The following is a 57,671-nucleotide window of genomic DNA, read 5'->3' as shown; positions in this document are numbered from 1 at the left end:
GATGGCCAGATCGGCTTTGCCCTTGCGTGCCAGTTTATAGCCGTCCACCGCCGTGGCCGCATTGCCAGGGGAGCCGGGGGTATTGATCAGAATGGCCGGAATCGACCCTGCAAAATACCCCGCAGAATAAATCCCCAACAACAGCGCCATGGCGACTTCGAAGCTGACCCCAAAAGTCAACGGCGTGGCAATCGCCACCCCCGTTGTTGCGGTTAAACCGGGGGAGGCCCCGAAAATAAATCCGATTATGACGCCAGCAAAGATCCACAGCAGGATCGGGACCTGAAAAACCGAACCCACGGCGGCGAAAATGGTTTCAAGCGGTATTAAATCCATGATCAGAACCACACTGGTAAAAGAACGGTAAAGCCGTAGCGAAACAGCACAAACACAATGGCAGAAACGCTCAGCGGCAGCACAAGCAGTTCAACCCAATTGCGCGATCCCAATACCCACATGCTGGCCAGCATAAACACCCAAGTGCCAAACCTGAAATCCACATATCGAAAGGTCAAAGCGTAGAGCAGAAACAGGCTGGCAAACAGCGCCGTGCGCGGGTTTTTAAGCGCGTGAACCACGCCAGACAAAGGGGTGTCTTGGGGCTGAATCGTCAGGATCAAACCACACAGCACCAGCAAACCGGACAGAACAAAAGGAAAGGCGCGGGCCGAGAGGCTGCCGGTTCCAGACAGCACATCAATTTGTGTGGTGGCCAGAAACAGCGACGCCCCTGACAGAATGACCAAGGGCCCTGCAAGACGGTCGGCTTTCATCTAATGTCTCCTCGACATTAAAAAACGCTGCCCCTTCGGAAGGGGCAGCGTCTGTGATTATTTCATCAAGCCGATGTTTTTCAGAACAACGCTGTGTTTGGCCACATCCGCGTCAATCTGGGCCTGAAACACGTCGCCATCAAGAAAGGCCTCGGTCAGGTTCAGCTTTGTGTAAAGGGCGCGGATTTCGTCGGTGTTCGCGACTTTGGTAACCTCTTCGCGCAGCTTTGCGATGATTTCAGGCGGCGTGTCACTGTTGGTCAGCAAGCCGAACCAGACCGCCACATCAAAGTCAAAGCCCTGCTCGGTGAATGTCGGAGAATCTGGCAGATAAGACAGCCGCGCATCTGACGCAACGCCCAGCACCCGCAGCTTTTTCGCCTTGGCCAGACTGACGTAATTGGATGCCCCGACGAACACAAAATCCACTTCGCCAGACAGGGCTTTGGTCACCGCTCCCTTGCCGCCTTTGCCCCCGATATGGGTCATGTTCAGCCCGTTTTCTTGGGCGAAAATTTCCATGTTGATGTGCTGCGTCGAACCCGGTCCGGGCGTCGAATATTTAACCGAACTCTCGGTGGATTTTGCGGCTGCGACCAGATCGCCGATTGATTGATAGGGGCTGTCCGCTGCCACTGCCAAGCCGATAGGCCCGACCACAAGCTGGGCAATCGGGGTGAAATCTTCGGTTTTATAGCCGGGATCTGAAATCAAAGGCCGCGCCGTTAGCGCACCTGTTGATCCCATCAGCAAGGTGTACCCATCCGCGCTGGCCTTGGCTGCTTCGGCTGTGCCTTTGCCGCCGCCAGCACCGGGGATGTTTTGTACGATGACGGGAACGCCCATCGCCGATTTCAATTGATCCGCGATGGCGCGTGCTGAACTGTCAAGCGCATCCCCTGCCCCGAAGGGAACCACGATTTGCACAGGCTTGTTGGGATAGTCTTGCGCGGCCAGTGATGTTGCGCCGACAGCAAACACGCTTGCTATCACGCCTGAAACTACAAACTTAATTAAACTCATTGCGACCTCCAAGTCGGTTATTTGCCCTATTCAGGGCTGTTATATACCTGTATATACAACTGATAAAAATCAATCCGTCAAGTAAGGTCTCTATTTCGATGTCAGACACAGCCACCCCCCGCCCGCTTTACCAAACCATCAAAGGCTATGTTGTGGACAACATCAAATCAGGGGCTTGGGCACCGGGCGAGAAAATCCCGTCTGAAGCAGAGATCGTCAAATTCCTTGGCGCGTCGCGCATGACTGTGAACCGCGCCTTGCGGGAATTGTCATCAGAGGGTCACGTCACGCGGGTGCAGGGTGTTGGCACTTTTGTAGCCGAACCGCGCCGCACCGCCACGCCGCTGGATATTCGCAGCATTGCCGAAGAAATTGCCGAGCGGGGCAACCAGCACAGTTGCAAGGTGATTTCCTGCGTTTCAGAACCTGCCCCCGTCCATATCGCACAATCGCTGCAACTGACGGTCTGTTCCAACATCTTTCATGTTGTTTTGGTGCATCTGGAAAACAACTGCCCGATCCAGGTGGAAGACCGCTACGTGAATCCCAACGCCGCGCCAGAGTTTCTGAGCGTGGATTTCACCACCACAACCCCAAGCGCCTATCTGCTGGCCCATCTGCCAGTCAGCGAAGTGGAGCATAAAATAACTTCCCGCCAACCGACGCCGCTGGAATGCAGCTTGCTGGAACTTCCCGCCAATACACCGATGCTGGAATTGAACCGACGCTCTTGGTCGGGGCGGCATGTTGTGACAAACGTCAAACTGGCTGCTGTTGGCACCGTGTTTAGCCTTGGGGGGCGGTTTAAAACCAACAACGGCGTCTGGCACTGATCCAGTCGCCTAGCCGTCAGTATTGCGTGGTCATCTTATGGCCACCGCGAAAGATCAGGCGCACATATGTGATGGCCTGCCCGTCCATCCATGTGGAGCGCTCTGTCTGAAACAGCGCATCGCCCTTTGCGCAGTGCAACAGTGTTGCCAGTTTTGCATCGGCCTGAACCGCAAGCAGGCTCATTTCAGCATTCGAAAACGGCACCGCAGTCACCAGCCATTCGTTAGGGCCAGACTGTGAAAAATCGACCGTTTCGGCATCTGGCAACGCATCCAGACTGATCCAGCGATCTTCGAGCTGAAAGGGCATATCATCGGCAGTGTGCATGCAACACACATGCCGTACCAGCCCCCCGACAGCCAGCCCAAGCCGCCCGCGCAGCCAGTCGGGTGCAGGCTCTATAGTGCTGTTTATCAGCGTATACCCGTAAACCGCCTGCTGGTCCTCGATCTCTTTGCGCACCAAAGGAATCCCGAAACGCGCTTGGCGCACGGGGTTCATACGCACCCGCGTTCCAGATTTGCGCCGCCGCTCAATGATGCCTTCTTCGGCCAGTTCCCGCATGGCACGGTTCACTGTTGCGCGGGCACAGTCATAAGTTTCGGCGAGACGCATCTCGTTTGGCATCTGACTGCCGGGTGCCCAGACACCTTGGGTGATCTTGTCCAGAATATCCGCTTTCACCACGCGATACATCGCGGTCATGTCATTTTCCTCCCACCTGCACTCCGCTGCCCCGTGCCGTCAGGTCGGTGTCATGAACGCCTTGCATAAAAAAGAGACATAAGCAGAAAAATCAAGGCAATGCGACAGGTTTTACATGTTCTTTTCACCACAATCCTGACCGCGCCTAATGCAGCCGAACCTATAACCGATCGGCAGAACATGCGGTCTCTGTCTTGGGCTTGTTGACGGCCTAAGATGGTCGATAACCCACAAGTTTTATCAATTGAAACAACAATACTAATATGTTTTTCCTATTGATTTTACCGTGATACCCCGCTGTTACCATAGACCGGAGCATCCCATGACCACCACTACATCCCGCCGCCAATCTGCCTTTGGGCTCGGGCAATTTATTACGCGCAACGCTTTGGGTGTTGCCATTGCTGCGGGGATTACCGGCGCAGCGGCGCTGCTGCATCAGTTTGGATTGGCCACCGCAATCGGGTTGCCGATCCTGTCAATTCTGATCGCTATGGGGATCGGCAATGTGATCCCCGCCCCTGCTGCCAGCCTGCCCGGCTTGCAAATCGCGGCCCGCCCATTGCTGCGGTTCGGGATTATCCTGTTGGGCTTACAAGTTACGCTGGATGATCTGCTGGCCTTAGGGCTACTTCCCTTGGCTGCGCTGGTCACGCTTGTTCTGGGCACAATGGGATTTACCGTCTGGATGGGCCGTCTGTTGGGGGTCAAAAAATCCCTGACCGTGTTGATCGCATCCGGCACGTCGATCTGCGGCGCCTCGGCAGTGATGGCAACCGCATCCACCATTTCCGCCAAGGACGAAGACGTGGCCTACGGTGTTGCTATGGTGACTTTATTCGGCTCTGTCGCCATGACAGTCCTGCCGATGGCCAGCGCCTTTCTGGAATTCAACCCGATGGCTCATGGCTTTTGGACAGGCGGCACAATCCACGAAGTCGCCCAAGCCGTCGCCGCCGCCTTTCAACACAGCGAAGACGGCGGGACCGTGGGCACAATGGTCAAACTGGCCCGCGTATTGATGCTGGTTCCCGTCCTGCTGCTGGTGGGTGTGCTGTTTAACCGAGGAACCAAAGACGCCCCCAGCAAACGCCCGCCTTTTCCCACTTTTGTTCTGGGGTTCATGGCAATGGTAGGGGTCAATTCCATCATAGAAGTTCCCACCGATCTGCGCGTACACTTTGCGACGCTGACGGCCTGTATCCTTTCAATGTCACTGGCGGCAATCGGTTTTCAAACCCGTTTTCCAGCCCTTTTGGCCCGTGGTCCGCGCCCTTTGTTGCTGGCGGCAGTGTCGAGTTGCTTTATTTCAGGCGCTGGCCTCTTGCTGGCCCTTGCCCTCTTCCCTTAGATCAATGCCATGACACTTGAACAACTTCGCATCTTTGCCGCTGTGGCCACCCAGCTGAACATGACCCGCGCGTCTGAAATGCTGTTGTTGTCGCAATCCGCTGTCAGTGCCGCGATTTCCGCGCTGGAACGGCGTCATGATGTGAAGCTGTTTGATCGTGTGGGGCGCGGCATTGCCCTGACCCCCGCCGGCGCAGTTTTTCTGGCCGAAGCCAAAGACATTCTGAACCGCGCCCAACAGGCGGAGCGGGTTCTGATTGACCTAAGTACCCTGCGCCGCGGCGCTATTCAGTTGGTGGCCAGCCAGACCGTTGGAAATTACTGGCTGCCCCGTCAATTGATGGCCTTTCACACCGCCCATCCCGAAATTGATCTGTCGGTTGAAATCACCAATTCGGATCGTGTGATGGAATGGATCACAACGGGCAAAGCGGAACTGGGGTTTATCGAAGCCCCCGTCACCATTGACGGGCTAGAGGCCACGCAGGTTGGAACCGACCAAATGGTGCTGATCGGTCCCCGTGATCTAGGGCCACAGATCGACCGCGCCACGTTAATGCGCCTGCCTTGGGTGATCCGCGAAGAAGGCTCTGGCACGCGTGCCATGTTGTTGGAATTCCTTGCCCACTACAACCTGACCCTGTCTGACATCCGCATCGCGCTGGTGCTGCCCAGCAACGAGGCGATTGCAACGGCTGTGTCTGACGGGCTTGGCATCGCCTTAATGTCCCGTCTTGCGGCAGGGTTTCTGGGGCAATCCCCGCAGATCGCCATCCGCCCCTCGCCACAACCGGATCGGGCCCTGAACATGGTGCTATCCACCCAGCGTCACCGCAGCAGCGCAGTTCAGGCCTTTGTGGATCAGATCAAAGCAGCACCAGACGTCGCCTTGAATTGACATTAAGCGCAGACATAATAATAAATATCCATACAAAACATCCGATCAAAAACCGCCTTTAGGCGGGCCAGAAAGCACCCCGATGATTGCCTGCTCCCGTATGTATAACCTGAACCCTGCCCTGACCGAGCATTGGCGCAGATTGTTTGAACACACCGCCTCTGTGGCGGGGGTACCATTGGAGGTAATTGACTACGCCGCCCCTGCCCCGTTGGATCAGCTGTGGGCGCGCGCGGATCTGGCCTGTGTGTTCATGTGTGGTTGGCCTTTCCAGCGTGCCACCCGTCCTTTTCAAATCATTGCGGCCCCGATCCCGGAACAAAACGCCAGTCTGCACCCGCTAAACGGGCCACAGTATTGCACCAATCTGGTGGTGCGCGACACAGCGCCTTATGAGCATCTGCAAGACACGTTTGGCGGGCGGATTGCCTGGACGGATCGCGGCTCCCATTCGGGATTCAACGCCCCGCGCAAGCTGTTGCTGGACCATCTGAACGGGCGGGATCACCTGTATTCCGAAAGCATCGGTCCCGTCGTCACCCCTCGCGCCTCGCTGAACAGTGTGCTGCAGGGAGGCGCCGATGTTGCCCCGCTCGACAGTTACTTCCACATGCTTCTGGCGCGCCACGAACCCCAAACCGCAGCCCGTATTCGGGTGATCGCCCAGACCCCCGCAGCCCCTATGCCCTTGCTGGTTGCAGCCCCTGAAATTGATCCCGAAGTGGTTGCAAAGCTGGGCCGTACCTTTGCCCAAGCCGCCGACACCCCGCGACTGGCCCCCTATCTAAAAGACCTGTGCCTAAGCGGTTTTGCGATTCCAAAGCGCGCGGACTATGCGATAACCGACCAATGGCACACCGAGGCTTTGGCCGCAGGCTACCCCGAACCCCGCTGAACCAAACAGTAGAAAGGGCACCCGAGGTGCCCTTTCTTTTATTCTGTAGATCGTGCCGCGATTTAGCGGAAGCGGATACGTTGACCGATGTTGTTGGCCTTGGCTTTGGCCACCAATGCAGCCCCCAGCGCCACGTCGGTGCTGCTAAGGCCGCGATGCCAGAACAGGATTGTCTCGTCGTCGTTTTCCCGACCGGGCTTCAGACCCGCTGCAACTTCGCCCAATTCGGCGTGCAGGGTTTCTTCGGACAGTTTGCCCGCATCCACATGGGCGCGCAGCGCACCGTAAGGGCGGCCCGGACCACATTGGCCCCAGTCATCCACCAGCATTTTATCCATGATGTCGGTCAGATCGAATTCAACCGCGCTCATGGTCCCATAAGGAATAACCAGCGCGCCTTTTTTGATCCACTCGGTTTTGAACATCGGCGTGGGTTCTGGCAGACGGGTCGCCTCGATCAGAATGTCGGCGCCTTCCAGACAGTCCTGCCAGTTATCGGTGACAATGATTTTTTTGCCCAGATCCTGTTCCAGCTTTTCAGCAAAGGCATTGCGGCTTTCGGGACGGCGGGAATGGATGCGGATTTCGTCGAAATCATAAATGTGGTTCAACAGACGCACGTTCCAATAAGACGTGCCGCGCGACCCAACATGTCCTAGAATTTTACTGTCTTTGCGCGCCAGATGCTTGGCCCCAAGCGCTGTCACAGCCCCTGTGCGCATATCGGTAATCGCTGTGGCATCAATGATCGCTGTGGGTACGCCGGTTTCAGGGCTGAACAGGTTCAGAACCGCCAATTCGGATGGCAGACCCACTTTGTAGTTGTCCACGAAATCACCAACCACTTTGACGCCCGCCACATCCAGCGTTTTTACATAACCGCGCAGAACGTTGAAATGCCCTTTGTCGGAACTTTCCGGCACCAGATGGACACGCGGCTCAATCACTGTTTGTTTGTTGCCTTGTGCAATCAGCGCGGATTCAACCGCTGCCAGAATTTCATCATCGGTCAGGGCAAGGTCTGCAATGTCCAGCGCGTTAAGATAGTCGATCCAGATTTCGGTCATGGAGAAGCCTTTCAAGAAGTGAGAAGTTGTAGAAGAAGTATCAAGCAGCACCCGCAGGCGCCAGCACAGCCGCACGGCTGATATAGCCAAGCACAGGGCCGTCGCTGGCCCCATCGCGCACGATTAGCCCCTCGACCCCTTTGTCGAGAATTTCCGACAAAGCAAAATGCAAACTGGCATCGGGGGAGACAGGCGGGAAATCTGTGCTTTCGGCCGCAGTCATCCGGTCGCGCACCTGTATCAGGTTCAGCTGTTTAAGCGCACGATCTGTGCCGAGGAAGTCAGCGACAAAATCGCTGTTGGGGCGGGCCAGAATATCCAGCGGTGCATCATATTGCAGCAGTTTGCCATCCCGCATGATCGCAACGCGGTCGCCCATCTTTAGCGCCTCATCCAGATCATGGGTGACCATCACCACGGTTTTATTGGTCTTTTTCAGAATCTCTTTGAATTCCGTCTGCACTTTGCTGCGGGTGATCGGATCAATGGCGCCAAAGGGTTCGTCCATCAACATCACCTCGGGATCGGCGGCCAAAGCACGGGCGAACCCGACCCGTTGACGCTGCCCACCTGATAGGGCTTGGGGCAGTCGTGGGCCCATTTCATCGGGGTCAAGCCCAACCAGTTCCAACATCTCGGCCACCCGTTTGCGGGTCTTGGCGGGGTCATGTTTCAACAAACGCGGCACTGTCGCCACGTTTTGCGCAATGGTCATATGGGGGAACAGGCCGACCTGCTGGATCACATAGCCGATAGAGCGGCGCAATTCCTGCGGGTCCACCTTGGTCACATCCTGCCCGTTAACCAAAATCTGCCCCGATGTAGGCACCTGCAAACAGTTGATCATCCGCATGGTGGTGGTTTTACCACAGCCCGATGGTCCGATCAGCGCCACCGTTGTGCCGGTTTCGATTTGCAAACTAATGTCGTCAACCGCAGGCCGGATCACGTTGGAATAAATCTTGGTGACGTTTCTAAGCTCGATCATCACTGGTCTCCTGACAGGTTAACGGTTCGGCGCGATACGCGGCGTTCTAAAAAGCTAAATCCAACCTCGGCGGCGATGGCCAAAAGTGCGATGGGTACAGCGCCTACCAGCAGGCGGGGCATATCCATGATGGCGATGCCGGTGCTGATGAAATCCCCCAGCCCGCCGCCGCCCACAAAAGACGCCAGCGCCGCGCCGCCAATCACCTGGATCGAGGCAATTTTCACCCCGGAAATGATCGGCCCCAAGGCCAGCGGCAATTCGATCTTCATGGCAATTTGCAGACGGCTCATGCCCATACCGGTTGCGGCATCGGTGACGGTTGCGTCAACTTCGGCGACACCCACAACGGTGTTCAACAACAAAGGCGGCACCGCAAGCACGATCAGCGCCACCACCGATGGCAAAAACCCGATGCCCAGAAAGGGCAACGCCGCTGACAGGATCGCCAGACTGGGAATAGAGCGGAACGCCCCAACAATATTGATCGCAATAAAAGACGCACGACGCGAATGGGCCACAAAGAACCCCAACGGAATGGCAATCACCGCGCCAATCGACATGGCCACAATGCACATCCATAAATGTTGGTTCAGTGCGATCATAAAGGTGGATTTATGGGACAAAACCCAAGTGAATGCTTCAATCAGGTTCATCGCGGGTCGCCTCCGGTGGTTTTACGCAGTTTCCGTTCGACCATCGACAGGGCGAAATCCACCGACAAGGCCAGCGCAGATGTAAGCGCCCCGCCCACAAAGATTTTCTCGGGGTAGCGTTGGTCAAGACCTTCAAAGATGATCGTGCCCAGGCCACCTGCATTGATATAGGCTGCAATGGTCGCAATCCCGATCACAGTCACAGACGCAATCCGCAGCCCCGCAATGATAAACGGCATCGCAAGGGGCAGTTCGATTTCATAAATCCGCCGCCAGCGCCCGTAACCCATGCCGTGGGCAGCGTCCACAACCTCGGGGGGGAGGTTCTGAAACCCTGTCGCAATGTTGCGGATCATGATCATCAACGAATAGGCCGCCAGCCCGATGATCGCAGGCACCGTGCCAATGCCAAAAATCGGAATGAACAGCGCGAAAAGCGCCAGACTTGGCACCGCAAACAGAATGCCCGTCACAATCATGATAAAGGCGTAAAGTTTCGGCTTTTTGGCGCTGTAAATGCCCACGGCCAGTGAAATCACAAAGGCAATGGTGATCGGCACCACCAAAAGATACAGATGTTCCAGAAAGGCGATCCCAATCCGGTCGAGGTTGTTTGGCCACCAATTCATGCAAGCTGCTCCTCTAGGTCTTTAAAGATCGGGCCAAGCCCTTGCTGTTGGATCGCTGCGGCCAATGCGTAAATATCTGGGCTGGTTGCACGGTCTTGGGTCAAAGGTGTGACATGGGCGCGAACACCTTGCTGGATCGCTGCCGTGCCCTGCCCCAAAGTGATCCCTTGGCGCAGGTCAACCGCTTGGGCGGCAACCATCAATTCGATCCCCACCAGATAACGCAGGTTTTCCACCATGGTCGAAAACTTCTCGATGCCCGGCATCAACAAAGAGGCATAATCTTCAACGCGGTCCGCTACCGGCAGGGCGGCAAAAGGCATCGGCATCGCCTGCTGCCCTAGTGTTGCCACCAGCGCGGAAACGGTTTTCTGCACCGTGGCAAACCCGTTAGAGCCCCCAGAATCCGGTGCCATAAATCGAGGTAAACCCGTCATTTCGGCAGACATCATCTTCATAATCCGCTCGCCTGTCATGGCCGCAAGCCGTGCCAGCGCCAGCGCCAGAGTGTCAAAGGCAAGGGCCACATGGGTCGGGTCAAAATTGCCGTTGGGCAGAACCAGATCCAGCGTGGTGTCCACCGCAGGATTGTCATCGCTGCTGGCCAGTTCCAACGCTACAGCGTCACGGGCATGGCAAATCGCGCCTTGCACGGCGCCAAAAACCGAACTGACACAGCGCAGTGACAAAGGGTCTTGTAAACGGCGGGGCGCTTTGGGGTCCATCAGACCGCCCCCGTCAAACAAAGACAGCAAAGCCCCCGCAATCACGCCTTGATAAGGGGCGGGGCGCAGGGCCGTCGCAGCCGGGGCAAGGGGCGCAATGCTAGCGCGAAACCCTTCGTAAGATAAAGCAACCGCAGCCACTTGGGCCGCAAAAACACGCTGCACGTCGCCAATGGCCAGCGCAGCAAGCCCCAGCGCCGCAGAATTAGAAGACACCAGCGACAAGCCGTCCTTTACGCCGAAATCTGGCAACTCCAGACCAGCCGCGGCAAAGGCGGTGCGCCCGTCCGTCAGGCTGCCATCGGGGCGCATCACCGTGCCGCCGCCTGTCAGAACTTCGGCGATATGGGCCATCGGGGCCAGATCAGCCTCGCCCACAGACCCGAGCATCGGAACTTGGGGCACAATGCTGTGGTTCAACATATCAACCAGCGCCGCTGCCACCGGATAAGACATCCCTGAATGGCCACCGCAGACCCGCGACAAACGCACGGCGATCATCGCGCGGGTTTCACACTCGGTCGCGATCCGCCCGACACCCACAGCCCGCGCCCGTGGGATCAAATGCTGTGCAGACCCTGTGCGCAGTTTCATCGCCGTATCCACTGCCGCACCCAAACCGGTGCTAACCCCGTAAATCGCCTGCCCTTTGGCGCCATGTTCTTGCAAACACATATAGCTGGCCGCAATCGCAGCGGCGGCGTCAGGGGCAATATCTACGGGTGTGAAATCATGAGCGATTTGGGAAATCTTGCGCGGCGACAACCCTTGTACGTCGATGTTAAGTGCCATGAACGGGTCCGATCCGTTAGAAATGCAAGGCAGAGTCCCCCCTGCCTTGCAGTGTCTTCAGTCAATGATGCCGACGGATTTCAGGAAATCCTGTGCCACATCACGCGCTTCTTCACGGTCCACCTCGACCCGCTTGTTCAGCGCGCGCATGGTGTCATTGTCCAGATGATCGGACACACGGTTCAACATTGCTTCAGCAGCCGGGTATTCTTCGAGCGCGTCTGTGCGTGCGACTGGGGCAACGAAATAGGGCGGGAACAAACCTTTGTCGTCTTCCATCACCACATAACCCTCGGCCGCGATTTGCCAGTCGGTCGCAAAGCCGTTGTTCACATCGATCTGACCTGCGGCCAAAGCGTCATAACGCAGCCCCAGTTTGGCAAACATACGGAATTCACGGAATTCAGCACCGTAGACATCGCGCAGGCCCACCAGCCCGTCCGCACGATCCGGAAATTCCGGCCCGCCACCGATAGACAGCTCGGGTGCCGCAACGCCCAGATCAGACAGGGTTTTCAGGTTGTATTTTTCTGCAGTTTCTTTGCGCACCAACATGGCATAGCCGTTGTTGATATGGGCAGGTTCCAGCCATTTCAGACCCAGTTCTGTGTCATAATAGGTCTTAACCGTATCATACACCACCTGCGCATCCGAAGACATATCGCCTTTGACAACCGCAGCCAGCGCGGTGCCAGTGTATTCGGGGTACATATCAATATCCCCGCCAGTCAGCGCGGCGTGGGCAATCAGCGTGCCGCCCAGATTGATCTTGCGCTCAACCGGAATATCAATGCTTTCCAGCGCCGCTGCATAGATTTCACCCAAGATGAACTGCTCGGTAAAGTTTTTAGTGCCGATGACAAAATCATCTGCTTGCGCCCCGTGGCCCATCAACAGCGCCGCAGAGGCCGCCAGAGTTGTAACGAAATTTTTCATTGATCTTTTCCCTGTTAGGATCGAAGGCAGACCTTTTGGCCCCTTCAAATATTGTTTTCCAGCAAGAGCCAGCCGCCACGCCCGAGCTGATCGGTTTTTCAGCTTTCTGTTGCCGCGCAGTTTAGTCTCTTGTGCTTATGTATGTACATAATAACATATATGGCAAGCATAAAAATAATTTGCAGTATTCATATTTTTATCGTTTAAAATCAGATGATAAGGGGAAATTAGCAGCGGACCGACCCCACTTTAGGATCAACGACTCATCCTTTTTCAGTCATTTTTTGGGAGGTGCGCGCAGCAAAGGCCGTAACCCGTGTGCGTTCCCCCTGCCAGTGGCCTTTTACGCCTGTCGTCACTGCGCGGTAGCCGCCCAGATTGAAAGCGGAAGAGCCGGGTTCAATTGTGATGTCGCCATATACCAGCGAGGAAGCGCCCCGCTCAAAGCTTAAATACAGATCGCTTGACGACTGACCATCAAAGCCGCGTTCGGAGGAGTCCCCGTAAACAGGATAGCTTTCGTCTGTGTTAATGTCGCGGAACAGGCGGTCTTCTTCATCGCTGTCGCTGCTGTAGCGCAGGGTCATCAGGGTTTCTTTGCCAACGCGGCCCTTCATGAATACTTCGCCGCGCAGACCTGTTTTTGTGTCTTCAAAGGCGCTGAATTCACCGTCATTCAGAAGCTGTTCGCCAGATTGACGGGCAATCGTGCCTTCCAGAACCCCCACAAGGATACGTTCGTCCAGATTGGGGGAAAACAGGATTGACGCTTCTGCACGCCCAAGGCTGCCATGTCTGACGTCAGCGCCTATGGGTCCAAATAGCGTTATTTGATAAGAGAGTGTTCTTGGCTCATCGTAACCACTGAGGAGTGGGACATGAGACAAACAACTGGAACACGCAAAAGCCCTGGCGAGAAGATCGTCAAAGACATTAAGCGGGCCACCCGCAAACACTACTCGTCCGAAGAGAAGATCAGGATCGTCTTGGATGGTCTGAGGGGCGAAGACAGCATAGCTGAGCTGTGCCGTCGTGAGGGGATCTCGCAGGGCATCTATTACAAATGGTCCAAAGACTTCATGGAAGCCGGCAAGAAGCGGCTTGCTGGCGATACGGCGCGTGCTGCAAACACCGATGAGGTCAAAGACCTGCGCCGTGAAGCCCGCGATCTGAAGGAAGTTGTTGCAGAGCAGACGCTTGAGCTGCGGCTTCTCAAAAAAAGCATGTTCGACGGTGGGGGCGACCCCGAATGAGATACCCTGCATCTGAGAAGTTAGAGATCATCCGCCTGATCGAAGAAAGCCACCTGTCGGCGCGTCTAACGCTGGCCAAATTGGGCATCCCCCGTACCACGTTCTATCGTTGGTACGATCGGTACCTGCAGCGTGGTGAGGCTGGACTACAGGATCAATCGCCCAAGCCAAAGCATGTCTGGAACCGCATTCCTGACGAAGTGCGGCGCAAGGTCGTCAAGCTGGCGCTGAAAGAGACGGAGTTGTCGCCACGAGAACTGGCCGTGACGTTCACAGATACAGAAAACTACTTTGTATCAGAGGCTTCGACGTATCCACTGCCCGGCAGGGTATGCGTAGCATGCACGAGAGGGGGATCTTGAAGGCGCACGATCTGATCACCAGTCCCGCCTTCATTGTGATTAAGGCGGCCAACGAGTTCAAAGACAAGACGACGGCCATCAATCAGCTTTGGCAAACCGACTTCACCTACCTCAAGATCATCGGGTGGGGCTGGTTCTATCTCAGCACGATCTATTAGCTGGCAGTGGTTTGCCTTCAAACCACGAGAGGCCTCGATGATTACAGCCGCTACATCATCTCGTGGAAGCTTTGCACGAACATGCGGGCTGAGGATGTCACCGACACGTTGGACCTGGCTTTGGCGGCGTCGGGATGTGACCAAGTTCACGTCGTCCACAAGCCACGACTGCTGAGCGACAACGGATCCAGCTACGTCTCGGGCGACCTTGCTGACTGGTTGAAAGACAAAGGTATGAAGCACTCACGCGGTGCGCCGTATCATCCCCAAACTCAAGGCAAGATCGAACGATGGCATCAAACCCTGAAAAACCGCATCTTGCTCGAAAACTACTTCCTGCCTGGTGATCTCGAGGCGCAGATCGAAGCCTTCGTCGATCACTACAACCACCAGCGCTACCATGAGAGCTTGAACAACGTCACGCCGTCCGACGTTTACTTCGGACGTGACAAAGCCATTCTAAAACAAAGGGAAAGGATCAAACGAAAGACACTCGAAGCACGGCGCTTGCATCACAGACAACGCGCCGCATAATCAAACCAACCGGATGAGCCGAATACTCGCTTAGTTTACGCTGCCTTTGGACCCAAAAACTCTGCCGACGGACAGTCCTCTGAAACTTTCTACTTGAACAAATATACAAAAATTCATTCCAAGAGCCTGAGCGGAGGAGAGTATCAAGGCTGCGAATTTGCACCTTTTCGCGACCCTTTTGGATATAAGAAAATACCAATGAATTGTTGAAACGTGTCTTCGCAAAATGGAATCAGGAACAGCCGCGACGCTATGCGCCTGTTTTGGTCGAATCGTCGATTTTTAATTCGATTTGTCTCGGTGAGGGGTGTTTTGGGGATCAATCGGACTTCGCAACCGCGACAAACCGTCAAGGTACTTGTGGGCCTGCTACGATCAGCGAATGCCCCTGATTGATTTAAAATGATTTGCGGCTGCGCCTTGCTAAAAAGGGCAAGGCGCAGCCGCTGAGCGCGAGAGGTAATCCTTAGATCACCTACCAAATCGTTCGGGTGCTAAAGGCACTCTGCAAGGGATGCTGCAAGGTTGCGGATGACTTGCGGATAAAGTGCCGCGCCCGTTTCCAGATCGGAACCCAAAGGATCAATCACGGCAGTTTTTGCCTCTGTGCCCTCTAATACTGTTGCAACAAGACCAGGGTTGAACTGCGGCTCTGCAAGCACACAGTCGATCCCTTCAGAGGCAATTCTGTCACGGATCTCGGCTATACGTGCGGGGCTGGGATCCGATGCATCGCTAACCGAAATCGCGCCCGCTGCGGGGAAGTTGAAGTCTTTTTCGAAATACTGGTAAGCATCATGAAATGCGATGAATTTGCCACCGCGCAACGGGTCAAGCACTGCGTTCACTTCGGCAGACAGGGCCTCTAGTTCGACGCGGCCCGCCGCAGCATTGGCAAAATAACTGCCCGCATTGGCGGGATCCGCCGCCGAAAGCTGGCTTGCGATTACATTCAACCAGTTTGCCGCATTTTGTGGCGAAAGCCATGCGTGGGGATCATGTTTGCCATGGTCATGGCCTGCGTGGTCTTCATGATCATCATGGCCCTCATGCGCATCGTCATGCGCTCCTTTGTGATCGTCGTGGTTTTCATGGCCTTCGTGTTCCGCGTGACCTGCGTGGTCTTCATGGTCTTCATGGTCCTCGTGGTTTTCATGGTCCTCGTGGTCGTCATGCGCTTCTTCACCATGCACGTGTTTTTCAAACAAAGCCCCTTCACGGAACTCCAATTCCATTGTGCCGTCGGTTTCCAAAAGCTCGACAACTGCCGCGTCCGAGGCCAGCGTTTCCAACGCGCCTTCCAGCCATGGCGACAGACCTTCGCTCACCCAAAAAACCACATTCGCATCTTGCAATGAACGGGCTTCTGACGGACGCAGGGAATATTCATGCGGACTTGCGCCTGATTGGATGATCAAGTTTGGCGTGGCAATACCGTCCATCACCCGTGCGACAAGTGAATGTACAGGCGCTATATCAACAGCGACGTTCGGGGCTTCGGCAAAGGCGGTGCTGCCAATCAAAGCAGCTGTGAGAGAAACCGGCAGGAGTGTTCTGGACATTGTTCGTTCCATGTGATTGTATAACATTACAGATTAGGTACGGGAAATGTAATAACATGACAAGTGGCTCCTCGAATATTTCTGCGCAAAATCCTCTCGGCTTTGCGCGGCATGATCATACGGCCTGTGTGACGGACGGGCTTTTGGCTGCTGAATCGCGCTGCGCGGATGAAGGCCTGCGGTTTACGCCGGTGCGCCGCAAGGTTCTGGAAATATTGCTACAAGATCACCGGGCGCTTGGGGCCTATGTAATTCTGGACAGGTTGCGCGAAGACGGCTTTGGCTCGCAGCCACCGGTTGCTTATCGCGCGCTGGACTTTCTGGTGTCCCACGGGCTTGCGCATAAAATCGAACGTTTGAACGCCTTTATCGCCTGCGCACATCCCAATGCGATCCACGCGCCCGCTTTTATGATTTGCCGCTTGTGTGAATCTGTTGCAGAAGCACAAACCGAATCTACCCGCAGCGCCTTGGCCTCTGCTGCAAAAGCAACCGGTTTCCAGATCGAGCGCACTGCGGTCGAAGCGGAAGGCGTTTGCCCTGCCTGTTTAGAAAAGACCGACACATGAGCCTGATTGAAGTTCACGACCTAAGCATCCGCTACGGTGGCAATACTGTACTTTCAAATGTATCCCTGAAGGTCGATTCTGGTGAAATCGTCACGATCGTTGGGCCGAACGGGTCGGGGAAAACCAGCCTGTTACGTGCGATCATCGGGGCCGTGAAACCGTCAAAAGGACGGGTGACGCGGGGGGCTGATGTTACCTTGGGCTATGTACCGCAAAAGTTGCATATTGACCCGACCCTGCCCATGAACGTTGCGCGTTTTTTGGCACTGCCAACGGGTGTACCCCTTGCGGAAATTGAAACCGCCCTAGGCCAGGCAGGCGTGCCCGATCTTGCAAAGGCGCAGATGTCGCTGCTGTCGGGGGGGCAGTTTCAACGGGTTTTGTTGGCACGCGCGCTGATTGGAAAGCCGCAAATCCTGTTACTGGATGAAGCGACACAAGGTCTCGATCAACCCGGTTCCGCTGCGTTCTACCAACAGATCGACACTGTACGCCGCGAAACAGGATGTGCCGTTTTGATGATTAGCCATGAATTACACGTTGTGATGAGCGCCTCGGATCGGGTGATCTGTCTGAATGGCCATGTGTGCTGTGAAGGCGCGCCCGAGGTCGTGGCTTCCGCACCTGAATACCGTGCGCTTTTCGGTTCAGGGACCATGGGGGCTTTGGCCCTGTATCGCCACGATCATGACCATGACCATGATCATCATGGGCACGACACCTGCAATCACTCTCATACAGAGGCTGCCGAATAATGCTGGACGATTTTATGATGCGTGCAACCCTCGCCGGTGTCGGTGTGGCTTTTGCAGCGGCCCCTTTGGGGTGCTTTGTTGTGTGGCGGCGCATGGCCTATTTTGGCGACGCTACGGCGCATGCTTCTATTTTAGGTATCGCCTTGTCTCTGGCTTTGTCGATCTCGGTGTTTTCGGGGGCTATGCTTGTGGCACTGCTCATGGCGCTGACGGTAAACATGTTGACCGGACGCGGCTATGCAATGGATACGCTTTTGGGCGTGATGGCGCATTCTGCACTAGCCTTTGGGCTGGTGGCGGTGTCGTTCCTGTCGGGCATTCGCATTGACCTGATGGCCTATCTTTTTGGTGATATTCTGGCGGTGTCGCGGGTCGATTTGTCGGTCATTTGGGGCGGGGCGGCCCTTGTTGTGGCGCTGATCGGGTGGCGTTGGTCAAGCCTGCTAACCGCAACCTTAAACGAGGATCTGGCCTATGCCAGCGGGATCAACCCCAAACGCGAACAACTTGTGCTGACGTTAGCTCTGGCCATTACCGTAGCGGTAGCCATCAAGGTTGTTGGCGTCTTGCTGATTGCTGCCATGCTGATTATCCCTGCCGCTGCTGCAAGACCGCTGAGCCGTACACCCGAAGGAATGGCACTGGTTGCAGCGGGCATTGGCAGTGTTTCTGCTTTGGTTGGCCTGCGCGCGGCCTATGTGCTTGATGCCCCCGCAGGGCCGTCGATTGTCTGTGTCGCTGCCCTGATCTTTGCTGCGCTCACTCTTTTAGGAAGCCTGCGCAACTCCTTGCAATAAAATTAGCTTCCACGGGCTGAAACAGGCTTGACTGCAAAACACTATTTCCAATATTCATGAAATATGGAAATAGAACTTACAGATCGACTCACAATGCTCAGCCATCCCCAAAGGATGGCTGTGTTCCGCTTACTGATGCGCCGCTGTCCTGATGAATTGCCCGCAGGTGAAATTGCCACGGCCTTAGACCTTAAAGCCAGTACCGCCTCGGTTTATCTATCCGCCTTGACCAAAGTGGATCTCATCTCTCAGCGTCGCAAGGGGACGCAACTGCTCTATGCCGTCAACCTTAATGCGGCCCGCGACATTGTCTCTGGGCTTTTCGTCGATTGCTGTCGGGGTCGGGCCGACCTTTGCCCGCCCCAATTTTCCGATCTTATTCGGCATATCGCACCCATAGATGACAAAAAACTCAACGTGCTTTTTGTCTGCACTGGAAACTCTGCCCGGTCGATTTTTGCCGAAACTCTGTTGCGCGACATGGCAGGCGATCGTTTCACAGCCTATTCGGCAGGGACAGCACATCGATCAGAGCTGAACCCCTTTGCAATCGAAATGCTTAAATCAAAAGGGCATGACGTGGCGATACTGCGGTCCAAAAACATTGAGGAATTCCACAGGACTGACGCGCCGCAGATGGATTTTGTTTTCACCGTCTGTGATCGCGCTGCCAATGAAGACTGCCCCACCTGGCCGGGTCAGCCTGTTTCGGGGCATTGGGGTATGCCCGACCCCGTAAAGGCTGCGGGAACTGATACGGAAAAGCGTCTTGCATTTCATCAAACTTATGGGGCGTTGCACAACCGGATCGCAGCATTCACCGCTTTGCCGTTTGAAAATTTAAGCCGCAGTTCGTTGCAAAAACATGTGGATGATATCGCAAATGAAACTGCCAGACAGGAATAACGGAAAATGACCACTTATGCTCTTAACGGCCTTGGCCGCATCGGGAAACTTGCCCTGCGCCCGCTCTTGGAACAGGGCGCAAAGATTGCGTTTATCAATGATGCGGTTGGTGATCCCGCCATGCATGCCCATCTGCTGGAGTTTGATTCTGTTCATGGCCGTTGGCCTGCTGAATTCAAGGCGGATGGGGGTTCGATCAATATTGACGGAACCAGCATTCCCGTCACAAGCACCCGCAATCTGGAAGACCTGCCGCTTGACGGCGTAGATGTGGTGATTGATTGCACCGGAGCATTCAAAACAGAGGCCAAACTTGCCCCATATTTTGCGGCGGGCGTGAAAAAAGTTGTCGTCTCTGCTCCCGTCAAAGACGGGCCAACTGCCAACATCGTTTTCGGCGTCAATGATGATATTTATGATCCCGACACCCATCAGATTGTGACGGCGGCAAGCTGTACCACAAACTGTCTGGCCCCAGTGGTGAAAGTTCTGCTAGAGGGTATCGGCATCAAACACGGATCAATCACCACGATCCATGACGTAACCAACACGCAAACGATAGTGGACCGCCCGGCCAAAGACTTTCGCCGCGCACGCTCGGCGCTTACCAACCTGATCCCGACAACAACGGGGTCTGCCACGGCCATCACGCTGATCTATCCTGAACTGACAGGAAAGTTGAACGGCCATGCAGTGCGCGTTCCGCTTTTGAACGCTTCCATCACCGATTGCGTTTTTGAAATGGCCCGTGAAACAACGGTGGAAGAGGTGAACGGCCTTTTCCAAGCGGCTGCAAACGGCACGCTGAAGGGTATCCTTGGCTATGAAACGCGGCCTCTTGTGTCGTCGGATTACACCAATGATCCGCGCAGTGGCATCATTGATGCGCCCTCTACGATGGTCGTGAATGGCACCCAGCTTAAAGTCTATGCATGGTATGATAACGAAATGGGCTATGCACACCGTTTGGTTGATGTGGCCCTGATGGTTGGCGGCAAGCTGTGACACCTGCGCCCGAACGCGCCGCCGGATTTACCGCCTACATCACTGTGACGGCGGCCTATTGGGCGTTTATGTTGACCGACGGCGCGCTCCGTATGTTGGTGCTGTTGCATTTCCACAGGCTCGGTTTTTCGCCGGTGCAACTGGCCTATTTGTTTGTGCTCTATGAAATCGCGGGCGTGGTCACCAACCTGTGCGCTGGATGGATTGCCGCGCGGTTCGGCCTGACTGCCACGCTTTATGCCGGGCTATCATTGCAAGTTCTGGCGTTACTGGCGCTGGCGCAGCTTAATCCGGACTGGAGCATCACAATCTCTGTGGTGTTTGTGATGTTGGTACAAGGGGCGTCAGGCGTCGCCAAAGACCTTGCCAAGATGAGTTCCAAAAGCGCGGTGAAAATCCTTGCCCCAACCACAGGCGGCGGGTTGTTCCGCTGGGTTGCGATCCTGACCGGATCGAAGAATGCAGTCAAAGGCTGCGGCTTCCTGCTGGGCGCTGCGCTATTGGCGGTCTTTGGTTTTGTCCAATCGGTTCTGACAATGGCGGCGGTTCTGTTTGTCATCCTGACCGGAGTTATGATTGGCATGCCAAAGGGCCTGCCTGTAGGGCGCAAAGACGCGAAATTCTCTGAAGTATTTTCCAAGAACAGCAACATCAACTGGCTTAGCGGCGCAAGACTATTCCTGTTCGGGGCGCGGGACGTCTGGTTCGTGGTCGGCATCCCGATCTATTTTTACGCAGTGCTTTCGGATGGCAGTTCCGAAGGCAACCGCGCTGCGTTTTTCATGATCGGTTCATTCATGGCACTCTGGACGATCCTTTACGGCATCGTCCAAGGCTGGGCACCGCGCATTCTGAAAGCAACGTCGCGGACAGAGCCAGAGATATTGGTACTGGCGAAACGATGGGTCGGACTGCTGGCTATTGTACCTGCCTTTCTTGCCGGGCTCGTCTGGCTGGTCCCTGAACCATCTACTATGCTGACAGCATCCATTGTGCTGGGGCTTTTGCTATTTGGCGGAATCTTTGCCGTTAACTCTGCCCTGCATTCGTTTTTGATCCTCAGCTTCACAGATGCAAAACGGGTTACGATGGATGTGGGCTTTTACTATATGGCCAATGCTGCTGGCCGCTTGGTTGGCACGGTTTTGTCTGGTTTCACCTACCAAATAGGGGGACTGCCCCTTTGCCTCGGCACAGCCGCACTGATGATCGCGCTCAGTTGGCTGGGGACCTCGCAACTAAAAACTGAGCAGAACGACAAGGTCGCTGCTTATTGATCCAGGAATGTGCAAGATTTAGTCAGTTACCGCCTACTCTTTGCCAGTTACGGCCCGAACCACACTGCTGGTCGAAGTCGTGGCCCATGTCGCGCAGCACGAAGTCAATGTCATCGCGGGCATAGCGATGGGAGCGGAAGACCCGCAGAAATGCTTCGGAAATGCGCCTACACATTTGGTAGTCGCGCAATCCGGGGGCGGCAGATGGGCTATGCTTTGGTTGCGGAACCTGTTGAATCTGAAATCGAAATCGAACGCCTAAAGTACCGGCAGAAACTGATGCGGGTTTTTGAAACAGTCATCGAGCGGGGAATGGCACGTGGTGAATTTCCCATGCAGTCTGCCGAGGTATCTTCCGCATGTATCGTTGGCTCTCTTTTTGAGGCGCTGGTCGGCCCGCTTGCCCGAGACAATGACCTGTCCGACCGCCAGCGTCTGCGGCAGGTGGAAGACATCGCAACATTTTGCCTGCGGGCGGTTTCAGGTGCGCGCGCGGATTAGCGTGATCCCATTGCGATCGGCACACCAGTCGCCGCTATGGCGATACCGCGCAGGGCCGTTGCGGACAAATGTTCGCCAAATTTGGGCGAGCGTGTATTCCCGCGCAAGCATCTTGCCCCAAGAGTGACCCAAAACGTGGACCCTGCCCCACCCCATGGCTTACGCACCATCTCCACTTCTTCTGTGTAGCGCTCGATGCTCCACAACGATGTATCAGCCGGCACGTCGGATCGGCCCGTACCCAACGGGTCAAAAGTCACGACACTCAAGTTCGGGCCTACGGCCGATTCAAAGCCACCGTTCAACAACAGCAAAACCTCATCAGGGCCGCCGCGCGGCTGGAGAGTATAAAGGCAGCTTTATCGGTACGCGGTCAATCCCTGCCCGAAAACTGTATTCTTGAGCGCCCGATCAACCACTTGGAAGGGCCGCACAGAATCCGCCATTTGTTAGCGCAACCAGACACCCTGACTGCTATTATCTGCGGCAGCGATGTCTACGTTATAGGCGCGTTGCTGGAATGCAAACGCTTGAATGTGTCCGACCCTGACCAGCTCTCGATTGTCAGCTTTGATAATTCAGAACTGGCACCCCTGATGGATCCGCCATTAACCAAAGTCGACCTTGCTGTTCAGAAAGTTGGCAGCTGTGCCGCGGTTTATCTGTTGAACGCCATGGACGGTAAAGATGCACCATCGCAAATCGTTCTGGAACATCAACTTGTCATCCGCGAGAGTGCTGCGTTTGCCCCCTCAGGCAACTACCCCGACAGCATAGGGCATGCACAATTTCGGCTCCCGTTGGAAATATTACTGACAATTCTATGAAACTATGCCGCCCTGTTTGCTGGTTAGCGACGCCCCGCCTGCTAAAAAATGTGCGAGATACTTGCGCCACCATCCTGCGACACAACCTGCCCCGAGACGAAACTTGCATCGTCACAGGTCAAAAGCATCGCCATTCCGGCAACTTCTTGTGGTGTGACTTTCCGGCGTGCAGGGGTGACACTGGTCCAGTCTGATAGATGCGCGGCATCAGGGATCATACCAGCCGAAACCGCACCGGGCGCCAGCGCATTAACCCTGATACCATATTCGGACAATTCGGTAGCCATGACCCGTGTCATGGCCTCTATACCGGCTTTGGACGCCCCGTAAGCCAGACGCCCTCTGACTCCGTATTTTGCATGGATCGAGGAAATGAACAGAATGCGACCGCCGGTTTTAACCATCTTGGCGGCGACGAGTTGTGCCACGCGAAAACTGCCCACAAGATTTACATTCAGGACTTCTGAAAACTCTTCTTCCGTCATGGATAAGAATTCGTTTGCACGGAAAATTCCAGCCGAATGGACCAGCACGTCAATTCCGCCGAGAATGTCTTCGGCCTTCTCAATCGCATTCGCCACAGATGTACCGTCGGCAAAATCGGTTTCAATCCATGTCGTGCTATCGCTTTGTGTCCGATCAAGGTTCACCACACAATCGCCGCGCGCCAAAAGCGTAGAGATGATTGAGGAACCCAAAGCGCCGCTGCCGCCGGTGACAACTGTTCGTAAAGGGGGTTTATTCAATTTCAACATCCGTTTGCAGTTGGAATCTTTCCGGATCGAAGGTTGCCACGGAAATTTCCATCAGGGTCGCGTTGGTATCATAAAGCTGCGCCACAATCCGCAAGGCGGGTGCGTCAACGTCTAGTCCGATAATGCTGGATATTTCGGCGGGGCAGCGGATCGCCTTTGTTGTTTGACTGACCCGCTCTACAGTAATGCCAAACCTTTCCTCGATAGTGCGAAACACCGAAGGGCCGCTGCGTTCAAGTACATGTTCGATCGCGGCGTAGCGGGCGGGCACGTATATTTGCGTGCTGTTAAACGGCACTTTTTCACCGGGCAAGGTGCGGGTGCCGCTGATTTCCAACCAGTGATTGGTTTCACTTTCGTAGCCGTGAAGCTGGGGAATGGCATCTGTGTGCACTGTTTGCGTCCCGGTCAACACCAACTCTGTGTCGCGCCCCAAACTCAGCAGCTCGTGTAATCCGGTCGTGCGCATATTAAAGCGGGACTGGGGACGATCGGCAATAATCGTCGTTCCAGCGCGTTTCCTGCGCTGCAAGACGCCTTGGCGTTCAAGCTCGGTGTAGGCAAGCCTGAGCGTCGAGCGACTGACGCCGAGTTCGATGGCATAGTCAGCCTCCGGCGGGAGCTTTTCACCCACGCGCAGCTTGCCTGCCTGTATCTGTTGCAACAGGGTATCAGACAGTTGTTGATGTAGGGTCGTCATTGCAAAGTCCTGGGCAGCCAGAGTGCCAAATCGGGGAATATTGCGAGCAGTATAGCAAAGCCGAGCAAGATGCCAAAGAAAGGCAGCGCCGCCCGTGCGATCACGCCGATGCTTTCGCCTGTCTGGGATTGAATGACAAACAGATTGAACCCGATTGGCGGAGTGATCTGACTGATTTCAACCGCGACCACCACAAAGATGCCAAACCAGATCGGATCAAACCCCGCCGCCGTGATCAATGGCAAGGTAATCGGCAGGGTCATAACGATAATGGACGTGCCATCAAGGAACATTCCCAGTACCGCATAGAACACCAGCAAGACAACGATCAATGCCATAGGCGACAGGCCGAACGCGGCGATCTGACCGGCAATGGCTTTGGGTATTCCCAAAAAGCCGAACGCCGAATTCAAAAGCGCGGCACCGATCACAATCAGCCCGATCATCGCAGACGTGCGCACCGCGCGGCGGCCCGCAGAAATCATCGCACGCAAACTGAAACGTCCCATTGCAACTGAAATCAGAACTGCCCCTAGTACGCCCAAAGCTGCAAGTTCACTGACGCTTGCAAAACCAAGATAGAGCGCCCCCATTATCGTACCGATCAAGAGTGCGATTGGGCCGATATCGCGCAAACCGCCCAGCAACTCGGCGCGCGTTGGGCGCTCTACGTGTGGCTGGGTTCCGGTCACGGTCTGATGGACGGCGATGTAAATCATATAGAATGCTGCCAGTGTCAGTCCGGGGATAACACCGGCGATGAACAGTTCCAGAATGGATTGTTCGGCAACGACGCCGTAGATGATCATAATAATCGACGGCGGGATCAGAAAACCCAAGGTCCCTGCCCCTGCCAGCGATCCCATAGCCAGATTGCGGTCATACCCACGGGCTTTCAACTCTGGCAGGCTGACATTACCGACAATCGCAGTTGTTGCGGCGGATGAACCGGAGACAGCGGCAAACAGTGTCGATCCGACCACATTCACATGTAGCAATCCGCCCGGCAAACGACCAACCCACGGAGCAAGCCCCGAAAACAACGACCGGCCCAAACCTGCACTGACGAGAACCTCGCTCATCAGAATAAAGAGCGGTAGTGACAATAATGGAGTAGGGATCATAGCCCCCCAGATCACACCGCTGCCGAAAATATCCATTGGAATGTTAGGCTTGAAAATCGACAGCATAAGATAGCCTGTCGCAAACAGTGACAGACCGATCCACACCGAACCAGCCAGAAGGACCACAAAAAGAAGGCAGGCTACAACGGCAATCTCAAACATCAGCTTGTTCCTTGTCTTCGCCGCGCCATTCAAACTGCTGGTTGGTGACACGCCGTATTATCCGCGCAAGAAGGTCCAGCCAAAGCTGGGCAAAACCCCACAGAATAACCGCCTGCGGAATCCAAAGCGGTGTCTTGGAAACCGAGGTTGCGAGAATATTACGATCAAAGGAAACCGACACTTTCGTCCACATGGCATTCACGATTGCAGCAACAACCACCAGCGCGACAAGGTTCGCCAGAATATCCATCCACCGCGCGACACCAGCAGGCAGTTTTTCGGTGACCAAGGTAATGCGCACATGCACGGCGGTCCGGATCGCAGGCCCACAAGCCAGCGCAAAAACTGCGGCCATCGCGTATTGGCTGAATTCCCAAGTGAAGGAAAAGCTGCGGGCTTGTGCACGGGCAACGACTTCGGTCAGCATCAAGGTGCAATACCCGAATATCAGAGCAACGGCAGCAAACTCTGCCAATCGTGACAATCGGTCTATGAGGGTGAGAAACTGGTTCATAATGATCGCGATACGCAGGGGCGGGCGGACCCGCCCCCTTGCATCTGCCTACTTGCCGGTCTGCGCAGCATAGGCCTCAACGATGGCCTCTGCTTCTGGAACAGTCTTGAAAAAGTCAGCCCACATCGCCTTGCCAGCCTCGGCCATCTTGGCCTTCAGGCTGTCATCAGCCTGAGAGATAACCATGCCGTTTTCAACCAGAACCGCAGTTTTGGATGCATCTTCCTGTGCAGAAGCCGCCCAGAAATCCGCTTCCATTTCATCGGCAAGCGTCTGGATTGTTTCGCGCTCCTGCTCAGACAATCCGTTCCATGCATCCAGATTCACAGTCACCGCATCAGGCGACATCGACCAATTCAGCGGATTGAAGTTACCTGTAAACTGATACAGTTTTGAATTCGCACCGGTTGATGTGGACGTCGCCGCGCCATCAACTGTTCCGGCAGCCACAGCGGTTGCCAGTTCTTCGAAAGGCAACTCGACTGGTGCCGCGCCCATTTTTTCAAGAAACGTGAAAGAGGTCGCGTTGAAGGACCGGATGCGCAAGCCGTTCATGTCGTCGGCACTCACAACCGGTTCCTTCGTGTAAACACCGGGAGATGGCCACGGAACGTAATAGAGAACCTTTTGGTTATGACGTTCAAAAATCGCATCATATGTCGGCCCCGCTACTTCGAGCCAGGTTTTCATCTCGTCTTGACCCTGAATCAGATAGGGCAGAGTGTCGATGCCGAGGAAGGGTTCTTCGCCAGCTTGCAGGAAAAGCAGCATATCCGCCATCTGGACAATACCGTTTTCCACTGCGGCCAGTTTTTCAGTGATCTTCACCCCTGTTTCACCTGATAGATGAACGGTGATATCAACCCCGCCGTCGGTTGCGTCCCGAACAGCATCAGCAAAGGCAATGGCGCTTTGCGCATGGAAGTTGTTGGCGCCCCAAGCTGTCGTCAAATCCCATTTGGTTTCTGCCAGCGTAGCTGTTCCGCTTATAGTCAATGCAGTTGTTGCTGCAAGAATTCTGGTCATAAGTGTCATTGAATATTCTCCCGTTGTTTGGTTTTCGTTACTTCGGTTTATAAAGTGTTCGGGCGGCCTCCACAGAGACAAGCCCGTTCTGTATATCTTGTTCCAGAACCTGTTCAGGACGGGCGGCTGGGTCGCCATAACCACCGCCACCGGGGGTCTGCAAAATCACACGCTCCCCTGCTGGAATTTTATACATGCCTTTGTCCGTTACCTGTGTGCCATCGCTGATGGCAACTTTGCCAGTGGCACCTTTCTGGCCGCCTTGGCGTCCCTCTGGCCCCGCCCGAAGACGCTCGAATGCGGCGGCGGACATAAACATGTCCTCATCAATCCGCGATCCGATTTCTATGCGCTGACCCAAGCCACCCCGATAGCGGCCAGCCCCGCCACTGTCACAAATGAACTCCTTAGAGTGGTAGATCACCGGCGATGCCACTTCCGCGGCCTCTACTGGAACAGAGCCGACACCAGAAGGGAAAGCTGTCGTGGACAGACCATCGCTTTGGGGCCGTGCGCCCATTCCACCGAGTGCGACGTTCAACGATGTGAACGGCGTTTTACCCGCACCAGACAACGACAATGTCCACAAAGCGCCGGCACTTTCGGCAAGGACTTCACCGGGCAGGGCTTGTTCCAAACACCCAAGCATCAGATCGGGCAAGGCCTGCCCGATAACATGGCGCGCGGAAACGGGGCTGGGGCGTTCTGCACTGACCACAAGTCCGGGTTCCGCCGTGATTGTGATCGCATCCAATGACGCTTGGTTGTTGGGAATTTCAGGTGTCAACAACGCGCGGATACCGAATGACGCATAAGCAGCGCTATAGTTCAGCGGGCAATTGATACCGCGCCCCACCGCAGGCGAAGACCCCGAAAGGTCAACCGCGATGGACCCGTGCGATATTGTCATCTTTGCCTTCAACTCGATCGGTGCATCGTAACCGTCCAGCATCATTGTATTTTCATAGACACCTTGCGGGGCACGGGCCAATGCCTTCTTTGTGCCGATGGCGGACCGCTCGAAAATAAAACTTGCAACACCAAGCAAATCCGACAACTCGTATTCGCCCATCAAATCCAACAGGCGTTCGACCCCTGTATCATTGCAGGACAACAGGGACAGAATATCGCCCCGTGCTTCGTGTGGAACCCGTGAATTTGTTGTCACAATCCCCAGCAAGTCTTCGTTCAAAGCTTTTTCGCGGCGCAAGTACATGACAGGGAATGTCACGCCTTCCTCGTACACGGAATGCGCCTCGGCAGACCAACCGCGCCCGCCAATATCCACGATATGACTGGTCGAGGCGAGATAGCCCACGATCTTATCATTCAGAAATGCAGGGGTGACAACGACAAAGTCGAAGACGTGTCCGGCCCCGAGCCACGGATCATTGGTGACCAGCACATCGCCCGGCTTCAGCTGCTCCGCTGGAACGAACGCCAGCATCGCACGCACAGAAGCCGCCATCGTGTTAACATGTCCCGGCGTACCGGTGACGGCCTGCGCCAGCATGTCCCCGTTAGCATCAAAGACGCCGGCAGAAAGGTCACCCGCTTCGCGCACAATCGCGCCAAAAGCAGCCCGCATCAGGGCGTTTGCCTGTTCCTCACAGACCGAAACCAATCGGTTCCACAGCACGTTTTGCGCTACAATGTCCAACTTATCGCTCATGCGTCGCTCCGATCCAGAATAAGGTGCCCGTGATCCGACGCGCACACATTCCAGCCGGGACGAACCAAGGTCGTTGTCTGATCTTCGGTCACAACCGCCGGTCCTTGCAGGGTGTCATGGCCGAGCGATGAACGGGTCACGATCCTGTAAGTAACGTGATCCTGAGCAGCCAAATCGAATACCTGTCGGGTGACGACCGTGTCATCCCCCGTCCCCGGTTCGAACGCCTGTGATTTTGGCATGGCCCTTTCACGTGCGGTGACACTGACAGAAACCAGTTCAACGGGGATGTTATCCAGCGTGAAGCCGACCAGAGCATCGTATTTGCTTACAAATTCCGCCTCTAGCCCCGCAACATCAATCGCAACGTTTTCGGCCCCATGTTCCAGCACGATTTCAAGTCCTTGTCCTTGGTATCGCAACTCTACCTTGACGCTCGCATCAATTCTATCTGCGGGAACGGCCTCTCCGACAATCGCACGGACATCAGCAAGCTGATCTGCAATTCGCTCGGAAAGTCCGGGGGCGTCAACGCTTTTCAAAAGCGCCATTACCGAAATCGCACTTTCAAAGGCCACAGGAGAACGAAGGAAGCCAACAGCCGATCCGACTCCTGCATTTTGTGGCACGATGATACGTTTGATACCCAGCTTTTCCGCAATCCGCGCCGCATGCAGCGCTCCGCCACCGCCAGACACCAACAGGTCAAACGAGGCGATGTCATGACCAAGCTCAATACCATGAACCCGCGCTGCATTCGCCATCGTCTCATCGGCAAGTTCTACAATCCCCGCCGCCGCAGTCGCCGTATCCGCGATACCCATCGGCTCTTGCACGTGTCGCGTGATCGCGGCGGGCGCATTTTCGGGCGTCAATGCAATCATGCCGCCAGCAAACCCTTCAGCCGCGATATTTCCGACCGTCAAATGTGCATCCGTAATCGTCGCATTTTTGCCGCCCCTGCCATAGGCCGCAGGCCCCGGATCAGACCCGGCGCTGCGCGGGCCAACCTTCAGCCGCCCGAGTGAATCTACACCCGCAATAGAACCGCCACCCGCACCGATTTCGACCAACTCCACCGTTGGAACACGTACTGGCAAGCCACTGCCCTTCACGTCTCGCCACGCACGCGCAACTTCAAAGCGCCGCGTCGTTTGTGGGTTGCCGTCACTGATGAAACATATTTTCGCTGTGGTGCCGCCAATATCAAGCGATAGCGTTCTGTTTGAGCCGAGTTCCCGTGCAACATGGGCCGCCAAAGCCACCCCGCCTGCAGGCCCGCTTTCTACCAAACGGATTGGATAACGCATGGCCTGTTCAAGCGTGGTCAACCCGCCACCAGACAACATCATCAGGAACGATCCGTCAAAACCCAAACGGTTCAGTTCCGCCCTTAATGCTCCCAGATATTTTGACATCAATGGCCGCACATAAGCATTGGCGCAGACTGTCGAGAACCGCTCAAACTCACGGATTTCACAGGCGACATCTGAACTTTTACAAATCGTAACTGTGTCACCCAAAGTTTTTTGCAAACGGTCCGCGACATAGTCTTCATGGCTGGGGTTGCGATAAGAATGCAGAAATCCGATCGCAACCGCCTCAACGCCTTCGCTTTGGATCTTAGCCGCCAAAACGTCTATTTCGGCGTCATTCGGCGTCTGTAGCACTGATCCGTCTGCCAGAATACGTTCCTGAAGCCCCAAGCGCAGCGGGCGCGCAACCAAGGCTGTAGGCATTTCGATATTCAGATCATACTGCTCAAAGCGTTTTTCATAGCGCATGTCGAGAACATCCCGAAACCCTGCCGTTGTTACAAACGCCGTCTTCGCGCCGCGCCGTTCAATCAGCGCGTTGGTTGCAAGGGTAGTGCCATGGATGACGGCCGAAATGTCAGCATAACTTCTATCAAGTTGCGTCAACAGCCTGTTTACCCCGTCAAGTGCGCCCCGATCGGGTGAGTCCGGCGTGGTCAAAACCTTCACTGAGGACAAGCCCGCTTCGGTTTCCGCGACGACGTCAGTAAACGTGCCGCCAATATCTATTGAGAATTTTATCATGACTTATTTAAGTACGTACTATAAAATAAAGTCAACACTTTTGTGTCAATTCTTCTGTATTATGTTCCGTTCCCTAGATATTTGCCTTTGCTTAATGTGAATCGGTCTCAATAAATCCAACACCGCCCCTGTCTCAGCGAGCCGAAATGGGGGCGGTGTCGGATTTATTGAAGTAAGCCAGAGTCTCAGGTATATCGCGCTTCAGCCGCTTCTTGGGCTTAATCCGCAGGTTCAGCTCCGACTCGCAGTAGATCCGATTGACGTGTTTGTGGTTCCAGCCGTAGCCCTGCACGTGGCGCAAATACAAAAAACACAGGCCAAAGCCCCAACTGACTTTGTTTGCGGTCAGGCGTTCCAGCCAATCGGCTATCTTCTGGTTCTGGTCATTCAAGAATGGACAGTAGCGATAGTAGGTCTCGCTGACTTGAAACGCCCGGCAGCGGCTGACACCGTGCTGTGCGACCGCTTTCACAGCCATCTCGCGGCGTTGAGACGGCATGAGCGTGTTTTTCAAGTGCCCCCTTTAAAAGATCGTTCTTCATGCGCACCTCAGCATACATGCGCTTCAAGCGACGTTTTTCTTCTGGCATGTCCTTCATTTCGGACATCAAAGATGCATCCATCCCGCCAAACTTCGCACACCATTTATAGAAACTTGCGCGTCGCTATATCGTCCATTCTTCATTCAAAATCACCTCAGTTATCTTGCCGAGAAAATGCGGTTTTTGAACACCACTAATTTTAAGGGGGATTACCAAACCGCAAACCGAAGTTAGAAATACGCCGCGTTCAAGATCACAGATTTTGAGTGATGGGTTCCTTTTAAACTGACCAACTTCTCAATCCTGATATTGATTGCCAAAAGCGCGCCAATTGGCCCAGATTGAAATCTGACGCAACAAAAATCCCAAAGTTTGCGACACTACAATCAGGACGAACCCTTTGCAAATAAGGACGAGTTGAACGCCGCATACCGAATCTTTTGTGCTAAATCCCCTTTAGCGTTATTCTAGCGGGAATTAAAGAATCAACTGTTTTCTACTTTATAAATTGCCCATTAATGGAGAAGTATTATGACAACAATTACCATTAATTCTGTCAACGCAGACGAAAGCATTGGATCAGGGTTTGGCGGCTTAATTACCTATACCGTATCTTTATCAGAAATCCCCATCGACACCGTTTCAGTCAATTATCGCACATTACAGGCGACAGCCGACGAAAGCATCGATTTTCCAGCCACCAGCGGACTACTGGTTTTTGCGCCAGGCGAAGATGTAAAAACCATCACCATCCGTGTAAACAGCGATAATATTGATGAAACGGACGAAGCCTTTGTGCTCGAACTTTTTGATCCTGTGGATGCAACATTTCAGGGCGATGCCAAGGTTCTGCGCGAAACAGCATTTGTGCTCGATGACGATGGGGTCGGGCTAAACCGTTCCGTTTTCGTGTCCTCGCCTGTCGTCGTTGAAGGCGATGGTGGCACGCGCAAAGCTCTGTTCGAGGTGAAGCTTTCACAGCCGGGCACATCCAATATCACGCTGGATTATCAAACGCTGGACGGCACCGCCACAGCAGGCGCGGATTACACCGCCAAAACGGGCAGCCTTACATTCACGCCGGGCCAGACCAGCAAGATTGTAACCATCAATATTCCCGCAGACAAAGCGGTTGAACCGTCAGAGTTTTTTCATCTGGCCGTGGGTGCGAACAGCGCAATTGCGGACAAATCGGGTGGCTTGGTCGGCACGGCCACCATTCTGGATGATGACGCGGGAGGCAGCTCGCCAACTCTATCAATTGACAGCGTCAATGCCGTTGAAAGTATTGGCTCAGGTTTCGGTGGCGTTGTCCGGTATACGCTGACATTGTCAGAGCCCGCGGTTGACGTGGTGACCGTACACTATCGCAGCGTTGCCGAAAGTGGCGTTTCCCAGATTGATTACCCTTGGCTTCGGGACGTCGTGACCTTTGCCCCGGGTGAAACGTCAAAGACGATCAGCATTCGCGTCAACAGCGACAATGTTGAAGAAACCGACGAGGCCTTTTCCATCGAACTTTACGACCCGGCTGGAGCCAGCTTTGAAGGGGATGCAAAGGTACTGCGCGAAACCACATTCATTCTGGATGATGACGGGACTGGAAACGACCGTGCAATGTCGGTGTCTTCTGCCAAAATTGTAGAAGGCGACGCAGCCACTAAACAGGTGGTTTTCGAAATCAAGATTTCACAACCTTCCGATACAGAACTCGAATTCAACTATTCGACGCGTAACGGCAGCGCCGTTAGCGGCCAGGATTACACAGCCGAATCCGGCAAGATCACTTTCGCACCGGGCCAGACCAAAACGGCTGTTGTCGTTGATGTAATAGGTGATGCGCTTTTGGAACCATCTGAGTTTTTTCATCTTGTTGTCGATGCAAACTCACAACTTGGCGAAAAAGCCGAAGGCATCGTTGGAACCGCAACAATTCTGGATGATGATGCAGGCTCGAAACTTCCGACACTGTCACTTAGCTCGGTCGACACGATTGAGAGCATCGGGTCAGGATTTGGCGGCACGCTGAGCTTCGAGCTGATCTTATCCGAACCCTCGGTCGATACGGTCACGGTGAATTACCGGACCTTGGCGCAAACCGCATTGGCAAGCATTGATTATCCCGAAGCCATTGGAACAGTTACCTTTGCGCCGGGCGAAACCTCGAAATTCGTCGATGTTCGGGTCAACAGCGATAGTGACCCGGAAACAGATGAATCCTTCACGCTGGAACTGACGGATGTGGCTGGGGCCGTATTTGCAGGCGATGCCAAGGTTCTGCGTGAAACCGCATTTATACTAGATGATGACGGCACCGGCGTTGACCGTGCCATGTCCGTTTCCTCACCGATTATCGTTGAGGGTGACAGTGACGGAAAACAGGCGGAGTTTGTGATAAAGCTGTCTCAACCGTCTGATACAGCGTTAGAGTTTTCATTCACGACCCGCAACGGCAGCGCGATTGCAGGAACGGATTACACAGCCAAATCCGGCAAGATCAGCTTTGCACCCGGGCAAACCGAAGCGGTTGTTCGTGTAAACCTGAAAGGCGACAAAGCGGTCGAATTTAGCGAAACCTTCGATCTGGTTCTCAGTGCGACGAGTGCGCTCGGGGACAAATCCGGAGGGCTGGTTGGCACGGCAACTTTGATCGACGACGATGCAGGCGGACCTGAACCAACACTGACGCTGGAAGCCATCAGCGCCACTGAAAGCATCGGGTCGGGTTTTGGCGGGACTGTGCACTACACCTTTACACTGTCCAAAGCGGCGGTAGATACCGTTTCAGTGGATTACCGGACAATCGCGCAGGATGCTGTGTCGTCGATTGATTTCCCCGGGACCTCTGGAACGCTGATTTTCGCACCTGGCGAAACATCGAAAACCGTCAGCATCCGGGTCACAAGTGACAGCTTAAACGAAGCAGACGAGGCGCTTGTCCTTGAAGCCTTTGACGCAAAGGGCGCAGCTTTTAACGGTGATGCCAAGGTTCTGCGCGAAACCGCATTTATTCTGGATGATGATGGGCTTGGTCTTGACCGCGCCCTTTCTGTGTCGTCCCCCGTCGTCGTCGAAGGACGCGGAGGAACCACGGACGCACTGTTCGAAATCAAGTTGTCGCGCCCATCTGATACCGTTCAGAAATTCCAGTTCACAACCAAGGATGGCAGTGCCATTGCGGGCGCGGATTACACCGCCAAATCGGGCACCATCACATTTGATCCCGGCCAGACCACAGCTTATGTCAGGGTCAAAATTGATGGAGATCGCGCCGTAGAACTTAGCGAAGCATTCTTTCTTGCGGTCAAGCCAACGGCCAGCCTTGGGGACGACGGAGTTGGCGCGGTCGGTGTCGCGCATATTCTGGATGACGATGCCGGAGGGCGCGAACCGACGATCTCGATCGAAGCGCTGGGAGCACAGGAAAGTATCGGGTCGGGTTTTGGCGGTCGGCCCACGCTGATTGTCACCTTGTCCAAGGCGTCAACGTCGGTGGTCACTGTCGATTACCGCGCACTGGCAGGAACAGCCGAGAACGGTGTTGATTTCACCGCCGCGTCGGGCACGATCACCTTTGCGCCTGGGGAAACATCCAAATCAGTAAGCGTGGCTGCGATAAGCGACTCGACCATAGAGAGCGACGAGGCTGTCGTGTTCGAAGTATCCAAGGCGACAGGAGCAAGTCTGTCGAACGATGCACGCTGGCTGCGCGAAACTGCATTCATTTCTGATGATGACGGCGTCAATCTGGATCGGACGGTTTTCGTGTCGGACGCAATTGCCGAAGAACAGGATTTTGGCACGTCAAAAGCGGTTTTCGAAATCAAGCTATCCGAAGCATTTACCGAGACAGAAACATTCCGTTTTGTAACCCAGAACGGAACTGCCAAGGCGGGTAAGGATTATGTCGAAACCAAAGGAGCAATCACCTTTGATGCTGGTCAGACCATCGCTTATGTAAGCGTTGATCTCATTTCCGATTTCAGAACAGAAAACGACGAAACCTTTTCGTTGATGCTCAAAAAAGGCAGCCTGCCAGCGACCTTGATCGTGCCAACAGGCAGCAACACCGGCGAAGCAACCATTCTGGACAATGATATCCGGGGGACAAAGAAAGACGACGTGTTGCGCGGCACTGGTGATCCTGAAGGTATCTACGGGCTTAACGGCAATGACAAACTGGTCGGGCGCAACGGCAATGACCAGCTTTACGGCGGTGCTAAAAACGATGTGTTGAACGGCGGGGGCGGCAACGACGTGCTGATCGGTGGTAACGGCAACGACAAGCTGATTGGCGGCAACGGTGACGATCTGCTGTTGGGCGGAAAAGGCGCCGATCTTTTGATTGGCGGTCGCGGCGCGGATGAATTCCAGTTTAATTTTAAAGACAGTTTGCCCGGCCCCAAAGAACGCGACACAATCCAAGATTTCAATCGCGGCCAAGGCGACGTTGTCAATCTGTCAGGCATTGATGGGGACCGCAGTGAGAATGGTAAACAAGACCTGACGTTTATCGGGCGGGACGTCGATTTCACTGCCGCAGGCCAGGTGCGATTTGACACGGACAAATCATTCCTAGAGGTTAATTTCAACACCGATCTGAAGGCGGATATCAGGATCGACATGGGAGATTTGACAACTTTTGGGGTGAATGACTTGCTGCTCTGAAGGTGGATTTCTGGCAACTTTTCTCGCGCCAGAACCGATGCGTGCGCTGTTATTGCCAAGTGTAGGCGTTAGCTTATGAAGCTTGGCAAAGGCAAGATCATGCCACCATTTTCGCAGCGCAATCTGCCCAGAGGCTGAAAGCATCGGATCGGGCGTTGCGGTATGAAATTGCGTTCAGGTGATAGCGGCGAGGACGGAAGCGCACGTTTATTTGGTTATGCGCGGCCAAAAACCTCTGAGCCTACCGCAGAGATTCTCTCGTTGTCATGTCAGCCGGTACGACACTTTGATCGCGTTGTTCCAGTCAGGATGTAGTTGCAGACTGCCTGATGCACCAAACTAAGGGTGCATCAGGCAGGGTGCTGATAGGCATTTAGAACGGGCTGTCTGGGAAGTAGAACTTCTCAGCGTTTTCGGGTGTAATCACCTGACTGCCAATGATGAAACGGCCGGAAACGGGGGTGGCCGAGACAAGGCCAAGCGCTGTCATTTCGATTGCCGTGGCAATCTGCGCAGGGGGATAGGTCACGTTGACGGGAAGTTGCGGATCACCGTCCATAATACGTTTGATGATTTCTTTCATTCCGGCACCACCAACAACCCACATTTCTTCAGAGCGGCCCGCTTGGGAAATTGCCTCAAGAACACCAACGGCCATATCGTCATCTGCGGCCCAAACCGCGTCAATGTCATCAAATTTGGACAGGAAATCCTGCATCACGTCGAATGCGTCATCACGGTTCCAGTTCCCGTGCTGCATATCAAGTACGTTAATACCAGACCCTTCAATTGCGGCTGAAAACGCATCCACACGTTCGTTATCAAGTGTGGTCGGGATGCCCCGAAGCACCACGATATTGTCACCATCCTTCAGCGTTTTGGCAAAATATTCCCCTGCCGTTCTGCCAAATCCGGTGTTGTCGCCAGCCACATAAAGATCCTCGATGCCCGGCACCGCAAGCCCCCGATCCACAACCGTAACCCAAATGCCCTGTTCCTTAACGGCCTGAACAGGCGATGTCAGCGGCTCGGATTCAAAGGGCAGCACAACCAAAGCGTCGATATTGCGCGTTGCAACCATATCTTCGATATCGTTGACCATTTTGCCCGCATCACCTGATGTCGCCAGTACAAAATCCAGTTGCGGATATGTTGCTTCCAACCGTTCGATGCTGGCGCGGGCGTGATAGTTCAGCCCGCCCATAAAGCCGTGGGTTGCGGCAGGTATTGCAACACCGATCGTATAGTTTGCGTCCTGTGCAACGACCGGACTTGCAATCATTGCCAAGCCCAATGCGGCGCCTTTGATAATACTTCTGCGTTTCATGAGTAGTTCCTCCCTTGATTACCGCCTCATTTGGCGGACTTGCCTTCCCGCTGCAAAACCACAGCAAGAATAACGATGACGCCTTGAATCGCGCCGTTCAGATACGGCGAGACAATCGAGGCGAGATTAAGAATGTTGTCGATAAGGCTTAGGATCAGCACGCCAATGACCGTGCCCCAGACCCGACCAAAGCCCCCTTTCAGAACCGTGCCGCCGATAATGACGGCCGCGATTGCTTCCAGCTCCCACAAGACGCCCGTTGATCCGGACGCAGAGCCAAGGCGGGGCACATACATGATGGTCGCAAGTCCCACCAGAACCCCCAACAGCACATAGGTGCCCATGCGCAAGCGATCCACTTTGATCGCTGAATATTTCGCAACCTGTTCGTTAGCCCCAAGGGCCGCACAATGGCGCCCGAAAGGGGTGTGACGCATTGCCAGTTCTCCCAGTATGGCGACAATCGCAAATACGATGATCGGCCAGCTGACACCCCAGATTCCGTCATAATAAACCGGGCGATAAAAACTGCGGGCTTCGAAATTAAGCGACAGTGTGCCGCCGTCTGACAGCCATGTAATCAAGCTGCGATAGATGCCCATGGACCCAAGCGTAACGATGAACGCCTCTATTCGGATCTTGGCAATGAGGAACCCATTCATGAAGCCAGCCAAAAAACCGGCCAGCAAGGCCACACCCATACCAGCGACAATCAAAGGCACCCCGACCCCAAGGATCGGAATTAGCGCATTCATCGCAAGGATCATTACACCCGCAACAAAAGCCGCCATGGACCCAACGGACAGATCAATCCCCCCCGCCGTAATGACAAAGGTCATGCCCACAGCAATGATGCCGATAAAGGCCGAACGGGCCAGAACATTGGTCACGTTGCCATACCCCAGAAAGTTCGAATTCAGCGATGCCCCCAGAAGGATCAGTGCCACCAACGCAAGAAGCGGGCCCAGAACATGCAGGTTAAATTTACGCGGCGATGACTTGGCTAATTTGCTCATGCTGTTTCCTTTGTGTCTTCGCCCACGCCCATGGCAAGGCGAAGTATCCTGTCTTCGGTGATGTCCGCACCGCTAAGTTCGCCAGCGATGTGGCCGCGTCCCATGACAATGACCCGCCCCGACAGCCCGATGATTTCCGGCAGTTCAGAAGAAATAACAATCACGCTTTTCCCCTGTGCGGCCAAAGCCGAAATGAATTCGTAAATCTGCTGTTTGGTGCCGATGTCGATGCCGCGTGTCGGTTCGTCGATGATCACGATTTCAGGTTCGGCGAGCATAACTTTTGCCAAAAGCAGCTTTTGCTGGTTTCCCCCAGACAGGCTGCCCGCATTCATTTCGCGGTCTTTGACCCGAATATCGAAATCATCAATGGCTTGGGTCAGGGCGCGATCTTCGGCCTGTTTGTCGATGCGCAGACTGCCAAATCTGTCCAGCGCCAGCAGGGTCAGGTTTTCCGTCAGGTTCTTGCCCAGCAACAACCCTTTGTCTTTCCGGTCCTCGGTCAGATAGACCAGCCCTGCCTTACATGCGGCCAGAACCGATCCCTGTTGTAGCGGGTTTCCCATGACCTTGACGCTGCCCGTCGCTGGGCGCAGACCGACGATGCCTTCCATCAACTCGGTCCGGCCAGCGCCGACAAGGCCCGCAAATCCCAGCACTTCGCCGCGATGTAACCGGAACGACGCATTTTCCATCCGCCCGGGCACCGTGAAATTCTCGACCTCAAGCACCACTTCTTCTTGTGGTTTGGCCTTGGCTGGGAACAGATCGCTCAACTCTCGCCCCACCATCGCAACAGCCATGTCATTTTCGCTGAAACCTTCGGCTGAGCGGGTAACAATATGGCCGCCATCCCGTAAAACCGTCACCAAATCCGCAATCCGCCGGATTTCATCCAGCTTGTGCGAGGTGTAAAGCACCGCGGTTCCCGCATCTCGCAACTGCTCGATCTGGTCCAAAAGCATGTCGGTTTCGCGGTTGGTCAACACGGCGGTCGGCTCGTCCATGATCAACACGCGGGCATTGCGGCCAAGTGCGCGGGCAATTTCCACCATCTGGCGATCCGAAACCGAAAGATCCCCCACACGGGTGCGCGGATCAACATGACAGTCCAGTCGCGCCAGCAAATCACGGGCTTCGTCGCGCATTGCGCTGTGTTTCAGAAACAGGCCACTGCGCTTTTCGCGGCCCAGAAAAATATTTTCTTCGACCGTCAATTGCAGGGCAAGGTTGAACTCTTGATGGATCATCAAAATCCCTGCCGCTTCGGCCTCTTTCTGGCTTTTGAACTGAACCGGAACACCGTCCAGCATCAGTTGACCTTCGCTCGGAGACAGATACCCACCGAGGATTTTCATCATTGTGGATTTGCCGGCCCCGTTTTCCCCGATCAATGCGTGAATCTGTCCTGCGGTCAGATCAAAATCGACCCCGTGCAACACTTCGATAGTCCCGAAACGCTTGATAATACTGCCGGCTTGCAACACAAGCGTCATAGCGTCACCCAAGCCGAATTGGCATTGGAGGACTGAACACAGGCCTGAACAAATCGCATTCCGCTCATGCCATCGGCAAGCGTTGGAAACTGTACGCCTTCCGGCAGCGCGGCCCCTGTGCGATGGGCCCGTATTGCGATTTCCGCTTCACAATACAGATTGGCAAAGGCTTCAAAATACCCCTCGGGATGGCCGGGCGGCACGCGGGTCAGCCGCCGTGCATTTTCCCCTGTCGCGGGGGATGCGGTGGTGATCAATCTGGCAGGTTCGCCAAGGGGGCTCAGGATCAAGCGGTTGGGGTTTTCCTGCGCCCATTCCAATCCCGCTTTGGTCCCAAAGATGCGTATCCGCAGATTGTTTTCCTGACCTGCCGCCACCTGACTGCACCATAACGTGCCGCGCGCGCCGCCAGCAAACCGCAGCATCACATGGGCGTTGTCATCCAATTGCCGGTCCGGCACAAAACTTTGAAGATCCGCAGCCAGCGCTTCGGGCTGCAATCCGGTGATATGGCACAGCAGATGCCAGGCATGTGTGCCGATATCGCTGATGGCACCGCCAATGCCGCTGCGCGCAGGGTCAGTGCGCCATGACGCCTGTTTGTTGTCGGGATCGGGTTTTTGCGACAACCAATCCTGCGCATATTCCACTTGAACCAGTCGAATGTCACCCAAATCGCCCCGCGCAACCCGTTCTGCGGCTTCGCGCACCAACGGATACCCCGCATAGGTATGGGTTAGGATAAACAGCGCGTCAGATTCCTTGACCGCCGCTTGCATTTCTGTGGCATCCGCCATCGTGCCCGTCAAAGGTTTGTCGCAAATCACATGGATACCGCGTTTCAGAAACGCCTGCGCTGCGGGCAGATGCAGATGGTTCGGCGTGACGATTGCCACAGCTTCAATGCCATCGCTCCGCTGTGACTCACGCTCTGCCATTTGGGTAAAATCGTCATAAATGCGGTCTGACTGAAGCCCTATTTCCTGCCCCGAAGCCTGCGCTTTTTGCGGTGTTGATGACAAAGCGCCCGCAACCAGTTCATAGCCGCCATCCAATCGTGCAGCCGTCCGGTGAACCGCCCCGATCATGGCCCCCTGCCCGCCGCCAACCATGCCCAAGCGAATTGGCCCTTCACGGCCCGCGAACCGGCTCATGACACCAGCCCGAGCATCTTGCGGTTGGCAACAGCATCCGCACCACCTGCAGCGAAATCGTCAAACGCATGTGGTGTGACGCGAATGATCTGGTCTTTGATGAATTGCGCGCCTTCCCGCGCGCCGTCTTCGGGATGTTTTATCGCACATTCCCATTCAACCACCGCCCAGCCATCAAACCCCATAACGGCGAGTTTGGAAAAGATCGCACCAAAGTCTACCTGCCCGTCACCGAGACTACGGAAACGCCCCGCGCGGTCCGCCCAAGGCTGATAGCCACCATAAACGCCTTGCCGCCCTGTCGGGTTGAATTCAGCATCTTTGGCATGAAACATCCCGATCCGGTCGGCGTAAATATCCAGATTATCAATGTAATCAAGGCATTGCAAAACGTAGTGGCTGGGATCGTAAAGCATCTTGGCGCGTGGGTGCTGGTTTACGCGATCAAGGAACATTTCGAATGTCACGCCGTCATGCAGGTCTTCGCCGGGGTGAATTTCATAACACAGGTTAACGCCCTGTGACTCTGCCATATCCAACAGGGGACGCCAGCGTTTGGCCAATTCATCGAATGCCATTTCCACCAAACCCGCAGGGCGCTGTGGCCAAGGGTAGATATAGGGCCAGGCCAAAGAGCCGGAAAATGTACCTACATTCGACAAGCCCAAATTGCGCGAAGCCAGAATGGTCTTTTCGACCTGCTTGACGGCCCAAGCCTGCCGTTCTTTTGGATTGCCCCGCACCGAAGGTTGGGCAAAACCGTCAAACGCCAGATCATAGGCAGGATGCACCGCAACCAGTTGCCCCTGCATGTGACAGGAAAGTTCGGTTACCGTGATGCCCGACTCTGCCGCCTGCCCGATCCATTCGTCGCAGTAATCCTTGCTTGTCGCGGCAGCTTCAAGATCAATCAGTCGCGCATCCCAGCTGGGCACCTGCACACCAAGATAGCCGCAATCCGCCGCCCATTTGCAAATCCCCTGCCAACTGTCAAACGGCGCTGTATCACCGGCAAATTGTGCCAAAAACAGGGCTGGCCCCTTGATGGTCTTCATACTGTCTCCCCTCCTCACCTCTTGCGAGGCACAATCGAAAGTATCGATTTCCGCTAAGCTGGCATTCTTTGTAAACGTTTACAAGAATTTTTTGCAATCGTTTACAAAGAATATCAGCCGAACTATAATGACCCCGGAAAAGAGGGCGTTGTATGGACAAAAAAATTGCGACGATCCAAGATGTTGCGCGGGCGGCGGGGGTTTCTATCGCAACCGTCAGCAGAACCCTGTCAAAGCCTTCGGTGGTATCAAAAGCAACGCAAACATCGGTTTTACAGGCCGTTGCTGACACAGGATACCGGATAAATACCACTGCTTCGAATCTGCGGCGGCAGCGAACAGGCAGTGTCATTGCACTGGTTCCGAACTTGGCCAACCCGTTCTTTTCACAAATTCTGGCTGGCCTGTCTTCGGTGCTTACCGAAGTCGGCTTTGGTCTTTTGATCGCCGACACCCAAAGCGGCACAGACCCCGACGAAAGATTGGCCCATTACCTTGCTTCGGGAATGGCAGACGGATTGATCCTATTTGACGGAACCCTGTCACAAGCTGTGCTGGAACGGCCAAGACGCCTTCCGGTTATTATGGCCTGTGAATGGATGCCTGGCTCGCTGCCCTCGATCACTGCCGACAACCGCGCAGGAGCTGTAATGGCGGTCGATCATCTGGTCGCATTCGGCCATCGCACAATCGGCTATATCGCTGGCCCCGTCGGAAATGTACTTAATATTGCCCGTCAGGAAGCCTTTGTAGAAAGCCTGACAAAGCATTCACTACGCGTGCAGCCCGACTGGATTTTTGAAGGTGATTTCAGCATGGATGCGGGCGCTGCCGCTGCCCGTCGCTGGATGGCCATGACGAACAAACCAACCGCGCTGTTCTGCGCATCGGATGAAATGGCAGTCGGGTTTATTGGTGAAGTGCAGCATTTGGGGGCGAAAGTGCCCGACGATGTTTCTGTCGTTGGTTTTGATAATATTGAGGTGGGCCAACACATAACCCCAGCCCTTACAACAATCCGGCAACCTCGGAACAGGATCGGCAAACGCGCCGCCCAATTGCTGCTTGATATGATTTCGGCTTCAAGCACCAACGGTCCCTCCGAAGTGGTTGACATTGAGTTCATCTCTCGCGCCAGCGTCGCCCACCCTGCATCTTAGCCAGACGCAATCAGCCTTTGGGCCGAATACACCGCTGAAACAATGGCCCGAAAGGGGTGCGTTTCTTGGTCTTGTCTTGAAAAGCACTCTGACAAAACCCGACCTGCTTTTGATCCGTGTCGTTAGTGTGGCGACACGGATCAAAGCGAAGTTAAAAAGCGGCGTAAGAACGGATCGAATAGATCAGGAGCTTCCCAGAAAGGAGCATGCCCAATCCCGTCTAGGCGGTAAACCGTGTTTTCCCAAAGTTTTTTGTAAGGCAATGCGGCAATAAAATCGTTCCGCACAAAGACGTCATCTTCTCCATTCACAATTGCAAGCGGAACGGGGCTGTGAACAGCTATATCCTGTTGGTCCGCTGTTTGCGCGTCGGTGATCCGCCCGAACATCAACTCGCGCGCGCGTCCGTCGGTTCGTTTAACGCAATCAACCAGGAAGGGCTCGAATGGGGCATTCGCTCCACAGGTCGAATGTGCATAGTCCAATACATCCTGTTGCGTGAAACTGTTCTGGCCAGCAAGATGCATATGTTCGCTGGGCCGGAAGCCGGCTTCAACAGATTCTTGTGTTTTTTCAAATGGCGGTGATCCCGTAATCATCAAGCCCGAAATCTTGTCCGTTCTTGACAACATCTCTATTCCAATATGCCCGCCAAGGGACCAGCCAAGCACTGCATATCTGTCAATTCCGAGTTTTTCCATGAGCTCGATAGCCGTGTCTGCATAACCAGGCATCCAGTAGGTTTTTTCGGGATCTACCGCATCCGTGCTTTCGCCATGACCTGGAAGATCAAAAGCTATGACGCGAAACTCTTGGCCGATTGCGCCATCCAGTTGGTTGCGGAACACCTGCCGACAGGAGGAGTTACCATGAATCATAAGCACAATTGGACCATCTGCTTCAGTATCAGTTACCTTAATAGACCCATGTGATGTTTCAATTAGGTGAGTTTTCATTGGACTACTCCTTCAGGTGTTATTTTGCCGTTTGGAAAGGCGTGAGAAAATAGAAATGGCGCCTCCCGGGGCTAAACGCAGGACAAAAATCATAGCCAGAGCGACGATGATAAAGCGGGCTTCTTCGAAACCGCGCATGCCCGCCATAGCCTCTGTGGCAAAGGTCAGTGCGAGAGCGGCGAAGACAGGTCCAAGAATCGAGCCTGCACCACCGATTAACACCATCGACAGGATCAGCGTTCCAAGCGAAAAGCCAAAGACTTCTGGTGAAGCAACCCGCAGGTAGATGGCATAAAAGCCGCCTGCAACCCCCGTAAAGACAGCAGAAGCCACAAGGACGAGCACCCGTTGTCGTGCAACTGAAATGCCGCGGGACATTGCATATTCCGGATTATCACGGACGGCGCGCAAAGAGCGCCCGAACGACGATTTTGCCGCAAACAATAATACGATGACGGATACAGTCAGCATGGCCAAACTTACGTAGTAGTACCCCAGCTTGTAGTCACGGATGAAGCTGTAGCTCCCCAGTTTCAGATAGGGCAGCCGAACCAGACCTTCGGCCCCCCCCGTTAAATCACCCTGACTGAGAACAATTTGCATACACAGTTGCCCGAAGGCGAAGGTGACAAGCACAACATAAATTCCTTTAAGTCGCGCAACAGGTAGAGAGATCAATAATGCTGAAACCGCTGCTGTAATCCCGCCTGCGAAGATTGCCAGCCACGGGGACATGTCCAAATGGCTGGTAAGCATGGCCGCTGTGTATACGCCGATCCCGAAGAATGCGAGGTGACCAAAGTTAAAGAGCCCCCCAAATCCGAGGCTCAGGTCCCAATTTGCTGCAATGGTGGCGTAAATGAAGGCGATGATGAAGACATGTCGCGTGTAGCTGTCCGTGACGACGAGAGGAGCGAGAGCCAAAATAACAAGCGCGGCAAGCCCGCAAAGACGTTGTTTTTTAGTCATGCCGATTTCCCAAATAAGCCGTTAGGCCGGAAGATAAGAATAAAGATAAGCGCCACAAAAAGCACTGACGGCGTCCAGTAAAGACCGAGCCATAGCACGAGAAGTGCCTCGCAAAATCCGATCACATAGGCCGCGCCCGCCGTAGCGCCGAGGCTGCCCAGACCGCCAAAGATTACAACAATCATCGCATTCGTAAGTGGGTCTGCCCCAAGACCGGGCGTCACAAATCGAATGGACCCCAGTAAAATCCCTATCAAACCAGCCAGTCCGGCAGAAAGCGCGAATGCAATTGAAAAGGTGCGTGGAACGTCAATCCCGATAAGTGCGGCACTGTCTTGGTTCTGACCAACCGCACGTAGGGAACGACCGGTTCTCGTCCGGCTAGTGTACCACCAGAGCGCGAGGAGGACGAGCGGCGCTAGGATGATAATGAATGCTTCATGGGCTGAAACTGGTGCTCCGAAGATACTGACCTGCCCTTCCATTACGCGGGGAAGCTGTTTCAGTCGCGGTCCCCAGATCATGGAGATACCGCGCTCAATAACAGTCGAGGCCGCAAGAGTGGTCATCACAGTAATCAGCATCATATTCCGGTTTTCGTAAAACGGCCGCACAAGCAGCCATTCAATCAGGACCCCCGCAATCACAGCAGCACCGATCCCCGCAACGATCCCAACCGCAAACCCCAAGCCCAAAGGTTCGGTCACCGTCCAAGCGACATAGGCACCAAGTGTCATAAGTGCCCCATGGGCAAAGTTGAAAACGCCAAGAGTGGACCAGATGAGCGAAAGACCAGCGGCCATGAGCGCATAAAGCGAGCCAAGCAGTAACCCCGAAACTAGGGTCGGTATCAAAACACCATCCATCAATGCGCACCTTCGCCAAAATACATATCCATGATCTCCTGATGATCGGGCGCATTGGCCTTATCTATTTCATTGGTCACTTCGCCCTGCTCGATGAGGTAAAGCCGACTGGACAGCGAGAGAAGAAATTCAACGTCCTGTTCCACAACGATAAGCGGAATTCCCTTTTCAGCGATGGATGCGATGGCATCTCGAAGTTCACCTTTAAGACGGGGAGAAAGACCCAAAGTAGGCTCGTCCAATATAAGCAATCGAGGATTGCACATCATGGCGCAGCCAATTGACAGCATCTGCCGCTCTCCACCCGAAAGCGTCTTGGCTTGCTGACGCCGCCGTTCGGCAAGGCGCGGGAATAAGGTATGAACTTCTATCAATCGATCCTTCCAACCCTCACGGGCACGCGGGTTGAAAGCAGAAAGTTCAAGGGTCTCTTCGACGCCCATATCTCCGAACATTGTATTGCCCTGTTGGGCATGGACAACGCCAGCAGCAACGATAGCCGACGGCTTTGCCCCGGTAATATCCTTCCCGTCAAACATGATCCGGCCTTCGGTCGGCCGCAATAGTCCCGATACCGCACGCAACAAGGTTGTTTTCCCGTGGCCATTGGGGCCGAACAGACCGATTGGTTCACCTGCGTCTAGATGGATGTCGATGCCGTGAAGAACTGGCATGGCACCGTACCCGACCTTTAAGCCACTTACGTCCAAGAGCCGGGTCATACCGTTGCTCCCCCTAGATAGGCTTCCACAACACGCTCGTCACGGATCACGGTTTGTGGGTCGCCCTCTGTCAGAATAGCACCTTGGTTTAATACAAGCAGACGTTGGCTTACCGAAAGCAACAAGCCGAGAACGTGCTCAATAATAAGAATCGTAACGCCCGTCGCGTTTACCTTGAAAAGCAGCTTATCCAGTTCAGAGATTTCCGGGCGTGTTAGCCCTGAAGCGGGCTCGTCAAGCATGAGAATACTCGGGGAGGACACAAGTGCAGAAGCAATCATAAGCTGCTTTTTACCATAGACTGATAAACCAGCTGTCTCTGCATCACGACGGGAGGGAGCAAACTCTACAAGATCTAAGGCATTCTCGCAGGCCACCGTCATCTCGTTGCCACGAAGGTTCGCACCGTAATGAGCCCCAAGAGAGACCGTTTCCCTTGCAGACAAGTCCGGAAATTCGGCATCTTTCTGGAATGTTCGGGCCAGCCCATGCCGAAAAATCTGATGCGGGCGCATGCCGTCAATTCGACGGCCCTCAAATTTGATATCCCCTTTAGACGGCCCAAAGGGGATACCAGTAATACAATTAAACAGTGTCGATTTGCCAGACCCGTTGGGCCCTGCCACTCCGAAGATTTCACCTCGGGCCACTTGAAAACTAACGTCATTAACAGCCGCTAAGCCACCAAAAGTCTTTGTGACATTAGAAATATCTAGGATAGGGTCTGGCACAGTCACTTACTCCATCCACGGTGGCGTCATGAATTCACCGTTAGAGTAGGATTCAGGTGCAAACAGAACACGCGCTCCATCTTGGATCTGATAGAACTGAAGCGGAATGTTGTTGTCGCCCTGCACCGCAAGGTGCGTTTTCGGGTCGAATTCAAGCAGGCCAGCCGAAGTCTGCTTGCTTGCCGAACCGATATAGTTACCAATCTCAATACGCTTTTCAGGATCGCCTACGGATTTAAGGGCGTCTGCATAAAGCATGACTTCTTCGTAAAGCATCGGACCATAAGTCCCCGGCTCGTTTCCGTAAGCCGCAACATAGGCCGACGTAACGGATGCAGCCCGTTCTGAAGCACTGCCTGGAAGCACGCCGCCAAGGAGATTGTAAAGTACGCCAGTGCTTTTATCTTTGGTCAGCTCAAGGAATTCAGGCACAGACGGCGCATACTGAATGAAGACCAGACTGTTGGTTGGTTGCTCCATAAACTGAGACATAAAGGCTGCGGCGTTTCCTGAAAGATAGTCGGTGTTGATGACCACCGCAGGCGGGTTTTGCCGCACTTTGGCCAAGAAGCCACGCCAGTCCCCAACTTCGCCAAAGGGGACCAAGTCATTGACTGTTATTTCCCAGCCTGCACTTCCAAAGCTTTCGACAAGGCCGTCAGCGATTGTTTTGGAATAAGGATTATCCGATGAGACGATTGCAATGGTCTTGCTGTCTACGGGAAGCGCGCCACTCTCGCTCAGACCTTCAATCACAGGAAGAACGCCTGTATTGTAGGCATCAAAGGACGGTGTAAAAGACCAGACAGTTGGAAACGCGTCAGGGTCTTCTGAAATTATGTCGCGTGTTTGCGACGAATTCGCGGAGACAAGGTAAATCATCTCCATCTCTGACATCATTTCTATTTCAAAATTGGACCCGGACGCATATCCGGTAACAATTGCGCCCATTTCGCGATCACCCAAAAGCCGCTCGGCGGCTGTGGCTACGGCAGCGGCGGATTGATCCGCCGCGTCGCCCACGACAATTTCAAAAGAGTATCCGGCAATGCCGCCCGCCGCGTTCAACTCGTCAACAGCGAGCTGTGCCCCATTGACCATTTCTTGACCGTCCGCAGCGGCAGGGCCCGATACCGGGGCCAGAACACCAATCTTTACAGTTTTATCTTGGGCGAATGCAGGTAGGCTTAGCGTTAGCGCAATTGCACTACTGGCTATAAGGTTTCTACGGGTAAGCATTGTCAGTCTCCTTGTTGTGTTTTTTGTGTTTTCTTGGTTTTAACGCGTGCCGCAAATGTCGAGAATTGCTGCAGCAATTACTTTGGTCGTTCTATGAAGTGAGGCGAGATCAACGTATTCGTTATCACCATGAAACCCGTCACCCGACGGGCCGTAAATGCAGGCATCAACACCCGCGCCCGCGTAATGTGCAGCGTCGGTAACGGCGTCAAATCCGCGTATTTCCGGCGCCTCTCCAAGCGCGGTGTGATGGCTTACAAGGGATTGTACCAACGGATGATCAACGGGTGTGTCCATAGGCGGGAAATGCAACCCGCCAAGTTCCCACAGGACTTCTGGCGGGTTGTCACGAGTCCACGGATCCAGTTCCGAGAATGCTTTCACAAAGGCTTCAAAATCCGCCCTTACCTTGGCTGATGACTCGTTGGGCAAGAACTTGAGATCCAGATCTAGGGTCACTCTGTCCGGCGTCATGGCCGGGTTTGTGCGGATCAACGGCAGACCATCTTCGCCAATTCCCACTCCGCCGTGAATAACACCAGGATTGATCGTTGAGAGACCCGGCGGGCACAAAGGATGGTAGTTGGTGCGGCACCGCGAAGCCTCAAACTCTTTCAAAGCACAAAGAAAACGCGTTGCAATCTCGATGGCATTAATTGCTGGTGTCAGGCGCCCGGGCACATCCGGCTGCGGAAAAATGTCGTTATAGCGCATTCCCGCGTGGCCAGAGCGCCCCTTGAGCGTCACACGCACCCATTCAAGCCCACCTTCAGCCGGAACCACTTTATCCCACGTCGGTTCGGCTATGATCGCACTCTTGGCAAGATGCCCTTTGGCAACGGCATCCATAGCGCCAAAACCGCCCGCCTCTTCATCCACAACTGCATGAACGGAAAGCCTGCCGTCAAGTTCGATGCCAGCAGCCATAATTGCTTCCACCGCCGCAATACATGCCGCAAGCCCGGCTTTCATGTCTACGCTTCCGCGCCCGTACAATCGCCCGTTGGCAATCTCTGCACCAAAGGGGTCAACCGTCCAGTTCGCCCGATTGCCAACGGGAACAGTGTCGATATGACCGCATAGAATGAGGCTCTTGTCCTCATTGCCAGGCAAAGTTCCGATGACGTTGGGCCGTTTTGGAAAAACCTCCCAGCTTTCGGTTTCATACCCGCTGGTTTTCAAGCGATCCTTCACAAGGTCTGCAACTAGGGTTTCATTGTTAATTCCTTGTTGTTCTTCGAACTTTGGATTTACGGAAGCAATCCGCACCATTTCCTGCGTTAACGCGGTGACACGCTCGGAATTCGTGTCAATTTCATCCCAAACCTTTTGATGCGTGGTCATGTTTTGACTCCTTCAAATTTCTATCAGATGAGCGGTGGTGTTCTGAAAACTACAGCTTTTGATTGCTGCGATCGCCCTTTGTTCGGGGAAAAGTTGGCCGCTTGGGTTTCTGAATCTTTGGTAAACATCATGGGTTTCAGCATTGATAGATTAGTTTCAAAGTCAACTCATTTTTAGAAATTGACTAATAGCATTCACAAAACTGGGCTGTTTTCTACAAGGGTGTCAAAAAATTAAGCACCCAATAAAAACCTTTGCCTTAGCCGGACACAGGTTCACTATGGTTCCGTCGCAGTTTCGTTCCATCTGGACGACGAGACATCATTGCCGATGCTCCATCTCCTCCCAAGGATGGATACCTTGCATCCATCTTTTCAAAATTCGACCTATTGTGATTTTGAAGGTCAGCCCTGTTCCTGACCAAAAATCTGACGGACTTCGCTTCAAAGAACATCAGCCTGAACCTCGCTGCCCGCGCGTGGCTGCGGCCGTTGGGGCTGGATAAGCGCGACACTGCGGAAAACTGCGGGATCATCCAGATCAAACCGCCTGACATCTAACCCGCGGCTGGCCTCGGTCCCGGCATAGGTACTTGGCAGGATCGCAATACCAGCCCCGATTGCAGCCTTAAGTCGGATTGCATCAAGACTGGTGTCTTCATATTCATCCGAAACCCGTCCACCCCCACTTGCTGACTAACCTGAAACAGCCGATGCCCTGCCCTCGCGCTGCTTCGTGCAGGTCCTAAAGCTCTTGTAAAATCCGGCGCGAATGCCACACAATCTCTTGACCAACAGGCGTGATTTTTGCGCCTGTGCGGCCACGCAGAAACAAGGTCGTGCCCAGATCATGCACTACCTCTACCAGTCGGGCTGAAACACTGGGTTGGCTTACATTTAGCTTTGCACCAGCAAGACTGACCTGTCCTGTTTCGGCAATCGCTACAAAATATTCAAGCTTACGTAGTGTTGGGTGTTCATAGGATCATCCTATGCAAAATCAAAGCTCATATATTTGATAGTATATCTGTTTCAATCCATATCGCGGGAAAACACCGCATCAACGGAGTGCTTATGGAAAAGACGATTTCGCACATTCAGGGCTTTTTAAAACTCAAAGCAAGCGCGGGCCTGATCTTGATGGCGATCTTCTTCTTTCTTGTCGGGTTTGAAATCAAACGCGAGATCTTAAAAGGAGAATTATCCAGTTTTGATATGGTGATTTTGCCGGTACTCTCCGCAATCGGCGATATGGTGGTTCTGGCAATGGTCTGTGTCGCGCTGAACTGCGGAGCACCTGAAAATCCGAACGGCTGGGCTTTGCCCTGGCGGTCGCGCTAAACTGGATGGGGGTATTGCGATGCCGGTGGGTGGAACCGCCTTTCACAAGCGTCCCCCCCCCCTTGCCGAAAAAAACTCTCAACCAATAGACTGTGACGTCCTTCGATTCGAGAAAACACCCCCATATGTCGGCTGTGAACCAACCTAGGCTACATCATATATGCGCTTGCCTCGACCGGAATTTTATTTTTTTCTATATATTTCAACAATTTAAACAGTGTCCCTACAGTTATGCACACTTAGCCTGTGGATAACTTTACTCCAACATGTAAAAATTTCTTGTCGAATGCGCGCTTTCATGGCATTTGTCATTCTGACGATAAATGGCGTCAGAGGGGTAATCTGTCGTCAGAACAAACAAGAGCCCTAAGGGCCAAGAGAGGCGGCAGAATATGGATGACCATAGCCTAGATATTGAACGCGGTATAGGTTCCGATGATATCGGGCGGTTTGCCGACAGTTTGGCGGAATCTTTGGATCGTCAGATGCGCATTGCGTTTGAACCAGAGGAGCGCAAGCATCTTCGCAAGTTCAGCTCAACCGAGGTTGCTGAAATCCTGCGTGTCAGCACTTCAAATCTGCGCAACCGTCACAAAGACGGCAGTTTCCCCGAAGTTCACACCGACAAGCGGGGCCATCGTTTCTACAGCTCTGAAGATGTTGACTTGATGCGCGATATTCTAAGCCGCACCGGAAAAAATGCCGAAAGCTATAAGCCCGGCAGGCGGGACGGCGACCGGCTTCAGGTTATTTCAGTGGTGAATTTCAAGGGGGGATCTTCCAAAACCACAGCAACCATCCACCTTGCCCAACGCTATGCGCTGCGAGGCTACCGCGTACTGGTGTTGGATTTGGACCCCCAAGCCAGTCTGACAACGTTTTTTGGGTTCCGACCGGAACTGGAATTTGCTGATGGAGGCACAATTTACGACGCCCTGCGATACGAAGATCAACGCCCCCTATCAAGCGTCATAAAAAAAACCTACTTCAACAAACTCGATATGGTTCCCGCGGGACTTATGCTTTCCGAGTACGAAACAGAGACCGCAAACGCTTTGGCAAGCAGGGTTCAACCGATCTTTGCCGAACGTCTTGCCTTGGCCTTGGAGGAGGTCGAAGCCGACTACGATATCGTCCTGATCGACTGCCCGCCGCAACTGGGGTTCATCACGCTTACCGCTTTGGCGGCCTCGACGGGGCTATTGGTGACCGTGGTGCCGGGAATGCTCGACATTGCCTCTATGAGCCAGTTTTTGAAACTTGCGTCAGAAACGGTGAAAGCGGTGGAGGAGGCCATTGGGCGGCGGGTCAGCTGGGATTTTGTAAAGTTTCTGATAACGCGCTACGAGCCCTCGGACGGGCCACAAACCCAAATGGCGGGGTATCTTCGCTCGATTCTGGTGAACCAAGTGATGACCGAGCCGATGCTGAAATCCACCGCAATTTCCGATGCGGGTATGACCCAACAAACCCTTTACGAAGTTGACCCCAGTCAATTGATCCGCAAGACGCTGGATCGCGCGTTAAACAGCATGAACGCTGTAGCAGATGAATTGGAACAGACCGTCCAACTGGCTTGGGGGCGGCGCTGATGGGACGCAATATTTTCAATCAACCGCCAAAAGACACCAAACCGTCAGAGTCCCCTGCCCTATCGGCTGTAAAGCCAGCGAAACTTCCGGGGTCTGTCGGCGGTCTGCGCGACAGCCTGCGCGAGATTACGGCGAATTCTATTCGCGATATCGAACCGGACCGAATCGACATGGACGGCCTTCGGGACCGGCTTGTTCTAGAAGACAGCAGCATCGACGAATTGGCCGAAAGCATCCGCAAACATGGGCAACAAGTGCCCATTATGGTGCGCCCGTCCGATCAACCTGACCGATATCGCATTGTCTATGGCCGCAGACGTCTGGCCGCAGTGCGCAAGATTGGTGGCACCATAAAGGCCATTGTCAGAACGCTGGACGATGACGCATCACTGATTGCCCAAGGGCAGGAAAACAACCTAAGGTTGGACCCATCCTTTATTGAAAAAGCGCTGTTTATCCGCGAAATGCAGGCGGCTAACTACAAGCCTGCGGTTATTCAGGATGCGCTTGGGTTGACGCGGCAGGGTGTATCAAACCACCGTGTCATCATCGATCAAATGCCGGATGAGGTCATTCAGCTGATTGGACCCGCCCATGGCATTGGACGTCGACAATGGGGTGAACTGGCAGGGATGGCTGACAAAACCCCCCTGCCCGACCTTGCACGACGAACTCTATCGGACCAATCTGAACCGCTAGTCAGCCACGAGAGGTTTAAGGCAGTTCTTGCCGCCGCACAGAAATCCTTGCGCGCAGCCCCAAAGGCCAGCATAGGCGGTGGACAAGGCCTCTTGAAGGGCACAGACGGTAAAACACTTGGTCTGTTAAGTCATGACAGCCGGACAGTTGCGCTGAAAGTCACACGAAAAGAACACCCGGAATTCGGTCAGTGGATTGAAGAGAACGCAGAGACAGTGCTTCGTTCGGTCTTTGAACGCTGGCAGAATGAGAACGGCAGCGGATCCTAAAACCGCCCGTAAACATCAACGTAACCAGAGGAGAGCAACGAAGGCAAAAAGAAAAGAGCCCCCTAAAGTTTCCCCTAGAGAGCCCTCATCGTCTGATTAGCATCTTAGATGTAGCAATCTCACCAGCAATCGTCAAGAGTCACCATCTCGGTGGACCTGTTTTTGCGACCTTTTTCTGCCAAATGTGTGGAAAGGGATTCTTAAAGTGTGGCCAAAACGCCCTCGTCCACAGTATTATGACTTTCAGAAAAGCGGCACTACAGGCTTATCCGCCCCAAACGTCCTCTCAAAAATCGCAAACCGTCGCCACCAGCGATATTTGGGAAATCTTCCGTGCTTTGCGGGATGCGCACCAGTACTATGGTCTTCGCGCAGGGCAATTACAAACCCTTCAGGCGATGCTAAGTGTCTTAAAACCCGGACAAGGCAATACCGTCTTTGCCTCAAACACAGAACTTTGTCGCCGTGTCGGCGGCATCGATGAACGCACCCTGCGCAGGCACATTGAACGCTTTGTTAAGCTTGGCTTCGTCCAGCGGCACAACAGCCCTAACAACAAGCGATATAGGCTCAAATCCTCCGAGGGCGCATCACTAAGCTTCGGCTTGTCTTTGACGCCTTTCTTTGAAAGAGCTGAAGAAATTATCGAGATCGCAAAACAGATCCAGCAGGATCGACGAGATAGGTTGTTTCTGCGCAAGAAGATACTGACCCAACTGGCACGGCTCGACGAAGCCCGAGGCGAACATGAATATACAATCGGGCTGCGAAAAATCCTACGTAGGAAGCTAACTTTGGCAGAATATCACGATCTTTGGACAGAAATTGAAGGTACGGTAACACAGATGTCTACCGCGGTGGACATAGTAGAAACAGCCGTTTTGCCCGCCAACGACGGGCAAAACGCCCGCCAATTATCTAAGTCTAAAAAAGAAAGTATAGATAGAGAAAGAAACTCCAGTGAGAAAAAGCCGAGCATTCCATTAATAAAATCAGTTTGCAAGGAAGCCTGCTCATTCTCCCAAAAGCCTATCAATACTTGGGAAGACGTTGAAGCACATGCTAGAACTCTTGCACCCATGATGGGCATAAACTCTGAAAGCTTTCAAAACAGGATAGAAAAAATAGGTGCGTGGAAAGCATCGGCTGCGATATTTATTCTATTGCAAATGGGACATCGGATTAAAAACTTTGCCGCATATTTCTCAGCGATCACAAGTGAAGCAAAGGTTATGAACTTCAAACCCCACCGACTGCTTAACAAATTAAACCAGGATCAGTTGAGAGCTCTATGAGCCTGTCCACCGCGGTGGACAGTACCTATACATGTCTTCATGAAAAGGCTTATCTGCTGTTCGTTCCCAATAAGCATTCTTAACTGGCTGGAAAAATCTCACCTGCGGTCTCGCGAAGTTATAGATATTAGTTGAGCTGGTGCCCTTAAAAGATCAGGCCTCGCACCCTTCCCAAGATAACGTCTGAACTGAAGAGTTGATTAATTTCGAAGACACCCATGAACCTATACACCGTGTATTTCTATGTTGGCTTTCCCGTTTACCATCGCAGCATTGAAAACCTCCTAACAGAAAGCGGTGTTTACTTAAATCATGCAACACCCAGCAGCTTGGTAGGAAAATACTCAGGTTTTGTTCTTAAGGAATGTATCGCCAGAAAGCCTCCGTAGGTCGTTCTGGGTGAATAAATGAAGCCGATGACACAGTAGCACGCAGCAGGTCATACTTGCACCATACTAATGAAACGAAGGGAAGAAACATAATTTCACGATGTCTAAGCACCGCCGCGAAACAGCAGAGACAGCTCTTTTCGCGAAAATGATCAGCAAAAATGAGCACGGCTAAACACAATAGCTGTAGACGTGCTTCGATCCAACGCAACACATTTGTTCAATCTGCTCTGTAGCCGGTGATGACTGTTTAAAGTACGACGAACCAGATATCTTAAAACTAGCCCGCCAGGATGAACTTATTTGCCCGAGAGCAAACAGCATTAAGCTGGATCATCCTCTTATCAATAAATTTCCCGACCGATACAGACTTTCAACGCGCTGGATAGATGCGTCCGCTAGCACAACAAAAATTGCGGATATGTGGTCTGCTGAGCGCGCACGTGGAAATTGCGCGCTTTCGATTTGATTTTCACCATCGGTTCGAATCCATGTCTATGGGCTACACGTTGTCATATTCGAGAATATCGAGATAGGAATTACCGTAATACTTGTTCTGCACCGAGGGAGTGATATCCTCGTCTTTCTTGGCGAAGTAAGGAGGCAACTAAGCTGTCTTCATGGGCCCGCGGCCTTCGTCAAATTCATATGGAACCGATCCCGTCGGTGCTGGTAGCGGCAGGTCACTTCGGCGGAGGTGTGGCCCAGTTGTTTTTAAACGCAACCTACGTCGACCTCTGCACTGCTGGCCAGACCTGCGCGGAGAGAATGGCCAGAGAACATGGCGAGGCGTTCTTTTTCCGGTAGGTCCGCCCGAATGCCGGCATCGCGTACGGTCTGCCTGATCAGTCTGGCCACATGTCTGTCGCTCAACCAGTTTTCAAGGGCACGGACCCCGTCACGAGAGATTCGCACAAACACAGGCCCAAAGGTGATCTTGGCAAAGTGCAGCCATTGTTCCAGCGCATGCACGGGGCAGGTTTGATCCGAAGAGCCGTGCCCGATTTCAACTTCGCGCCATCCGGTTTTGGCATTGAGCGTGAGCAGGGCGCCATCCTCCATAATTTCACTCCAACCGCCGGACTCCGGTGTGTCATCCTAATGGACATCAAGGCTGACGATCTCGGAGCGGCGCAGGCCCCCAGCGTATCCAGGCAGCAGCATGGCCCGATCCCGCAGCCCCCGCAGATCATAGGGCAGGGTGGCGACCATCGCCAGAATATCGCCGCGCTGGATGGCTTCTTTATGCACGGGCGGGCGAGTATGTTTCCGCTTGATACCCGCCAGAACTGTCGCGATGTGCCGGTCCTGACGATCCAGGGTGAAGCCGCGTTGCTGGTAATGCCAGACAATGCCGGAGATGCGCCGTTCAATGGTCGTGACTGTGAGTGTTTGTGCTGTGTCAACGGGCGCAGCCAAATCTGCCAGATAGAGTCCAATCATCTAGGGGGAGGGGGGCAGGGGATCCCTGTCCTTGATCCGGCACCAGCGGCTAAAATGCTTCCAGTCGGCGGCATAGGCCTTGTTGGTGTTGTCCGCCGTTGAGGCCTGAGCATAATCACGGGCGGTGCTGACCAGCCGATCAAGAGTGCCTGACCCCGCAACATGGGAGGGCAGGGCGAGCCTCTGGCCTTCTTCATGACCCTTCACATCTCCCCAAGCGATGCTTGATACATCTGAGTTTGATGAAATCTGCTGTTCGTCTTCTGAGGTCATTGTTCGGTGAATCCAGTAGTGAAGTCGAGTTTGTTGAGCATAGTACCTGATGTCCGATAAGGCAACCTTATTGGACATATTGGTGAACGACAAAGTGGGGCGGTTACACTGCAATTCTCTGGTGAAAAGCGCCGTCGCTAGATAACGTCGCGAGATGACACCCGCCCGCGACAGCCTCATCGACGATGCAGATAAAATACCCCGGATGCCGTTTTGGGTCACCTCAGTCTGTGCAGAAACCCCCGAAGATGTGGCGTTTATGTCAGGCGCGGCCCTTTCGAACCTGCATCTTGTGCTGGGACGCAGCGAAGTCCCCCATGCCTTGTGTCGCGTAGC

51 protein-coding genes and 5 pseudogenes (1 of these 56 running past the window's edge) are annotated in these 57,671 nt (G+C 54.1%); 20 read left to right on the top strand and 36 right to left on the bottom strand.

The genetic code is table 11. The features are described from left to right. The 3 genes in view from GGE09_RS18860 to GGE09_RS18850 are tightly spaced (at most 57 nt apart) and all read right to left on the bottom strand, a layout consistent with a single transcriptional unit that may run on beyond the window. On the bottom strand, positions 1-336 hold the 5' portion of the coding sequence (locus GGE09_RS18860) for a tripartite tricarboxylate transporter permease (RefSeq protein ID WP_309747738.1). The gene continues 1,146 nt to the left of window position 1, outside the view; only the first 336 of its 1,482 coding nucleotides appear in the window; the start codon lies at positions 334-336; its stop codon lies beyond the left edge, outside the window. Between the two features lie 2 nt (positions 337-338). Further along, the gene (locus GGE09_RS18855; protein ID WP_309747737.1) at positions 339-773 is read right to left on the bottom strand and encodes a tripartite tricarboxylate transporter TctB family protein; all 435 of its coding nucleotides are present in this window, start codon (positions 771-773) and stop codon (positions 339-341) included. A gap of 57 nt (positions 774-830) precedes the next feature. Beyond that, positions 831-1,796: a tripartite tricarboxylate transporter substrate binding protein gene (locus GGE09_RS18850; protein WP_309747736.1), complete on the bottom strand. Its 966-nt coding sequence runs from the start codon at positions 1,794-1,796 to the stop codon at positions 831-833. 98 nt (positions 1,797-1,894) lie between these two features. On the opposite strand from GGE09_RS18850, the gene hutC reads away from it, so the two are divergent. Next, positions 1,895-2,629, top strand: a complete 735-nt coding sequence (hutC, locus tag GGE09_RS18845) for a histidine utilization repressor (protein WP_309747735.1) — start codon at positions 1,895-1,897, stop codon at positions 2,627-2,629. 16 nt (positions 2,630-2,645) lie between these two features. Here hutC and GGE09_RS18840 read toward each other — a convergent pair whose 3' ends face one another. Continuing rightward, the gene (locus GGE09_RS18840; protein WP_309747734.1) at positions 2,646-3,335 is read right to left on the bottom strand and encodes a GntR family transcriptional regulator; all 690 of its coding nucleotides are present in this window, start codon (positions 3,333-3,335) and stop codon (positions 2,646-2,648) included. Between the two features lie 322 nt (positions 3,336-3,657). Between GGE09_RS18840 and GGE09_RS18835 the strand changes: the two genes are divergently transcribed. The 3 genes from GGE09_RS18835 to GGE09_RS18825 all read left to right on the top strand — a co-directional run bounded on the left by GGE09_RS18835 (position 3,658) and on the right by GGE09_RS18825 (position 6,478). Next, complete coding sequence (locus GGE09_RS18835) at positions 3,658-4,686, top strand: putative sulfate exporter family transporter (protein WP_309747733.1); 1,029 nt, start codon at positions 3,658-3,660, stop codon at positions 4,684-4,686. A 9-nt stretch (positions 4,687-4,695) separates the two neighbouring features. Next, complete coding sequence (locus GGE09_RS18830; RefSeq protein ID WP_309747732.1) at positions 4,696-5,583, top strand: LysR substrate-binding domain-containing protein; 888 nt, start codon at positions 4,696-4,698, stop codon at positions 5,581-5,583. A gap of 82 nt (positions 5,584-5,665) precedes the next feature. Then, a complete protein-coding gene (locus GGE09_RS18825; RefSeq protein ID WP_309747731.1) occupies positions 5,666-6,478 on the top strand; it encodes a PhnD/SsuA/transferrin family substrate-binding protein in 813 nt (270 codons plus the stop codon). Between the two features lie 62 nt (positions 6,479-6,540). Here GGE09_RS18825 and GGE09_RS18820 read toward each other — a convergent pair whose 3' ends face one another. From GGE09_RS18820 to GGE09_RS18790, 7 genes are all read right to left on the bottom strand, one after another. After that, a complete protein-coding gene (locus GGE09_RS18820; RefSeq protein WP_309747730.1) occupies positions 6,541-7,545 on the bottom strand; it encodes an ornithine cyclodeaminase family protein in 1,005 nt (334 codons plus the stop codon). Positions 7,546-7,585: 40 nt separating this feature from the next. After that, entirely contained in the window at positions 7,586-8,533 is a 948-nt protein-coding gene (locus GGE09_RS18815) for an ABC transporter ATP-binding protein (RefSeq protein ID WP_309747729.1), read from the bottom strand. Next, positions 8,533-9,189: an ABC transporter permease gene (locus GGE09_RS18810; protein WP_309747728.1), complete on the bottom strand. Its 657-nt coding sequence runs from the start codon at positions 9,187-9,189 to the stop codon at positions 8,533-8,535. The genes GGE09_RS18815 and GGE09_RS18810 overlap by 1 nt, the downstream gene beginning before the upstream one ends. Then, the gene (locus GGE09_RS18805) at positions 9,186-9,818 is read right to left on the bottom strand and encodes an ABC transporter permease (RefSeq protein WP_309747727.1); all 633 of its coding nucleotides are present in this window, start codon (positions 9,816-9,818) and stop codon (positions 9,186-9,188) included. The genes GGE09_RS18810 and GGE09_RS18805 overlap by 4 nt, the downstream gene beginning before the upstream one ends. Further along, positions 9,815-11,335 carry an aromatic amino acid lyase gene (locus tag GGE09_RS18800; protein WP_309747726.1) on the bottom strand — a complete coding sequence of 507 codons (1,521 nt, stop codon included), beginning with the start codon at positions 11,333-11,335 and terminating at the stop codon, positions 9,815-9,817. Before GGE09_RS18800 ends, GGE09_RS18805 begins: the two co-directional genes overlap by 4 nt. A gap of 57 nt (positions 11,336-11,392) precedes the next feature. Beyond that, positions 11,393-12,271, bottom strand: coding sequence for a glycine betaine ABC transporter substrate-binding protein (locus GGE09_RS18795; protein ID WP_309747725.1), 879 nt, complete (start codon positions 12,269-12,271; stop codon positions 11,393-11,395). Positions 12,272-12,534: 263 nt separating this feature from the next. After that, entirely contained in the window at positions 12,535-12,999 is a 465-nt protein-coding gene (locus GGE09_RS18790) for a hypothetical protein (RefSeq protein WP_309747724.1), read from the bottom strand. A gap of 150 nt (positions 13,000-13,149) precedes the next feature. Between GGE09_RS18790 and GGE09_RS18785 the strand changes: the two are divergent. After that, positions 13,150-14,578, top strand: a pseudogene (locus GGE09_RS18785) (IS3 family transposase). A 494-nt stretch (positions 14,579-15,072) separates the two neighbouring features. Here the strand turns inward: GGE09_RS18785 and GGE09_RS18780 are convergent. Further along, positions 15,073-16,140, bottom strand: coding sequence for a metal ABC transporter solute-binding protein, Zn/Mn family (locus GGE09_RS18780; RefSeq protein WP_309747723.1), 1,068 nt, complete (start codon positions 16,138-16,140; stop codon positions 15,073-15,075). A 56-nt stretch (positions 16,141-16,196) separates the two neighbouring features. Here GGE09_RS18780 and GGE09_RS18775 point away from each other — a divergent pair, with 56 nt between their 5' ends. The 7 genes from GGE09_RS18775 to GGE09_RS18745 all read left to right on the top strand — a co-directional run bounded on the left by GGE09_RS18775 (position 16,197) and on the right by GGE09_RS18745 (position 21,950). Then, positions 16,197-16,709: a transcriptional repressor gene (locus GGE09_RS18775; protein ID WP_309747722.1), complete on the top strand. Its 513-nt coding sequence runs from the start codon at positions 16,197-16,199 to the stop codon at positions 16,707-16,709. Then, a complete protein-coding gene (locus GGE09_RS18770; RefSeq protein WP_309747721.1) occupies positions 16,706-17,464 on the top strand; it encodes a metal ABC transporter ATP-binding protein in 759 nt (252 codons plus the stop codon). The genes GGE09_RS18775 and GGE09_RS18770 overlap by 4 nt, the downstream gene beginning before the upstream one ends. Continuing rightward, positions 17,464-18,261, top strand: a complete 798-nt coding sequence (locus tag GGE09_RS18765) for a metal ABC transporter permease (protein ID WP_309747720.1) — start codon at positions 17,464-17,466, stop codon at positions 18,259-18,261. Before GGE09_RS18770 ends, GGE09_RS18765 begins: the two co-directional genes overlap by 1 nt. Before the next feature lie 63 nt (positions 18,262-18,324). Next, positions 18,325-19,167 carry a helix-turn-helix domain-containing protein gene (locus GGE09_RS18760; protein ID WP_309747719.1) on the top strand — a complete coding sequence of 281 codons (843 nt, stop codon included), beginning with the start codon at positions 18,325-18,327 and terminating at the stop codon, positions 19,165-19,167. A gap of 6 nt (positions 19,168-19,173) precedes the next feature. Continuing rightward, a complete protein-coding gene (locus GGE09_RS18755) occupies positions 19,174-20,172 on the top strand; it encodes an ArsJ-associated glyceraldehyde-3-phosphate dehydrogenase (protein ID WP_309747718.1) in 999 nt (332 codons plus the stop codon). After that, complete coding sequence (gene arsJ, locus GGE09_RS18750) at positions 20,169-21,449, top strand: organoarsenical effux MFS transporter ArsJ (RefSeq protein ID WP_309747717.1); 1,281 nt, start codon at positions 20,169-20,171, stop codon at positions 21,447-21,449. The genes GGE09_RS18755 and arsJ overlap by 4 nt, the downstream gene beginning before the upstream one ends. 204 nt (positions 21,450-21,653) lie before the next feature. Further along, positions 21,654-21,950: a hypothetical protein gene (locus GGE09_RS18745; protein WP_309747716.1), complete on the top strand. Its 297-nt coding sequence runs from the start codon at positions 21,654-21,656 to the stop codon at positions 21,948-21,950. On the opposite strand, the gene GGE09_RS18740 is transcribed toward GGE09_RS18745, so the two are convergent. Beyond that, positions 21,947-22,219, bottom strand: a complete 273-nt coding sequence (locus tag GGE09_RS18740) for a hypothetical protein (RefSeq protein ID WP_309747824.1) — start codon at positions 22,217-22,219, stop codon at positions 21,947-21,949. The two genes, GGE09_RS18745 and GGE09_RS18740, sit on opposite strands and share 4 nt — an antisense overlap. Between GGE09_RS18740 and GGE09_RS18735 the strand changes: the two genes are divergently transcribed. Then, on the top strand, positions 22,163-22,777 hold the full coding sequence (locus GGE09_RS18735; protein ID WP_309747822.1) for a substrate-binding domain-containing protein: 615 nt from the start codon (positions 22,163-22,165) through the stop codon (positions 22,775-22,777). The genes GGE09_RS18740 and GGE09_RS18735 overlap by 57 nt on opposite strands. A gap of 41 nt (positions 22,778-22,818) precedes the next feature. On the opposite strand, the gene GGE09_RS18730 is transcribed toward GGE09_RS18735, so the two are convergent. The 8 genes and pseudogenes from GGE09_RS18730 to GGE09_RS18695 form a co-directional block, all read right to left on the bottom strand. After that, on the bottom strand, positions 22,819-23,523 hold the full coding sequence (locus GGE09_RS18730; protein ID WP_309747715.1) for an SDR family NAD(P)-dependent oxidoreductase: 705 nt from the start codon (positions 23,521-23,523) through the stop codon (positions 22,819-22,821). Continuing rightward, positions 23,516-24,232 (bottom strand): GntR family transcriptional regulator, encoded by a 717-nt coding sequence (locus tag GGE09_RS18725; RefSeq protein ID WP_309747714.1) that lies wholly within the window; start codon positions 24,230-24,232, stop codon positions 23,516-23,518. The genes GGE09_RS18730 and GGE09_RS18725 overlap by 8 nt, the downstream gene beginning before the upstream one ends. Beyond that, a complete protein-coding gene (locus tag GGE09_RS18720; RefSeq protein ID WP_309747713.1) occupies positions 24,229-25,518 on the bottom strand; it encodes a TRAP transporter large permease subunit in 1,290 nt (429 codons plus the stop codon). Before GGE09_RS18720 ends, GGE09_RS18725 begins: the two co-directional genes overlap by 4 nt. Next, on the bottom strand, positions 25,511-26,032 hold the full coding sequence (locus GGE09_RS18715) for a TRAP transporter small permease subunit (RefSeq protein WP_309747711.1): 522 nt from the start codon (positions 26,030-26,032) through the stop codon (positions 25,511-25,513). The genes GGE09_RS18720 and GGE09_RS18715 overlap by 8 nt, the downstream gene beginning before the upstream one ends. Before the next feature lie 48 nt (positions 26,033-26,080). Beyond that, on the bottom strand, positions 26,081-27,067 hold the full coding sequence (locus tag GGE09_RS18710; protein ID WP_309747710.1) for a TRAP transporter substrate-binding protein: 987 nt from the start codon (positions 27,065-27,067) through the stop codon (positions 26,081-26,083). A 28-nt stretch (positions 27,068-27,095) separates the two neighbouring features. Further along, positions 27,096-28,730 (bottom strand): hydantoinase B/oxoprolinase family protein, encoded by a 1,635-nt coding sequence (locus tag GGE09_RS18705; RefSeq protein WP_309747708.1) that lies wholly within the window; start codon positions 28,728-28,730, stop codon positions 27,096-27,098. Beyond that, the gene (locus GGE09_RS18700) at positions 28,727-30,790 is read right to left on the bottom strand and encodes a hydantoinase/oxoprolinase family protein (RefSeq protein WP_309747707.1); all 2,064 of its coding nucleotides are present in this window, start codon (positions 30,788-30,790) and stop codon (positions 28,727-28,729) included. The genes GGE09_RS18705 and GGE09_RS18700 overlap by 4 nt, the downstream gene beginning before the upstream one ends. 175 nt (positions 30,791-30,965) lie before the next feature. Then, positions 30,966-31,449, bottom strand: a pseudogene (locus tag GGE09_RS18695) (IS3 family transposase); the annotation flags it as partial. Positions 31,450-31,863: 414 nt separating this feature from the next. Here GGE09_RS18695 and GGE09_RS18690 point away from each other — a divergent pair. Next, positions 31,864-36,000, top strand: a complete 4,137-nt coding sequence (locus GGE09_RS18690; protein ID WP_309747706.1) for a Calx-beta domain-containing protein — start codon at positions 31,864-31,866, stop codon at positions 35,998-36,000. A gap of 97 nt (positions 36,001-36,097) precedes the next feature. Here the strand turns inward: GGE09_RS18690 and GGE09_RS18685 are convergent. From GGE09_RS18685 to GGE09_RS18660, 6 genes and pseudogenes are all read right to left on the bottom strand, one after another. Beyond that, positions 36,098-36,241: pseudogene (locus GGE09_RS18685) on the bottom strand (IS6 family transposase); the annotation flags it as partial. A gap of 132 nt (positions 36,242-36,373) precedes the next feature. Beyond that, complete coding sequence (locus GGE09_RS18680) at positions 36,374-37,327, bottom strand: ABC transporter substrate-binding protein (RefSeq protein WP_309747705.1); 954 nt, start codon at positions 37,325-37,327, stop codon at positions 36,374-36,376. A gap of 26 nt (positions 37,328-37,353) precedes the next feature. After that, positions 37,354-38,343, bottom strand: a complete 990-nt coding sequence (locus tag GGE09_RS18675; RefSeq protein WP_309747704.1) for an ABC transporter permease — start codon at positions 38,341-38,343, stop codon at positions 37,354-37,356. Continuing rightward, positions 38,340-39,839 (bottom strand): sugar ABC transporter ATP-binding protein, encoded by a 1,500-nt coding sequence (locus GGE09_RS18670; protein WP_309747703.1) that lies wholly within the window; start codon positions 39,837-39,839, stop codon positions 38,340-38,342. The genes GGE09_RS18675 and GGE09_RS18670 overlap by 4 nt, the downstream gene beginning before the upstream one ends. Continuing rightward, positions 39,836-40,993 carry a Gfo/Idh/MocA family oxidoreductase gene (locus GGE09_RS18665; protein ID WP_309747702.1) on the bottom strand — a complete coding sequence of 386 codons (1,158 nt, stop codon included), beginning with the start codon at positions 40,991-40,993 and terminating at the stop codon, positions 39,836-39,838. The genes GGE09_RS18670 and GGE09_RS18665 overlap by 4 nt, the downstream gene beginning before the upstream one ends. Then, a complete protein-coding gene (locus GGE09_RS18660; RefSeq protein ID WP_309747701.1) occupies positions 40,990-42,048 on the bottom strand; it encodes a sugar phosphate isomerase/epimerase family protein in 1,059 nt (352 codons plus the stop codon). Before GGE09_RS18660 ends, GGE09_RS18665 begins: the two co-directional genes overlap by 4 nt. 152 nt (positions 42,049-42,200) lie before the next feature. On the opposite strand from GGE09_RS18660, the gene GGE09_RS18655 reads away from it, so the two are divergent. Continuing rightward, on the top strand, positions 42,201-43,208 hold the full coding sequence (locus GGE09_RS18655; RefSeq protein ID WP_309747699.1) for a LacI family DNA-binding transcriptional regulator: 1,008 nt from the start codon (positions 42,201-42,203) through the stop codon (positions 43,206-43,208). A gap of 140 nt (positions 43,209-43,348) precedes the next feature. On the opposite strand, the gene GGE09_RS18650 is transcribed toward GGE09_RS18655, so the two are convergent. The 8 genes and pseudogenes from GGE09_RS18650 to GGE09_RS23455 form a co-directional block, all read right to left on the bottom strand. Next, positions 43,349-44,164: an alpha/beta hydrolase gene (locus GGE09_RS18650; protein ID WP_309747698.1), complete on the bottom strand. Its 816-nt coding sequence runs from the start codon at positions 44,162-44,164 to the stop codon at positions 43,349-43,351. Positions 44,165-44,176: 12 nt separating this feature from the next. Further along, entirely contained in the window at positions 44,177-45,133 is a 957-nt protein-coding gene (locus GGE09_RS18645) for a branched-chain amino acid ABC transporter permease (RefSeq protein ID WP_309747697.1), read from the bottom strand. Further along, complete coding sequence (locus tag GGE09_RS18640) at positions 45,130-45,999, bottom strand: branched-chain amino acid ABC transporter permease (RefSeq protein WP_309747696.1); 870 nt, start codon at positions 45,997-45,999, stop codon at positions 45,130-45,132. The genes GGE09_RS18645 and GGE09_RS18640 overlap by 4 nt, the downstream gene beginning before the upstream one ends. After that, positions 45,999-46,721: an ATP-binding cassette domain-containing protein gene (locus GGE09_RS18635; protein ID WP_309747695.1), complete on the bottom strand. Its 723-nt coding sequence runs from the start codon at positions 46,719-46,721 to the stop codon at positions 45,999-46,001. The genes GGE09_RS18640 and GGE09_RS18635 overlap by 1 nt, the downstream gene beginning before the upstream one ends. Beyond that, positions 46,718-47,452 (bottom strand): ATP-binding cassette domain-containing protein, encoded by a 735-nt coding sequence (locus GGE09_RS18630; protein ID WP_309747693.1) that lies wholly within the window; start codon positions 47,450-47,452, stop codon positions 46,718-46,720. The genes GGE09_RS18635 and GGE09_RS18630 overlap by 4 nt, the downstream gene beginning before the upstream one ends. A 6-nt stretch (positions 47,453-47,458) precedes the next feature. Beyond that, positions 47,459-48,691: an ABC transporter substrate-binding protein gene (locus GGE09_RS18625; protein ID WP_309747692.1), complete on the bottom strand. Its 1,233-nt coding sequence runs from the start codon at positions 48,689-48,691 to the stop codon at positions 47,459-47,461. Positions 48,692-48,730: 39 nt separating this feature from the next. Beyond that, on the bottom strand, positions 48,731-50,035 hold the full coding sequence (locus GGE09_RS18620; protein ID WP_309747691.1) for an ArgE/DapE family deacylase: 1,305 nt from the start codon (positions 50,033-50,035) through the stop codon (positions 48,731-48,733). A 744-nt stretch (positions 50,036-50,779) separates the two neighbouring features. Then, positions 50,780-50,989, bottom strand: a pseudogene (locus tag GGE09_RS23455) (LysR family transcriptional regulator); the annotation flags it as partial. A 119-nt stretch (positions 50,990-51,108) separates the two neighbouring features. On the opposite strand from GGE09_RS23455, the gene GGE09_RS18615 reads away from it, so the two are divergent. The 4 genes from GGE09_RS18615 to repC all read left to right on the top strand — a co-directional run bounded on the left by GGE09_RS18615 (position 51,109) and on the right by repC (position 55,230). Then, positions 51,109-51,375 carry a Na+/H+ antiporter NhaA gene (locus GGE09_RS18615; RefSeq protein WP_309747690.1) on the top strand — a complete coding sequence of 89 codons (267 nt, stop codon included), beginning with the start codon at positions 51,109-51,111 and terminating at the stop codon, positions 51,373-51,375. A gap of 392 nt (positions 51,376-51,767) precedes the next feature. Further along, positions 51,768-52,967 carry a plasmid partitioning protein RepA gene (gene repA, locus GGE09_RS18610; protein ID WP_309747689.1) on the top strand — a complete coding sequence of 400 codons (1,200 nt, stop codon included), beginning with the start codon at positions 51,768-51,770 and terminating at the stop codon, positions 52,965-52,967. Continuing rightward, complete coding sequence (gene repB / locus GGE09_RS18605) at positions 52,952-53,935, top strand: plasmid partitioning protein RepB (protein WP_405048569.1); 984 nt, start codon at positions 52,952-52,954, stop codon at positions 53,933-53,935. Before repA ends, repB begins: the two co-directional genes overlap by 16 nt. 182 nt (positions 53,936-54,117) lie before the next feature. Further along, entirely contained in the window at positions 54,118-55,230 is a 1,113-nt protein-coding gene (gene repC, locus GGE09_RS18600) for a plasmid replication protein RepC (protein ID WP_309747687.1), read from the top strand. Between the two features lie 1,007 nt (positions 55,231-56,237). Here repC and GGE09_RS18595 read toward each other — a convergent pair. Beyond that, positions 56,238-57,335 (bottom strand): annotated as a pseudogene (locus GGE09_RS18595) (tyrosine-type recombinase/integrase). Positions 57,336-57,489: 154 nt separating this feature from the next. Here GGE09_RS18595 and GGE09_RS18590 point away from each other — a divergent pair. Beyond that, on the top strand, positions 57,490-57,671 hold a 182-nt coding region (locus tag GGE09_RS18590; RefSeq protein ID WP_309747686.1), incomplete at its 3' end, for a DUF1403 family protein.

The sequence above is a fragment of the Roseobacter sp. N2S genome (genome assembly GCF_031454055.1).
Taxonomy (GTDB): Bacteria; Pseudomonadota; Alphaproteobacteria; order Rhodobacterales; family Rhodobacteraceae; genus Amylibacter.
This window is presented reverse-complemented; position numbering and strand designations above follow the sequence as displayed.

What these genes read in the sequence shown, in the direction of transcription:
- GGE09_RS18820 (WP_309747730.1), bottom strand. Translation starts at nt 7,545, where the DNA reads ATGACCGAAATCTGGATCGACTATCTTAACGCGCTGGACATTGCAGAC.
- GGE09_RS18700 (WP_309747707.1), bottom strand. Translation starts at nt 30,790, where the DNA reads ATGATAAAATTCTCAATAGATATTGGCGGCACGTTTACTGACGTCGTC.
- hutC (WP_309747735.1), top strand. Translation starts at nt 1,895, where the DNA reads ATGTCAGACACAGCCACCCCCCGCCCGCTTTACCAAACCATCAAAGGC.
- GGE09_RS18765 (WP_309747720.1), top strand. Translation starts at nt 17,464, where the DNA reads ATGCTGGACGATTTTATGATGCGTGCAACCCTCGCCGGTGTCGGTGTG.
- GGE09_RS18620 (WP_309747691.1), bottom strand. Translation starts at nt 50,035, where the DNA reads ATGACCACGCATCAAAAGGTTTGGGATGAAATTGACACGAATTCCGAG.
- GGE09_RS18855 (WP_309747737.1), bottom strand. Translation starts at nt 773, where the DNA reads ATGAAAGCCGACCGTCTTGCAGGGCCCTTGGTCATTCTGTCAGGGGCG.
- repC (WP_309747687.1), top strand. Translation starts at nt 54,118, where the DNA reads ATGTGTGGAAAGGGATTCTTAAAGTGTGGCCAAAACGCCCTCGTCCAC.
- GGE09_RS18830 (WP_309747732.1), top strand. Translation starts at nt 4,696, where the DNA reads ATGACACTTGAACAACTTCGCATCTTTGCCGCTGTGGCCACCCAGCTG.
- GGE09_RS18770 (WP_309747721.1), top strand. Translation starts at nt 16,706, where the DNA reads ATGAGCCTGATTGAAGTTCACGACCTAAGCATCCGCTACGGTGGCAAT.
- GGE09_RS18660 (WP_309747701.1), bottom strand. Translation starts at nt 42,048, where the DNA reads ATGAAGACCATCAAGGGGCCAGCCCTGTTTTTGGCACAATTTGCCGGT.
- GGE09_RS18850 (WP_309747736.1), bottom strand. Translation starts at nt 1,796, where the DNA reads ATGAGTTTAATTAAGTTTGTAGTTTCAGGCGTGATAGCAAGCGTGTTT.
- GGE09_RS18835 (WP_309747733.1), top strand. Translation starts at nt 3,658, where the DNA reads ATGACCACCACTACATCCCGCCGCCAATCTGCCTTTGGGCTCGGGCAA.
- GGE09_RS18705 (WP_309747708.1), bottom strand. Translation starts at nt 28,730, where the DNA reads ATGAGCGATAAGTTGGACATTGTAGCGCAAAACGTGCTGTGGAACCGA.
- repA (WP_309747689.1), top strand. Translation starts at nt 51,768, where the DNA reads ATGGATGACCATAGCCTAGATATTGAACGCGGTATAGGTTCCGATGAT.
- GGE09_RS18815 (WP_309747729.1), bottom strand. Translation starts at nt 8,533, where the DNA reads ATGATCGAGCTTAGAAACGTCACCAAGATTTATTCCAACGTGATCCGG.
- GGE09_RS18680 (WP_309747705.1), bottom strand. Translation starts at nt 37,327, where the DNA reads ATGAAACGCAGAAGTATTATCAAAGGCGCCGCATTGGGCTTGGCAATG.
- GGE09_RS18760 (WP_309747719.1), top strand. Translation starts at nt 18,325, where the DNA reads ATGGAAATAGAACTTACAGATCGACTCACAATGCTCAGCCATCCCCAA.
- GGE09_RS18810 (WP_309747728.1), bottom strand. Translation starts at nt 9,189, where the DNA reads ATGAACCTGATTGAAGCATTCACTTGGGTTTTGTCCCATAAATCCACC.
- GGE09_RS18775 (WP_309747722.1), top strand. Translation starts at nt 16,197, where the DNA reads ATGACAAGTGGCTCCTCGAATATTTCTGCGCAAAATCCTCTCGGCTTT.
- GGE09_RS18725 (WP_309747714.1), bottom strand. Translation starts at nt 24,232, where the DNA reads ATGACGACCCTACATCAACAACTGTCTGATACCCTGTTGCAACAGATA.
- GGE09_RS18690 (WP_309747706.1), top strand. Translation starts at nt 31,864, where the DNA reads ATGACAACAATTACCATTAATTCTGTCAACGCAGACGAAAGCATTGGA.
- GGE09_RS18640 (WP_309747696.1), bottom strand. Translation starts at nt 45,999, where the DNA reads ATGGATGGTGTTTTGATACCGACCCTAGTTTCGGGGTTACTGCTTGGC.
- GGE09_RS18615 (WP_309747690.1), top strand. Translation starts at nt 51,109, where the DNA reads ATGGAAAAGACGATTTCGCACATTCAGGGCTTTTTAAAACTCAAAGCA.
- GGE09_RS18800 (WP_309747726.1), bottom strand. Translation starts at nt 11,335, where the DNA reads ATGGCACTTAACATCGACGTACAAGGGTTGTCGCCGCGCAAGATTTCC.
- GGE09_RS18805 (WP_309747727.1), bottom strand. Translation starts at nt 9,818, where the DNA reads ATGAATTGGTGGCCAAACAACCTCGACCGGATTGGGATCGCCTTTCTG.
- GGE09_RS18780 (WP_309747723.1), bottom strand. Translation starts at nt 16,140, where the DNA reads ATGTCCAGAACACTCCTGCCGGTTTCTCTCACAGCTGCTTTGATTGGC.
- GGE09_RS18635 (WP_309747695.1), bottom strand. Translation starts at nt 46,721, where the DNA reads ATGACCCGGCTCTTGGACGTAAGTGGCTTAAAGGTCGGGTACGGTGCC.
- GGE09_RS18675 (WP_309747704.1), bottom strand. Translation starts at nt 38,343, where the DNA reads ATGAGCAAATTAGCCAAGTCATCGCCGCGTAAATTTAACCTGCATGTT.
- GGE09_RS18625 (WP_309747692.1), bottom strand. Translation starts at nt 48,691, where the DNA reads ATGCTTACCCGTAGAAACCTTATAGCCAGTAGTGCAATTGCGCTAACG.
- GGE09_RS18745 (WP_309747716.1), top strand. Translation starts at nt 21,654, where the DNA reads ATGGGCTATGCTTTGGTTGCGGAACCTGTTGAATCTGAAATCGAAATC.
- GGE09_RS18825 (WP_309747731.1), top strand. Translation starts at nt 5,666, where the DNA reads ATGATTGCCTGCTCCCGTATGTATAACCTGAACCCTGCCCTGACCGAG.
- GGE09_RS18670 (WP_309747703.1), bottom strand. Translation starts at nt 39,839, where the DNA reads ATGACGCTTGTGTTGCAAGCCGGCAGTATTATCAAGCGTTTCGGGACT.
- GGE09_RS18715 (WP_309747711.1), bottom strand. Translation starts at nt 26,032, where the DNA reads ATGAACCAGTTTCTCACCCTCATAGACCGATTGTCACGATTGGCAGAG.
- GGE09_RS18645 (WP_309747697.1), bottom strand. Translation starts at nt 45,133, where the DNA reads ATGACTAAAAAACAACGTCTTTGCGGGCTTGCCGCGCTTGTTATTTTG.
- GGE09_RS18650 (WP_309747698.1), bottom strand. Translation starts at nt 44,164, where the DNA reads ATGAAAACTCACCTAATTGAAACATCACATGGGTCTATTAAGGTAACT.
- GGE09_RS18720 (WP_309747713.1), bottom strand. Translation starts at nt 25,518, where the DNA reads ATGTTTGAGATTGCCGTTGTAGCCTGCCTTCTTTTTGTGGTCCTTCTG.
- GGE09_RS18655 (WP_309747699.1), top strand. Translation starts at nt 42,201, where the DNA reads ATGGACAAAAAAATTGCGACGATCCAAGATGTTGCGCGGGCGGCGGGG.
- GGE09_RS18840 (WP_309747734.1), bottom strand. Translation starts at nt 3,335, where the DNA reads ATGACCGCGATGTATCGCGTGGTGAAAGCGGATATTCTGGACAAGATC.
- GGE09_RS18755 (WP_309747718.1), top strand. Translation starts at nt 19,174, where the DNA reads ATGACCACTTATGCTCTTAACGGCCTTGGCCGCATCGGGAAACTTGCC.
- GGE09_RS18665 (WP_309747702.1), bottom strand. Translation starts at nt 40,993, where the DNA reads ATGAGCCGGTTCGCGGGCCGTGAAGGGCCAATTCGCTTGGGCATGGTT.
- GGE09_RS18710 (WP_309747710.1), bottom strand. Translation starts at nt 27,067, where the DNA reads ATGACACTTATGACCAGAATTCTTGCAGCAACAACTGCATTGACTATA.
- GGE09_RS18795 (WP_309747725.1), bottom strand. Translation starts at nt 12,271, where the DNA reads ATGAAAAATTTCGTTACAACTCTGGCGGCCTCTGCGGCGCTGTTGATG.